This window comes from Lepagella muris (genome assembly GCF_004793975.1).
Classification (GTDB): domain Bacteria; phylum Bacteroidota; class Bacteroidia; order Bacteroidales; family Muribaculaceae; genus Lepagella; species Lepagella muris.
In genome coordinates, this window is record NZ_SRYB01000011.1 from 1 (window position 1) to 57,671 (window position 57,671).

Below are 57,671 nucleotides of genomic sequence, written 5' to 3' on the forward strand. Positions count from 1 at the left end.
TGTAAAATCCGGTGTTCTGGATGCCGTTTTTCGGAACGTCAAACTGAACACCCTACAAAATTAGTTATTTTTTTCCACCCCAACAAATTATAGCCGGAATTATTTCGCAGATTATTTCCGCAGATAACAGCTAATCATGCTAAGACTATAAGTTCCCTACTCACGCCTGGTACTTTATAGTTTTCCATAGAGGCGGCTTTTGTGAGGTGACGAGCAAAAGCCGCCCCGCGTAGTTGCAGGACGGCTTGGTGGTCGTTATGACATTCCGGGACTGGAAACCATTTGGATTTTCAGTCAAACCATTCGGGGTTGCTCTCTCTGAGTATTGCGACAAGTTCGTTGTCGGGGAGCTTCAAATCATTTTCGGAGGTATAGTAGAAGATTTCTTCATCGACACGCTCCGCTTCCTTGTCGGCGAAGCCGTTGCATTTGTCGGTGATTGGATAAGGCATAAGTGCGTCAAGCAATTCCAGTCCACCGATAATAAGGCTCTCGCCCTCGTTGCTTGTCACGATACGGCAGGTATAGTCCGTACTCTTGTAGTTGATTTCAGTCGTTGTCATATCTTGATTGTTTTTGCCACTGCGCCATTGGTGCTGACGCAGTGGCTATTGATTATTCCGTTGATTAAAAGGTCATTACATGGCAGTCAGTGACCTCGGCAGGTAGTCCGAAAGCAGGGAAATGAGAGAAATATGGGTTGCTCTCTCCCTCTGCTTCGGAAGCGGTGGTGACGGTCTGCACTTTGTTGTCGGCATACCATTTGTCAATCATCGCAATTTCATCGTCAGTCAACCCTGTCGGGTCTCCGTTGATTAGATAGCATAACGCCCATGTTGGGATAGGCTCGATAAAGAACTCCATGACTGTATGTTTTTAGTTGTGATACCCTAATATTGCTCCGATGTATAGTCTATCGCCCTTTTTCAGTCGGGCGATAATATCCATTAGGTCAGCGGAGCGTTCAGCCGTGCCTGTACCTCCATAGAACTCGGTCACGAAAAGAGCGTCAACGCCAAGCGGATTGATAATGGCTTTTTTCAGTTGCCCTATTGGTCCGTTCCATTTCATCACGTTTGCAGGGGTAAGTTCGGCAGAGATAGCCTTGATGTTGTCGAAATGGGATTTCCGCCAAATTGCGAAGCCACCATTGTAGGTAAGGGCGTTTTCATCGGTGGACGTAAACATACCTTTCGGCAGGATATGTTCAAGAAGAAAACGGATGTCGAATTTGCGTCCGTCCTCGGAGTTTTCGCACACATAGGATATAGAGGCGTTTTCTCCTGCCACAATACGGTCGATGTTCAGATAGTCGTTCTCGGCTATCGGCTCGGTGCTGATTTGATAAATAGTGCTGTGCATAGTCTTTTTGATGTTTGAGCGTTTTATACTACGGTTTAATTCTTGTGGTCTTGCCAATTTTTGTGTCGGGGTGAACCGGAAACTCCCAGTTTACTTCATCATCAGGAAGTGAGGAATGTATGTCACTGCCTATAACCAATCCGCAGTGTTTTTCAACATACTCCCTTGCCTGTGCCGCGTTTTCAGCCTCTATGTCGAAGAAGCCACTGAATATGTACTCTGTTCTGACTCTGAATTGTGCCATTGTTTTTTGAGTTTTGAGTTAATTTTCTCCCTTTTGTTTGAAGCTCTTTGAGCTTCTCCGGCAGGGCTGGCCGTTTTTCGTGCAGTCCCACAACTGCGGCCATAAGGGAGGATAAGGCAAGTGTGTAGTCTGCGGCAAGCGAGGGATACCCATTTTTTTCGGAATTGAGGGAGAAATAAACGATTGAGTGAGAGCAGAACAAAATTTATTTTGGTATGCCGAGCGTGAGTTTATTGCGCAATGCGAAAAAATGTGGAGGCTCACGAGTGCGGACGCCGACCACAAGCGTAGCGTCACTTGACGTTCCTCCCGGACGCAGTAACTTCGCACGCCAAAACGCCAGTCCCTGCCGAGGCTCAAAATCTTCAAGGGAAAGAACCGGCCACCGTTGACCCTTGCCGTTTCAAAGTGCCAGCCTTGAAGCGGCGCAGTCATCGTTTGCAGACCGTATTCCAAAGAGAGGCTACAACGCGAGAGTCGAGCGAAGGCTTGCCCTCGCTTTGCTCTGGCGTTGTCGCCGCCTCCGGCTTCAGCCGGGCATCATATACAAAATCAGAACTGCCCGAAGCTGAATCGGTGTGAGACACGGAATCAGTAGGGCAACCGGTAAACAGCACAAGGCGATGTGCCGTGCCTGTGGATCCGCGGGCCACTGACACGGCTTATCACTTGAATCATCACATCATTTGGGGAGCAAGCGGTGGTGATAAGGTTGTGTGAGGCAATACGCCCGGCGCACTGCCTCACGCTCCTGTAGCCACGGCTTGCAAACCTATCAGTTACCACTCATAGCAACAAAATATTAATTTTTTCTGAGCCACCACGTTTAAATGTTAAGATTTTTAATCAGAAACGATATTGGATTGAAGCGAGGATGTTGCGTGGGTGAATTTGGAATGAGTGTTCCGATCGGGAGAGTGTTCCGTATGTCACATATTGATAGTGCCGTTTGTCAAGGAGATTATTGGCGGTAAGAGAAAGACGCACTTTGCTGCTTACGTGCCAAACGGCTGAAGCGTCCAGAAGCACGAGGTTTTCGACATTGCCTTCCGGGAATTTGGTGAGGAAATGCTCTGCTCCCAAAGTGAATTGCCAGCGGTCATGCGGCATAATTGTTGTGTAAAGTTTTTGGTTGAATGAGTGGGTGTCGTTATCAATTTCTCCAATTTTCAGACGAGAGTAGCCGTAATTGGCATCATAGTTCACAGAAAGCCATTTGCAAAGACTTCCCTTGAAATATGGTTTGACCGAGATTGTCTGCTGACTGTAATCTTCCACGATGTTGTCACGCATTGAAGATGCTGAACTCGTAGATGCATTTATTTCCACGCCAATTACCATGCGGCTATGTCCGAGCCCTTTGCTTATTCCGCCGCTTACGTTCCAGAAATGACTTCCCGAAAGCCTATTTGCGTATGTTGACACAATGAAATCATCAATAAACAGTTGGTTTGACATAAAAGAGCAGCGGCTGTAATTGTATGTCAGCGAGGCATTGCCAAAGAAGGATGTCAGAGGATTGCGGTATTTATAGCTTGCCGAAGCGACAACATTTTGCGAATATTTGTCAATATCGCTTGCAATAAAAAGATTGCGATAGTCTGACATTACCGGTACACTGATATTCATATAAGCCTGGGGTGAGCTGAGCTGATAAGAAATTGATGCTGAAACCTCGCTCTTTGCCGAAGTTTTCTTGCGTACATAAAATCGTGGTAAGATGTTGATATAATCATGCTGGCCATTGACGCTATGGTGTAGCCATTTTATGGGTATCTTGGCGGACAGCAGCCATCCATTACGTTCATAGTCGAGTTGCGGAGTAGCGTACAGATTGGAAAGGAATGTGTTGAAATATCTCGAATTGTCGAAATCCCCCATTCCAATCAGGAAAAGATTCAGACGATGATAATTCAAATCGACACCGCCGTTGATGTAGAATTTCCAAAAACGACCCAACTTGCCCCAACGTGATTCGGTGGTGCTCCGGAAATCAGTAGTGCCAACGTTTTGGACTGCATACTCCTCGCCATTTACAAAGAGTCTATCGGGGCGATGAGCAAATGAATTGCGCGAGGTCAGCTCAAACAATTTCTTGTCATTGCGCTTTACAAGTTTCAGGTCGTTGTTGGCAGAAAAATTGCGGCGACGGATACGCTGGTCAAGGTCAAAAGAGCCGGTTATGTTGGAATTGGCTTTTTCCCACACACCTTCAACCGTGAATTTATCCTTCAGGAAATAACCACGCTTGTTAATCTGCATATTGAATTGAGCCGAAACATCATGGCTCTGCGTGCGCAAGCTATTGTTCTGAATGAATTCAGGAATTGCTTGGCTGAAGTAATCCGTCCTTAATCCGGATTTGTAGTCAAGCCTGTCGCCCACATAATTCAGTTTGAAACGCATTGAGGTATCGCCACGCTTCCATGCCGTGATTGAGTTGGCAAGCCACGACAGGTTGTCGCGTGTCCGCTTCTCATTGAGCGGGGCGTTGACAATGTCGGCAGCTATATACTCCGGCCACAAGGACTCGGAATAACCGGTGAACGACATATCGCTGAAATCATGTTCTGTAATCTGCTCGTCTGGGTTCCAGCCCGTGTTACCACCGCGAATGGTCAGTATATTCTGAACCTTAGGGGCAATGCGCATGGCGTATAGAGAACCGTCGTATAGCCACGGTTGCACACCTGTTCCGGCTTTGGCCACGCCGACTGTCTTACCTTTCGCTCCTTCGTTGAGCTTGATATTGATGCCGGCCTCTTCGGGGAATTCAATACCTTCCAAAGCCTTTACTGGCTGATGATTTTCCATCACCTCCACCGACTTCACATCCTTGTGGGAGATATTGTTGGTGGCGAGCCCATACTGACCTCCAAGGAAATCATCGCCGTCAATATAGAATTTATTGATTGGCTTCCCCTGATACTTGATTGTTCCATCGTCCTCGACTTTTATACCCGGCAACCGCTTTATCACGTCAATGATAGCATTGTCGGAGGCGTTTGCATAGCGCGAGACATTGAACACCAGTGTGTCCCCCTTTGCATAGATGTCGGGGGCCTGTACAATCACGTCTTTCAACTGCGTTGCTTTCGGCCACATCTCCACACCCTTTGCAAAGTCGTGGTTCTTTGACAATTTCAATGACTCATATCCCATACAGCGGAATGAAATAGAATCTATCGAGTCAGATATTTTGATTTTGAAAACGCCATCCGCATTCGAAGAAGCAAACGCCGTGGCTTTTCCTTGCTTATTCAGAGCCTGCACCACCGCACCCACTATGGGTTGGCCATTTTCTCCGTCTATGATTGTTCCGGAGGCCGTTTCCGGGACTGCCGCCGAAGCCGACAGCAGCCCAAGAAACAGGCAAAGTATGAAAAAACTGTATCTGTTCATTTTCTCCAATCGCGTTCAATGTAATCAAATGGCAGTTCGATAGGATCGTAAGCGTCCAGCACGGGACTGCCCTCTTCGTCATAAACGTCTATATGTCCATGTCCTCCCTCCTCATAGTAAGCGTAAGGATTTATGTCATAGCGATGCTTTGCATCATAATATTTTGCGCGTGATGTCGTGTTGTAAGGAACTTTATACATCGTTATCGGTCTGTCTGCTTTTGACTTTAAGCCGATACATTCAAAATTATAATGTCCGTCTTTGTCGGACGCCTTCATAATCAGCCCCGGCAGACCATACAGTTTCCACGGCCCCTCCATCAGAGGAATCTCCTCGGAATAGAATGCCATCCATTCTCGTCCACGAAAATTGCAGACAGCTGAATGACATTCATATCCAAGCACATTGGTAACGCTGTCGGTTAGCTCCCATTCAAGTTCCGGCATATCGTCCTCATAACAGAACCAATCCATACAGATTTTTTCAGTATGGGTCAGTTTGCCCTGGGGATAATTCTTGAAGATAGTCATGAATTCTCCGTTGGAGAGTTTTCCGTCCATGGCGGCCTCTGCCACCTGTTCCGGAGTTATGTTCATCAGGAGCGAATCTACTGTAAGATTCTTGTAGCTGGAGAATTTGGAGAGACCGTCGGGGCCGATCTGCAGAAGCATCTGGTCTGTTGTGTAGTTGTCTTCAAGTTGGCCGGTAGTGTCATTGCACCATGAATAATCGTAAACGAATTCCATTGTCTCGGGTGCGATAGTCTCGGTTTCGGGAACTTTGCTCTGGAATATTCCGAGAGTACGGCGCATAACTTTGCCCGAAGCGGCCATTGCAAGTGTCATGATGGCCATAAAGATGATTGCTGTTTTCTTCATATCTTTTGTGGTTTAAGTTTCACGATGCAAAGTTACTGCCGCCATTACCCTTTAGACGAAAATAATCATTACTCAAACATTATGGAATTATTACTAAATTATTACTGTCGTCCAATTATCCATCATTTCAGACGTTTATATCATAGATAATGGCTAATTTTGCATCATGGAAAAGAAAATAAAGACGCTCTACATACTCTCGATTGTTGCCATACTTGCTTTCCTTGGAATGCAAGCATATTGGTTGTATGGTCGATATGAGTACTCTCTGACTGAATATGAGAACAGAACGGGACTATTAGTAATAGAAGCCTTGAAAGAGTATAGCAAAGCACGTGCTCGCGGTTCTGCAACACAGGGGGATACAGTAAAGGTGCAGTCGCGATTCCAAATGAGTCATAGTTTGGATTCCATAGGTAAATCAATTCGGAAGGTCACCGTAAGGACAAATGTTATAAATGGTCGAAAACTTTTGGGCATTGCGGAGAATCGCAAACTCACTCCCGAAGAAATGAAAAGACTTGAGGAAATGGTCATGGACTCCCTTGAAATGGTTGATGCCAAGATTGCAACTATCGATGCCTCATCTGCTCCGTCTGACGGTATTGCGTGGAATGCCATGAAAAATTTTGAAAGTGAGGTTCAATCTCCTTTTACAAAAGAGGGTATTGATTCAATCCTCAGAAAGCACAATCTTATTGCAGAAATCGCTCTGATTTTGCAGGACAGCGTTACATGGGAACCCACCACTATACGTCATTCATCTGTAATATCGCCCAAATTCAAGGTCACAACCCCTTATTCCGAACTTGAAAGAAAGGCGGTAGTGATAGAATGTGAGATTCCCTCATCGGAGATATTATGCAATATGGGATGGACGTTAGCTCTGGCCGTTGTTCTCTCGTTGTTCCTTATTCATTGCCTCTTATGGCAGATCAAGACCATAGTCAAGCTGACTCGACTTGACAAGATGCGCAACTCGTTTATCACTACAATGATTCACGAACTGAAACGACCAATTTCAACATTGAAGATGTGTGTTTCCGGAATTGACAATGACAAACTGATGGAAGATAACCAATTGCGTCATGAACTCACCGGAGAGATACGTATGGCTCTTGATAACCTTTCGGCATATTTCTCCAAGTTACGTGACATAACATTCAATAACGTAGAGCAGATTCCTCTCAATGTATCCTCATTCAACCTTACTGTGCTTGTTGACAGTGTTATAAAATCAATCACAGTGCCAAGTACTAAGGATGTTGTGTTTGAAAATGCTGTTCCGGAAAATTTTGAGATTTCTGCCGATTGCTCACATCTCATTAATATCCTTACGAATTTGATTGAGAACGCAATAAAATACTCAAGCGATAAGGTGACGATAAAAATAAATGCTGTCAGCACTTCGGACGGTTGCCAGATTATTGTCAAGGATAATGGCAACGGTATCGCGGCCGATGATATAAACAGAATCTTCAACCGTTTCTATCGGGGCAAAGCATCTGCTTCCGACATCCCAGGAATGGGACTTGGTCTTGCATACGTCAAACTCCTGACGGATGCTCATGGTGGCGAAATATCTGTGGAAAGCACCGTGGGTGTCGGCTCATCATTCTCAATAAAACTACCGCAATGAAAAAAATACTGCTCGTTGACGATGATTTGAAAAACTCCATGCTTCTCAAACGCTTCATAGAGGCTGAGGGGTATGAGGTTGTATATGCCTCTAATGGCAAAGTGGGATTGGAACTATACCGAGACGTCCATCCCGATTTGATACTTCTCGACATAAATATGCCGGAGATGAACGGTTTTGAGGTCGCACAGACCATACGTGAAACCGATCGTCGCATAATAATATTTTTCCTCACAGACCGTACCGACAAGGTTGACCGCCTATATGGCTTCAAACTAAAGGGCAACGACTATATACCTAAGCCATTCTATCCTGAAGAGTTGATAGCCAAGATAAATGAACGATTTGAAAGCGACATAACCTCACAGGATATTGAGTATCTATTGGGTAATACATTGTTCCGACCAAATCTTGCATCATTGACATATAAAGGCGAAACGCACTCTCTTTCTGTGCGCCAAACGGAGATTCTTGCAATCCTCGCTAAAAATGTCGGTAAGGTTGTTGACCGCGACACTATTCTCAACACCGTGTGGGGCGACAGCAGTTACGCCAACTCCCTTGCTCTCAACGTGCAGATAACCTATATCCGAAAACTCCTCACCGATCCTTCTATAACGATAACTTCTCTGAAGAAGAAAGGATATATTCTAACAATCAACTAATCCACAAAATATGAATAAGAGAATCACTGAAATATTTTGTCTAATCACTATATTGATTGCAATGCCGGCTTTAGCACAAGATAAAAGTGAAGAAAACTTTAATTTTGCCAATAGCAAAGTTTCATTCAGTGGTCTTGTAACCTCGTCGGACTCTTACCAGTTGGAAGCATCGTACCACTATATGTTCAACCGTTACATTGGACTTGGTGGAGCATTCGGATATTGGAGCGTATGGTATGAAGATGGCTGGGCCGCAGAAAAAGACTGGGAAATAGAGAGCGACGATAATAAACCGTCAAATTTTTATTTGCGCCCATCGATTGTGCTTAAATCACCGGCGTTAAAGATTAAACAGGTTGATTTGGGGTTATATGCAGAACCCGGCATTATGCTAAACATTCCGTATCAACGTATCAATATACGACAATATATCAATTGGCCTGATTATGATTATAAATACGTGAGCACATCCAAAGGTCAATGGTTTGCCATAGATTTGCGTGTGGGTATTTTTGTGAATTTTGGACCTTGCGGATTCAGTGCTGGATATATAATGTCAAATTTGGATGTTTACAGCCAATATCGACAACTTTCCTATAAAGGCACTTCCTTCAGCAAATACTATCCGAAGAAATCATTCATGCAAGGAGCATATCTTACCGCATCATATTACTTTTGATAAATACTGTTAAACATCATATAATGCTAAAATAGCCAGCTTCCGGCGCGAGTCGGGGGCTTTGTCGTTTTCCAAAGAGGCGGCTTTTGGGAGGTGACGAGCAAAAGCCGCCCCGCGCCTCTCGGCATGGGGTGGCTTGCTCAAACATAGGTGATTGTCGCTTTATGCAACAGCTTCTTCGCAGTACCTTTCCTCTTCGGTCAGTATCGCCTCGGCTTCTTCTTCCGTTGGTTCGTATTGGATAGTCTCGGTCTCTGCCTCGGAAGTGTCAGGAGTGGCTTCTTCCGTGGTGGGTTCTGCCTCCGGCACGGTTTCTTCTTGGGGTGCTTCCTCGGCTTCGGGTGCAACCTCGGTCTCTGCCTCGGTGGTGTCGGGAGTGGCTTCTTCCGTGGTCGGTTCAGCTTCCGGCTCGATTACTTCTTTGGGTGCTTCCTCGGCTTCCGGCTCGGTTGCTTCGGGTTCGGTATCTTTGGCGAGTAGAGCCTTGCGTTCCTCTAATCGTTGGTGTCGCTTCTCGTAAATCTCGTTATACTCGGCTTCGATGTTGGCGAGTTCTTCCGGCATGTGCTTCTTGGCGAAAGAGAGCAGGAGGTCGGCAATGGCGTTGTCACGATACGCACCCTTGAAATTGTCAATTAGAAAATCCCTGCGGATTATCGCCTTTGTCTTGGCGTTGAGATTGGCGATGATTGTCATTTTCTCACTGTCGTTGAGTGCGCTGTGAGACTTGCGGTCGGTCAGTCCGACGGCTTCGTAATGCTCTTTGCGGAGCGATGAGAGCAGGAAGAAATATATCATTTTGTCCTCGTCCTGCGAGAATTTAGTTTCGGTGATGTCGGCTTCGAGGATTTTCTTCTTCGTGTCCTCGATTGTACGCTCCACGGCTATCTCCTTGTTGCGTTTGTCCTTTGCTTCCAACTTGGCGATTTCGGCTTTCGGATTGTTGCCGTTCTCGCTCGGTTTGGCAGTTACAGCCATATATCCGAGCGTCACATCATTGCGCCCGATTGTGATGTAGAGTGAGATTTCTCCTGCCTCGGCTTTTGCCGTGATGTCGGCACACTTTTCCCTATGTGCTTCCACTCTGCCCTCGTATGCCTTTACAGCCTCGGCATATTCTTCCTCGGTGTCGAAGCGGTCGGATTGTGGTACGGCAGGTTCGCAAGGGTATGGTGTCAGATAGCCACTGAGTTTTTCTATGTCATAGCCCATTTCAATCAGCAGTGCGTTTACCCTTTCGTTTATGTCATACTCCGAGTGGCAGAAATTGGCGGTGGGGTGTTCGTTCAGCATTTCAACCGCCTTGTCAGTGAGATAGCCGATGTGCTTCTCTCGGAGACAAGAGGGATTGGAGCAGTTGCCCTCACAGCCGTCCTCGCAGAACAGCAGAAGATTTATGGTGTTGAAAGGGCATGAGGCACACGCCGATTTGTCGAAGCGGTAACGGCTTAGGTCGGTGGTGTAGTTCTTTTCTATGAGCCGTGCCACATTTGAGGCGTTCATACCTCGCCAATTATTGTAGGTCACACCGTCTTTGAGGTGGGAGTTGTAAACATCTGTCTGTATGTCAACTCCGTAACGGCTTATCTCGGTAGCCACCGCCACCGTGATTTCCTCGGTGTCAATCAGCCGTGCGATTTCGGGTATGAGGGTTGTGAGCTTTATTCGGGTGCGGATATAGGTCTCGCTCTTGCCTATCTGCGTGGCGAGTGTGGCATAGTCGTAGCGTCCGCTGTCGATTGCAGCCTTTAACGTCTCGGCTTCTTCCATAGGCGTGATGTCCTGGCGGTGCAGGTTCTCCGCAATAGCCTTTTCCTCGGCTTCATCATCGGAAAGGTCAGTATAGACGGTTGCCTTGATGTCCTCTTTCCCTGCTATGAGGGAGGCGCGGTATCTGCGCTCTCCATACACGATTTCGTAGCGGTCGGTGCCGGCGATTGGTCGCACACCTATCGCGTGGAGAATACCTTGACGGCTGATAGAGTCAGCGAGTTCGGTGAGACTCTGCTCGTCGAAATTCTTACGGGGGTTGTAGTTGCTCGGCTGAATGAGAGCGAGGGAGATTGTGGCTTCCTGTACGTTTGCGGTGTTGGTCTGAATTGCTGTTGCTTCCATAATTTGAGGGTTTTAGATGTTTGAGTTTTTTGTTTTTTCCCTTTTGTTTGAAGCCTTGTGGCTTCTCGCGTCCGGGGGATTTTTTCGATACAATCAAGACGAAGGGCACAGGGGGCGCAAGGCAAGTGTGGCAAGTGAAAAAATACGGAATACCCGATTTGGCACAAATCGTGGAAGGCTGCCGGATTTTTTCATGCAGCCAAGCCGGAGGCGGTCGCTTGCCGGCGTCTCCGCCCGCCGTTACTTCGTAGCGAAAAACCAACGGACGCAGAAGCCGCAAGTAATCAAAGATAAGTTACCGCCTCCAGTACCTTTTTATTCATAAATCATCATCTGTCAGGATATAACGGCGATTTTTATGCGTGCAAACCACCCTAATGTCAAATATTCTTATTAACTTTGCGATAGGCTCTTATGCCGATCCGACAGCAATGCCTCCCGATCGAGCAAAAATAATTGGACTCTCCCGTCATCGCCTCTCCACCGACGGCGATGGTGTGACTACACTTGTCGCTTTCAGCAGACTTACAGTAATATTCATTATCGTAATCGTGCTATTCGCGGGATGCACATACCGCAGTGATTCGATTGTCGATAATGGGGTTTGGCTTCCGGTTGAGAATGGAGAATCAGTAGGAAGCTATACGAACCTTGAAGGGCATATTTATTGGGGGACCGCAGTAGGTGATTTTAGCTGTGATGAAATTGATGTTGATTTAGCGTCTTTCCGTGTTTGTAGCGAAACTGAATATGCAAAAGACAAACGCCACGTCTATTATCCACAGCGCATTATCTGTTATGATGGAATAGACGAAGATGGCAATGGATTTGGAGGCACTTATGCTGAAGAAATGATACTCAAAGGTGCAAATCCCAACCATTTCAGATATTTGGGAAATGGTTATGCTGTTGCAGGCAATAGAATGTACTTAAATGGAGAAACAATCGAGTGGAATGATAGCATAGTGCAACAAAACAGCAGTGTCTTAAACAACAATAACTAAGATGAAAGAATCTCTCCGATATAAAATATGCCTAAGTCTGGTGTGGGTGCAACTCGCACTCATACCTATTGTATATCTTATGATGTGGGCGGTCGATGGCACACCTTATATCTGGAGATGGAATCTTTTGGCTTGGGCTATCTTAACAGGCTATCTGATTGGCTTTATCGCTTTGCCATTAAGTCGCGGCCTTGACAAACCCAAATTATTAAAATGGTGGTTGCGGATTGATTTTGTAGCCACAATTCTACTTTTTATACCTTTCTATTTTACGTTCATGGCGTCAAAGGCTAATTTTGTATCTGAAAGAGGTAAGTATGTCCTGTTTACAACAGGTGGAGGAATGGCAATGCCTGCACTTCGATTCGGAAAATCAGACGGATTATTTATCAAAGAATTATACAATTCAGATGCTGCAGCATTTGATATCTGTACAGAAGTTTGGATAGTGAATGAAGATTATGGTTATAGCAGTCTGAAAATTTGGAACGACCATTATAAAAGTATCCATGTGTTTCCGATTGATAGTTCAACTTATCGCCAACATAACAATATTATTGACAAACAGATTGATAGCATATTTCATGCAAACATAATCGGTTATGACAAAATGAAATTTGTTATGCCGGATGATTTTTCAACAATCGAATACTGCGACAGCACCAGTATCGAATATCACAGCCCCGATTTTATTCAGTTGGCAGATATAAAATATTGGTCATACAAAACAGGTAATTTTTTGGATTCAGTATTGATAACCCTTTCTGTATCAAAAAATGACATATTACCGATAACAGCCCAAGATACATTATTGGTGGAGAGAGTTGAAACGGAGAGACAAATAAAGCTCCCGAAAGATTCTGTGCCGTGGATGTCTCCTACTGAAGCTCATCGGTTCATAAACGATTTGAAAAGGAGGTACGGTTTATGAAGGAGAAAATTAAATACATCTTTGTCGCTTGCAGTTTTATACTCTTTGTAATGGCCTGTTTTAACCCGGTTTTTGTCGGAGGTGGGAATGGGCAAGGACTACTGTGCCTTATATTTGGAGCATTTGGGATAGTTATATTTCCGTTATTTTTTCTTGAACTATTCTCAGGAAATTTTGATTATGGATACTTCTGGAATTTTGTGTGGCTTGCAAATCCATTATATGTTGCTGTTATATTTTTACTGTGTAAATCCAAATATAAACCAGCAATAAAAATTTCGGGGCTTTCGTTGTTGCTTGCTTCATCGTTTATCTTTTGTAATAGATTAGTCACAAGTGAAAGCGGAAGCCCAGGAGAGATAGGAGCAAAAGACATTGGATATTATCTATGGCTATCTGCATTTGTCTTTATGTTTTTAGCTTGTATTGTTGGCTATTGGTTAAATCGGAAAGGAGGTAAGCCATGAAACAAATTCTAACTGATTATCTTGAAATCTGTAATAAATTCAGATTGGAAGGACTGAGCAAAGTCGAAAGAAAAAGTCGCCATTCCATGCTTCAAGAGTGGGCGAAAAAGGAATATGGCAAGGAAATTGTGTCGATAGCTGAGATTCAAGATTTTTGGCATAATCACGATACGATATGTTGGAATCAACTGTTCATACAAAAAGTTGTATGCCCGGCGGTAGCCACTGACTTGGCAAACGGCGGACATGAAGGGTTGATATTCCTTTTTCAGTGCTTCCGAGGTCACGAAAGCTCATACATATACACCGATAGCCCTCTTGCTATTTTTTGCCAATACTGTGGTTACAACTATGAGCCATTGCAACTGGCTAATCTTTTTCTTGAACATGATTCGGAAAATATGGATGCCTTGAATTACAAATATCATGCGCTCAAAGAGTATCTTACTTTTTCTATCCATGAGATTCCCTACGGCATTTTGAATGGAGCAAGTGTTTCAGATATCCCGGCAATGTTGAAAGATTTGGATGAGTTTGAAATGATTTCTAAAAGGCTGGGTAAGATTGATTCCAATCTGATTGCGGATTGCCGAAAATATTATAATGCCTACATGGACTATCTGCAAAATCTAAAGGAATATAAGAATTTTGAAGTCTATCTAAATTCTAATGGCATATCATATCAGCCATACACAAAACGTTATGACTATTATTAGTTCGATAACGCAACACATATAATGGAAGAAATTATGTCAATAACCAATTCAATAGCACAGCATATCGGAGCCGGGATGCGGTATTTCTTTCTGCGGATTGTTTGTCGTAGAAAAGATGTGTCGTATAAAAAGCTATGCAACAGCGATAAAAAGAATCCGCTCGCTTATAACGATAATGCTTTTGCCAATGGCTGCTTGGGCATGATTGTTATTGCTGTCTTGATTATATTGATGGTTAAATATTTAGGTTGATAAATGACAAGTAAGGAACTACAAAAGATGCTTGATACTACAAGACGCGACGTAGGCCGTGAACATGGCTTCCGCCAGAGTTCCTATATCAATTTCAAGGTTGAGAATGGATATTTTTTTTGCTTGTATTTTAGTCTTGAAGAGGCAAGGCTTGAGGTAAAGCCTATGTACGCCGATGATCTTTGGTGGGAAATATGGGAAGCGAATGAAAATATGAGAGAGCCGTTAAGTTTGCGTGGTAAAGGCGCATATGCTTTATCTGGTCAAGTATTGACAAAAATTGCTATTTTTGGCGATAGGCGTGATTTCGACAATATTGATATTCGCCAGTTTTATGAGCGAGTCTTTAATGAAGCTAATACTGAAATAGAGCGTTTCTTATTGCTTAACCCCGATGCTGATTCGTTTGTACCCGATGAAAGCAGGACGTATCACGACCCTGACCGTTTACTATATCTGATGACACTTATTCATTCAGGAAACAATCAAGAAGTGTTGTCAATCATCAAAGAAGCACGGCAAAACAAACACAGATGTGAGTTCCGAAGTGGACTGTTTGAAGATAGTTATACATACATCCGAAGATGGTGCAAGCGAGATGGGTTCTTCAACAATATAGGCAGGAGCATACATAATTTGATGAACTTAATCGTCAAAACAAAGACTTTTGCTGTTATGGGCATGGGCTTTAATATTAGCAATCATAATAAACTGTATAATCCGCATAATGGTAGAATTTTTGAAGGTTCTATATTACTCGCATTAATAACCTCGTCGCTTTATTTATTTGACAGTTATGATTTAGCTTGGATAATATTAGCGTTATATATAGTTCGCGTTTTTATCATTTTGATAAAACGCAGTGATAAAAGAGAACTACGATATGAGGCTGAATATATGAGCTTACCAATTACGAATAAGCGTAAATTTAAGATAATAAGTTGGGCGATAGTGATTCTTCTTTATTTGTATTCGTTTTGTATCATATTTTATGCGACAAAAGATTAGCATAGAAAAAAATAGAACTCCCTATGCTCACGCACAGGGAGTCCCGGTTTTTGACAGCAAAGAAATTGTCCTATCGAGGGCGGATTATTCAGCCTTGTTGTTGGCGGCTTCCAGCGAGAGTTTGCGGAAGCGTTTGAGCAGCGGTTCCAGTTCGAGGGATGCGCGACGTGCGCGGAGTCCGGCGGCCTTGTTGCCCTTGTCGAGCTGGGAGCAGGCATCTTTCAGGAAAGATGCAGTGAGTGTTTCGATCTGATCAAGTAGTTCTTTCATCGTTGTATTCAGTTTAGGAATTTATAAAAGAGGTATTTCAAAAGAGTTTACGACGCACTGTGCGTCGCGGTCGAGTATAAACCAGTATTCCGAGCGGTAGGGAGAGCCGCTTTCCGACAGAGCCTCATATTCTATCTTCACTTTCCAGCCGGAGAACGGTTTGCGTGGAGCGTCAGGAGTCTCGAAGCCCACCATAGAGCGGAGAGCGGACATCGCCGACATCTGGCGGCCGACAAGTTCGGAAACGGTGTTGTCCTCAAAATCGAGGTTCTGAAGCCCGTCTGTTCGGGATATGACCTGTTCGTTGACTTTCATCATCGACATGGCTATCGCCATTTTCTCGTCGTTGTTGATGTAGTTGCGGCCGAACACGCTGTCAGGCTTGCTGACCGCTATGACCTTTACCGACTCCGGATTATCCACCGAAGCCATCAGTGCCTTCTCCGCCACTGACTGCGCCCGTTTCGACGGCTGGCCGAAGTAGTGGAAGGCATAACCTATGCCGCCCCACATAGCCACACAACTTATGAGCAGTATGGCGAGTTTCGTTCCCGGCTTCATACCTTGATAACCTTTAGTTTGTCGGGTGACAAGCCGAGTTTACGGCGATAGACAGAGCCGTTCTCGCCGAACATCTCGACCTCGTGGGAAGTGACACCATCGGCGCATATCTCTCGCACTTCATCGAGCGTCATGAGATGCCCGGCGATATTTCGCCATATCACGAAGTCGCAGGGGCTTCCCTCCTGCCGGTAGTTGGAGCAGTTGAAAGCCTTTGCGCCCACGCGGATCTCGCCGCCGCAACGGGGGCAGCGTGCCACCACCGACTCCATTGTGATAGAGCCGTCAGCCGCCATGACAAGCACGGTCGGAAAAGTCTTCCACTCCTTCGTGGCGAAGCCGTCGAGCAGTATGCTCCGCTTCTCCAGCAGTTCCGCGACCTCGGCATCTGCCATCTTGCGGTTGCCGATAACCCCGTTGATGAAGAGTCCGCACTTGCCGTCTTCCCCGGTGTTGTTCTCACAGCGGTAGCCCTTGCAGGTCTTCACCACATTGCCGCCGCACACAGGGCAACGGCCGATAATCTTTGTTTCTGTATCCATGTAAAAAATGTTATTGATAGTTCGTTTATCTGTATTTTATCGTGTTCCACTCCCACACAAGGGTCTCCGCGATAGCCTTTCCCGACATCACCGAGGCCCAGCCGTCGGGGTCGAGCGAGAACCACAGGTCGTTCCATGAGAGAGTGCGTATCTGCCACGCCAGCAGCCACAGGTCGGTGTTGATTGTCTCCAGACGTGTCACCACCTCGTTTGCCACATAGTACCGCTCGGCGGAGTTGAGAAGATTTACCTTGTGCTTCTCCTTATTGCCATCAGAGCCTGTGACAGTGTAGCTCCCAGACGTGACAAGCTGTTGCATGAAGGGATAGAGAGCCGCCATCTGTGCGGCCGCGTCAGTCAGCTCATCGGACACCAGCACCGCTATCGCCGTGCCTTTAAGGTGTCCCGGCACCGATTGGTCGTATGGCACGGCGCATACCCGTTATATCTTGAAGATGCACGCGAGGCATTCGGTGACGAATATGGGTTGACTTATGAAGGCTATCTTGACAACCAATATTATGCGCCCATAGTGGACATGCAGATACAATATAAATTCCCCCTCCGCTACGGGGTAAAGGCCCGAATTGATATAACGTATCGTCCAACTGAGGCTGCCAAGATTGTGTTTGACTACGAAATACGTGATAAGGAAACCAATCTGCTATACTGCAAGGCTCGCACTATCCAAGTATTCATGGACATGGATTATAATCTCGTATTATTTAATCCGGAATTTTTTGAGAACTGGAAAGCAAAATGGCAGCAATAATAGGTGATAATATCATATCCCCAATGGGATTCACAACAGAGGAAAATTTCCAAGCCGTAAGACTTGGAAAGACCGCATTGCGTCATTTCGATTCTGCTGATGGCATCCCGTTTCCCTTTACCACCTCTCTTTTTACAAAGGAACAAATAGATGGGCTTAAGGAAGAAAATCTCACTCGTTTTGAGTCTCTGGCTTATCACTCAATTATGAGTGCCATTACGAGCCATCCGGAAATAATCTCCGAACGAACTGTTTTAGTCCTTAGTAGCACCAAGGGAAACGTAGGCGTTCTCCAAGACACCGAAAATGATAAAAATATCATAAATTTAGGTGAAGCAGCAAGAAAGATTTCTGACAAAATAGGTTTGAGCCAATCTCCAATAGTTGTCAGCAATGCGTGTATTTCAGGTGTCTCGGCAATCATTTTGGCCACACGGCTAATCGATGCTGACAAGACAGACAATGTCATCGTCTGTGGTGTTGACGAGCAGAGTCCTTTCATTATATCTGGTTTTGAGTCCTTGAAAGCTTTGTCAGAATCAGAATGCAGACCCTTTGACATAGAGAGGCTTGGTCTTAATTTGGGTGAGGCTGCTGCAACACTTGTTTTATCAAAGCACCCCCAAAAGGGCTGTTGGCAGATAATTGGAGGCGCGATAAGAAACGATGGTTTTCATATAAGCAGCCCCTCACCTAAAGGAGAGGGAGCTTATCAGTCACTGTGTAAAACAATTGAAGGGACTTCCTTTGATGACATTGCAGTTGTAAATGCACATGGTACGGCTACCATGTATAATGACCAAATGGAGTCAAAAGCCATAAGCCGTGCCGGACTTTCGGAAGTGCCGGCAAATGCCTTAAAAGGGTACTTTGGTCACACCATGGGTGCAGCCGGAGTATTGGAAACCATTCTAACAATGCATTCTGTAGAGGATGGCATCATTTTCGGAACAAGAAACTTTGAAGAACTTGGCGTAAGCGGAAAAGTTAACATTACTTCTTCATTGCAGCAAACAAATAGGTCATCGTTTATTAAGATGATTTCCGGATTTGGTGGAGGGAATGCTTCAATTCTTGTATCTCTGAAAGATAAAGGTGGACTTGAAACTCGTAATACTCAGTTTGAAATATCCCATAGGGTAGTTTTGACACAAGATTCTTTAGTGATTGACGGAGTGTCTGCCAAATTGGAATTTTCGGGTGATAAACTTTTGACTGCGCTATACAAGGAACGAATAGGCGATTATCCCAAATTTTATAAAATGGATTCTCTTTCCAAGTTAGGATTCATCGCATCCGAGATACTGTTGCAAGCTGAGAAGGAGAATGATTTTGAAAATACGCCCTCAAGAGGAATAGCCTTTTTCAATAGCCATGCATCGCTTAATACGGATATTGCCTACTTGGAAACAATAAAAGACAAAGGAAATTATTTTCCTTCTCCATCATTATTTGTCTATACATTGCCCAATATCGTTACGGGAGAGTTAGCCATCCGACATCATCTACTTGGCGAGACAGCATTCTATATCCTACCTAACAAGGATTGGAACAGAATAACTGACATTATTGAATGTATGTTCTGTGATGAACAAATAGATTCAGTGATTGGAGGTTGGGTGGAATACATAAATTCAACCAGTTTTGAAGCAAATATTTTTATCGCAAATAAAACCAACTAAATATGGAAGAAATAATTTTAGAGTTGAAAGAGAAAATTATCGATGCCCTCAACCTAGAGGACATAACACCCGAAGAACTTGATGCTTCGGCACCTCTGTTCGGTGATGATGGAATTGGCCTCGACTCCATTGACGCGCTTGAAATAATAGTGCTTCTCGAGAAGAACTATGGCATCAGACTTGCAAATGCTGCCGAAGGTAAAGCAATATTTACCAGCATTGAAAGCATTGCCAAATACGTTCAGGAAAACCGCAAGAAATAATCCTATCATGCCACAAAGCATAGCCATAACAGGTCAGGGTATAATCTGCGCAATAGGTGTGGATTGTGAATCCGTGCTGTCTTCCTTGAAGAAGGAGGAACATGGAATCTCACAGATTAAGTATCTTGAATCAATTCATAAAGAGCTTCCTGTCGGAGAGGTCAAGCTTTCTGACAATCAAATGAAAGATATTCTTGGGCTACCCACAGACAGAGAAGTAAGTAGAACATCGCTGCTTGGTGCTATCGCTTTGAAACAGGCAATGAAATCTTCTGTACTAAAGAAAGAAGATTTAGCCGGGAAAAGAGTTGCTCTCATATCGGGGACAACTGTCGGTGGTATGGATGTAACCGAGCGGCATTATCCGCAAATGCTTTCAGATAAGGGGAAAGCCCGGTATGTAAGACAACATGATTGTGGAAACAATACTAAAGAGATAGCTGAATTATGTGGTATAGAAGCCGATTTGATTACGATTTCCACGACTTGCTCATCCGCATTGAATGCCATTATTCTTGGTTCCCGATTATTGTTGGCCGATAAAGTTGATATTGTCCTTGCCGGAGGAAGCGAAGCTCTAAGTCGATTCCATCTCAATGGTTTTAACAGCCTAATGATATTGGATTACGACAGTTGCCATCCTTTTGACAGTAACCGTCATGGACTTAACTTGGGAGAAGGAGCTGCCTACGTCGTTTTGGAGCGGGCAAAAGACCTATCTATGCGAAAAGGATGTAATCCTATCGTATTTATAGCAGGATATGGCAACAGATGCGATGCTTTCCACCAGACAGCGACGTCTGAGAATGGAGAGGGAGCATACCTTGCAATGACCGATGCCATTGCGATGAGTGGCATTAACCCGTCAGAGATTGATTATATCAATGCTCACGGCACTGGTACTCCCGACAATGACAGAAGTGAGTCTCAGGCTATACTTAGAGTCTTTGGCGAGTCCTATCCTCCAGTATCAAGTACCAAAGCTTTTACAGGCCATACAACGTCCGCCTCAGGGAGTATTGAAACAGTTATTTGCATGTTGTCGATGCACAATAACTTCATTCCGGCGAATCTCCGCTGGCAACAAAGTTCAGAGGATTGCATTATCCCCTCCAAAGGGCAACAAAACGTTGAGTTACACAATGTAATGTGTAACTCCTTTGGTTTCGGAGGAAACGAATCTTCACTGATTTTGTCTCGTACTCCCGTCCTTCTGGATGATGTAAAAGACTCAGCTGAATATGGAATTTCCTCCATTCATGAGATTACAAACACCGAGGACTTGTCTGATGTCAAAAAATATGTGACAGCCATGGAGGCTCGCCGAATGAGTAAAATCATGAAAGCAGCAATCTTGACTTCCATGCAGGCGATTGAATCAGCAGGTATCCAAAAACCAGATGCCATTGTCATCGGGACCGCATATGGAATGCTTGATCAGGGAGAGAAAATTCTCAATCACATAGAAGAAGAGGGAGAAGAAGGGCTTAGTCCTACTTTGTTTATGCAGAGTACACATAATACTATTGCTGGAACATTGGCCACTCGTCTGAAATGTCATGGGTATAACATCACCTATTCGCAGGGAGAAGATTCTTGGGATTTAGCAATATCCGATGCCAAACAACTGATTTCGGAAGGGAAGGCAGAGAATATACTCGTGGGACTGCATGACTATTGTCCCGAACATTTTCGTCAAATTTTTGAATTTGCCGGAATAAAGGTTCCTGCTGAAGTAATTTCTAGAAGTGTAATTGTATCAAAGCATAAAATAGGAAAGGAGGAAGGCAATGAATAATTCGTTACTGTTTAACCTCTCCACTTATGGTTTGTTTCTGCTTGCTTTGATTCAGAGTGCAATCCTTGCCTTTGGTCAAGTTTTCTTGAAGATAGGCTTGATGAAGATGGAACCATTCGGATGGAATGCAGCTTTTTGGAGGTCGGCTTTACTTAACTGGCAGTTTGCCCTTTCCGGAATATGCTTCGGAGGAGCCAGCCTTTTGTGGATGTATATCATAAAGAAATTTCCTCTCAGTATGGCCTATCCTTTGGTCAGTTTAAGCTACGTTTTTGGACTATTGGCTGCAGCGTGGATTTTCCACGAAGATGTCAACCTCAATAAATGGATTGGAGTTGCATTGATAGTGGCGGGCTGCTTTATCATTTCTAAACCATAAAATCATGAGAAAGATAATAATATTGTTGACTTTGTGTTTGACGCTCGGGGTTGCGTTTGCCCAGAATTTCAATCAAGCTCAGGCACTGAAAGAAATTAGTGCTGCGGCAGCTTCAATAAAAACTATGCAGTGTGATTTTGCCCAGACAAAATCGTTGAAAATGCTTGGCGACAAAATGGTCTCCAGAGGTCAGATGTGGTGTGAGCAACCAAATATGCTGCGGTGGCAATATAACACTCCATACACTTACACATTCATCCTCAATAACAATAAGGTAACGGTCAAAAAAGGCAATCATAGTGATGTGATTGATGTGAACAAAAACAAGATGTTCAAGGAAATTGCAAGAATCATGATGAATAGTGTCTTGGGGAAAGTGCTGACAGATAAAGCAGACTTCAAATCGTCCGTTATCCACAAGAGCAACTATTACATCGTTACTCTGATTCCTCAGAAAAAGGAGATGAAACAGATGTTTACTTCCATCCTTTTGCATTACGACACAAAACTCAAATTAGTTACGAAGGTTGAAATGCACGAGAAGAATGGAGATAGTACATTGATCGAATTGAAAAATATAAAAAAGAACACTCCGATAAATGCTTCGCAGTTTAAGATTAATTAGTCTACTACTAATACTGTTGAGTTGCCATGGCTTTGTATTTTCGCAGAGTCCGGTTCTTGCATATCCTGACTCGGTAGGTCAGAGATCCCGGTATGAGATTGTCATAGAAATGCCTAAAGCCTATCTTAGCGGACTAATGATTATGCACAAGCCATCAGAAGGACATGTAGATGCGAGTGTAATCAATGAATTTGGCATTTCTCTGATGGATATAAGCTACGATGAGAAAAAGGACAAGGTTAAAATACACAGTATAACTGACAAGATGAACAAGTGGTATATCAAGAGGTCACTGAGCGGAGACTTTAAGAATATCTTTAAAGCTATGCATCAGGGTTCACAAGAATACCTAAATACAAAACGCAAAATCAAATATTCTTTTCAACCGGCAAATGAAACTGAATAGGAATTTATATAAAATCATCAATAAGGAAACTGTCGGCGAGGTGACTACATATATAATCACCCTTATTCCTTCATGCGTAATATACGCCGCCCATTTTCCGGGAATGCCTATTACTCCAGGCGTTTGCCAGATTCAAATGACAAAAGAACTTTTGGAGGATTGTCTTAATAGGACATTGAGAATTTCGGGAGTGAAAAATGCGAAATTTGTTTCCGTTCTAACTCCGACAGACAAACCAATAAGAGTCTCATTAAATAAAATTAAGCAAGAAGACAATCAGTTCAAGGTACAAGCCGTGATTGCTGATGATGATACAACCTATGCCAAACTCTCATTACAAACAGTCATTGCATGACAGAGGCATCTGTGTGATAATACCAGTTTATAATAATGAGGGTACTATTGCAGACGTGGTGGGGCGAACGCTTCTCCACTGTGATGACGTAATTGTAGTGAATGACGGTTCTGCCGATTCGACAAAAGAATGTTTGGAACGTATTGCCGGAATAACAATTATCAATTCTCCTAAGAATGAAGGAAAAGGGTCGGCATTGAGAAGAGGGTTTAGGAAAGCTTTGGATTTGGGTTTCGCTTATGCGATAACTCTTGATGCAGATGGGCAACACTATCCTGAAGATATTCCTCTGTTCTTGGATGCCAACATCGAACATCCGGGATGTCTGATTGTCGGGTCCCGTGATTTAACCGGGGTTGTCAGATCTAAAGGAAGCTCGTTTGCAAATTCCTTTAGTAATTTTTGGTTTTGTGTTCAGACGTTGCATAGACTACCTGATACACAAACTGGTTATAGGCTTTATCCACTCAAAAAGTTAAAAGGGTTATCTTTCTTAACCTCACGTTATGAGGCGGAGCTTGAATTGTTGGTATTTGCCTCGTGGCACGGTGTAAAGCTAATTTCAAAGCCGATAAATGTCTTCTACCCAAAACCGGAAGAACGGGTCTCCCATTTTAGACCCGGCCTTGATTTTACAAGAATTTCAATCTTGAACACGATACTGTGTGTTTTAGCTGTGATTTACGGTATTCCATGTTTCTTGTACAGAAGTCTGAAAACGGGCTTATTTACAATTACCACCTACATTGTGTATCTTGTCGGAGCTCTCACAATAACCCCCATTGCATTCGGAAAGGCTTGTTATACTAAACTGACAGGGAAACCATCTTATAAACTGCATAATGTCGTGACAACATTCAGTAAGACAGTTGTTAAGTTACTCGGTTTGTTCGGTGCGAAAGTAAAAGTAGATAATAAATCAGGTGAAGACTTTAAGAAACCTGCATTGATTATATGCAACCATCAGAGTCAATTAGATTTAATGGTTCAATTGAGTCAGACAAACAGGATAATATTTCTGACAAACGATTGGGTGTGGAAAAATCCTATATTTGGTGCCATTGTTCGGTGTGCGGAATACTATCCCGTCTCAGTGGGATTGGAAAAACTTTTGCCCAAGTTGCAAGAGTTGGTGGATAGAGGATACTCAATTTCAGTTTTTCCAGAGGGTACGAGATCAGAAGCGGAGGAAATTAACCGATTCCACAAAGGTGTATTCCATATTGCTAACACTCTGAATCTGGATATTTTGCCTCTTGTTGTTTATGGGACAGGGAAGGTTATGCCGAAACATGGATGGCTTATAAAGAGGTGGCCAATATGGCTGAAAATAGGGAAAAGGATGAATCAAGAAGATTTGACCTCTTTGGGGACAACTCTACGGGCACAGGCCAAAAACCTGCGTGGAGAATACCAAACTATTTACGATAACTTGAAAAATAGGATTGAAAGGAATGTCTAAACAAAAGGTCATAATAATTGGTGCCGGACTTGGTGGTCTTGTATGTGCAGCCATTCTTGCAAAAGAGGGGCTTGATGTCACTGTTGTAGAAAAGAATCCACGTGTTGGAGGATGCCTACAAAGCTATTGCCGTGACAATGCAATATTTGATACAGGAATGCATATCTTTGGAGGTATGCACGAAGGCGGTAATATAAGAAGAATCTTTGATTATCTCGGTATTTCAGAGATGCTTAACATTCATGATCTTGATGCCACAAACAGCATTGAAGTATTTGTAGATAAAGATAAAACAACCCAAACATTCTCAATGTACAGAGAGAGATTTGTAGAATCCCTCTCAAAGATTTTCCCGGAAGAAAAGAGCAATTTACAGAATTATCAAAATAAGGTGGACGAGGTTATGGAGCAAATGGATTTGTTCCATCTTCGGGCTGACCGTGGATTAAATACCGTTGGGAATGTTGATTTCAACCTTCCTGCGAATAAATTTATTTCTAAATATATCGACGATAATCGGCTGGTAGCCTTATTGGGCGCACTGAATGTTCTATATGCCGGTGAAGCGAATGTCACCCCGGCATTTTTACACTCCTCAATTTCCACTATATTCTTTAATGGTGCTTGCCGAATCGCCGGAGGTTATGAGACTCTTGCAAATGCTTTGACGTCTGTTATAACAAATCATGGAGGGAAAATTCTTGTCAATAGTAAGGTAATCAAGATAAATTCTGACAATAAAGAAGTTACCAGTATTCTTACTGACAATGGCAATATTCTCAAAGGGGATACTTTTGTATTGGCCTCCCCTGTGAATGAGTTGGAATCACTTATAGATAACCCCAGACTTTTGTCAAATGCCTACAAGTCTTTTATTTCCATAAAAGAAGATTCAATCTCATCCTTTATCGTAAATATCCGGCTTAAAAAAGATAAGATAGAATACAGTAATCGTATTGGTTTCTATTTGGAAAATTACGATACGACATGGGAAGATGAATCCTGTGCTGATATAAAGCGGTTTATGTATATGACACCACCTGTTGTCAATCAAGGAAAATTCGCAGAAACACTCAACGTTGTGGCTCCTTTGAGATGGTCTGAAGTAGAACAATGGGAAAAGAACGTCAAAGGAGCAAGGGATAAGGATTACTATACCTTCAAGAATAAACTAATAGAATTCATATTAGACAAATTATCTGAGATATATCCAAGTCTTAGAGAAGCGGTGGAGTACATAGATTCCGCCACGCCTTTAACAATCCACGATTTTACGGGTGTTAGGCATGGAGCTATGTGTGGTTTGCGCAAAGATTGTAATGATGCCATTCCATTTATTCCCTTGCGTACCAAGATTCCCAACTTGTTTCTTACAGGACAAAGTATAAATATGCATGGCTTTTGTGGCGTGACATTGACCGCAGTACAAACTTGTGAAGCGATTCTTGGCAAGGATTATCTTATCAATAAAATTTAAACGAAATGAAGAGAATCACCTCCATAATAGCTGCAATAATAATGACAATCAACTGTTTTGCCAAAATTAATATATGGGAAAATACAGATTGCCATAAAAAGGTAAAGCTAACTCCTTATATAGTCAATGGCGATAATAATATCGGGATTATTGTATGTCCCGGTGGGAGTTACTTTTGGCATGATAGCGAAACCGAGGGGCATGAAGTGGCTAAATGGCTCAACAATAACGGAATTTCTGCGTTTGTTTTGGACTATCGAACTGCCTATGTCCCCGCATTTATATTCCATCATCGGTATCTATTTAGAGGAAATCGTTATCCTGACCCACAAGATGATTTACGACAGGCTATAAAAATAGTAAGAGAGAACGCAAGTGAGTTTGGGGTGGATTCTACTAAAATTGGGGCCATGGGATTTTCAGCAGGTGGACATCTCGTAATGTCTTCTGCAGAACTATTTGATCCGCAATATCGACCGAATTTTATTGTTCCGATATACCCTGTTGTTACCATGACTGAAAAATGCGTTCATAAAAGGTCTCGCAGAGGATTATTGGGTGATAATAAACAGAATGACCCGGAATTAAAGAATTTACTTTCACTAGAAAGACATGTTCCGGAAGATTGTCCGCCTGTCTTTTTGGTGAATTGTAAGGATGACCCTATTGTGGATTACCACAATTCTGTATTGTTGGATTCGGCTCTCACGTCAAAGAACATTCCTCATCAATATCTTTTGTTTGAGACAGGAGGACATGGATTTGGTGCATCTGAAACAAAGGGTTCTGCTGAATGCAGGGAATGGAAAGAAGCATTCCTAAACTGGATAAAGACAATATTCTGATAAAGATACTTCCAAATGACTAAGATTGCACTCAAAATACATGACTTCATGCAGAGCCGCAGAAGGTTTTGCCTTCTGTCGTTTATCATAGTCACGTCAGTCCTCTCCTGCCTGTTGCTACGTCTGGATTTTAAAGAAGATATTTCGGATTTTCTTCCATTGGAAGGCAATCATCAGGAGGCGATGCAGGTCTATCAAGATGTGTCGGGGGCAAGTAAGATTATTGCCATATTTCAAGCGTCAGATTCGCTTAATGCAAATCCTGACGATATGGTGGAAGCAATCGATTATTTTGAAAATATCGTCTCTGAAAAAGATTCTGCTGCATATGTCAGGGAATTGACTACGCAAATCAACTTGGAGAAGATTTCGGAATATACCGACTTCGTCTATTCTAATATCCCTTATTTCCTCTCCGAGGAAGATTATACGAGAATGGACAGTCTGCTGAATACCCCCGGCTATATTTTATCTCGGCTTGAAGAGGATAAGGAACTGTTAATGTTCCCCACATCCGGATTGCTGTCTGAAAATCTTCAAAGAGATCCGCTCAATCTTTTCTCTCCCTGCGTAGGTAGGCTTCAAAGTGGCCAGTCTGCAGATAATATTGAGATGTATGACGGTTATATCTTTACTCCGGATATGAGCCGCGCCTTGGTTCTAATGGAATCTCCATTTGGAAACAGTGAAACTCATAACAATGCCGTTTTAATGGATTTCCTTGCGGAACGGGCAAACGAGGTTGAAAACGAGTTTTCAGGAGTGACTGTTCATTACATCGGGGGGCCGGCCATTGCAGTCGCCAATGCTACACAAATTAAAGAGGACAGTCTGTTATCCATTGCAATTGCCGCAGTTCTGATTGTGGCGTTACTTATTATTGTATTTAGAAAGGCTTGGAACATTATCCTTATTGTCATTTCGGTTGGATGGGGATGGTTGTTCGCAATGGCGATGGTATCGGTGATTCATAGTAGTGTTTCATTGATTGTTGTGGGAATATCAAGCATTATACTCGGTATTGCAGTCAATTATCCGCTCCATCTGATAGCTCATACTGCGCACACAGGTTCGATGAAACAAGTGCTAAGAGAGATAATAGCTCCCTTGATAATAGGTAATATAACCACTGTAGGAGCGTTTGTTGCACTTGTCCCATTGAAAGCGGCTGCTCTCCGCGATTTGGGGATTTTCAGTGCTTTGATTCTTATTGGCACCATTTTATTTACCGTTGTATTTCTGCCTCATGCAGTTCGTAAAAAAGGAAACCGTCAACATGAGATTTCTGTCAAATGGCTAGATTGGTTGAGCAACATTAGACCGGAAAAAAAACGTTGGGTTGTCCTTGGCGTGGTGTTACTCACTGTCATATTTGGCTATTTTAGTCTCAAAACAGACTTTGACTCTAATATGAGCCATATAAATTTCATGACCGACCGTCAGAAAGCGGATATGGTATATTTTAAGGAACTGACAAGCAATAACTCAGACAACACTGAAACTTTATATGTTGTAAGCTCCGGAAACACGCTGGATGAGGCTATTGATAACAATGCCGCGTTAAGACCCAAACTCAAACAAGAACTTGCTTCGATTGATAGCGTTTATCAATCTGACATGCAATTTCTACCATCATCAAAACAGCAAGCTGAAAGATTGGAAAGGTGGACTAATTTTATAGCGACTCATAAAACTCTTTTGACAGATTCCTTGACGCAGGGGGTACTTACAAAGGGCTTCCAGAAAAAAGCATTCTCTCCCTTTGAAGATATTCTATCAGGAGAATATGCCCTCCAAGACAAAGACTTCTTTAGCCCTCTTAATTCCATTAATTCTCAGCACCTCAGCATTGACAGTATAAATGGGAAATACCGGGTTGTCAATCTGATTTCTGTGCAGAAAGACAAAATGGAAGTTCTCCGTCAAAAGATTGATAGCCTCGAAGGGTCCCATTTCTGCTTTGATGTGCAAAGTATGAACAGTGCTATTGCCAATGGCCTCTCAGACAACTTCAGCTATATTGGATGGGCCTGTAGTTTGATTGTGTTCTTTTTCCTATGGGCTTCTTTTGCCTCCATTGAATTGGCTTTGCTCTCGTTCCTGCCTATGGCAGTCAGTTGGATTTGGATTCTGGGAATTATGGGAATGACCGGAATACAATTCAACATTGTCAATATTATTCTCGCTACTTTCATCTTTGGACAGGGAGATGATTACACAATCTTCATGACCGAAGGCTGTTGCTATGAATATGCTTTTAGGAAAAAGATGCTTGCTTCCTACAAAAGTTCGATTCTTGTGTCCGCTCTCATTATGTTCATCGGAATCGGAACTTTGATATTTGCAAAACATCCGGCACTCCATTCATTGGCTGAGGTTACCATTGTTGGTATGCTCTCGGTTGTATTGATGGCTTATCTATTGCCTCCTTTGGTATTCAATTGGATCACAAAATCTCATGGCAAATATAGGAAACGCCCTCTAACGCTCGGACCGTTACTTCGTACTTGGTTCTGTGGAGCATGGTGGCTATCTCAATTACTAATCGGATATATCTTGGGCTTCTTCCTGTTTATTATTGGTCCGAGGACACCAAAAACACTGGCTCTTTTCCATCGTTTTGTCACTTGGTCACATAGAATTGACCTTAAATTGATGCCCGGTGTTAAATTCAGAATGCACAACCCGTATAATGAGACTTTGAATAAGCCCTGTGTTATCGTGTGCAACCATCAGTCCTTGCTCGACCCGATGTATTTTATGGCATGGAGTCCTAAGATTCTCATTGTGGCAAATGAGAGGTCAAGTATGAATCCGGTGGTTCGTATAATGTTCAAGTGGTTGGGATTCTATACAATCCGGCAGTCCAACTTTACTGCATGGAAGGATTCTTCTTTGGAGAGAGACTTGGAGATTTTCAAGAAGTATGTCGAGGAAGGCTATTCAATAGCCTTCTTTCCGGAAGGAATGCGTAATCCCGATTCTTCCATTCTCAGATGCCATAAAGGACCGTTCTATCTTGCAAAGCAACTTAACATTGATGTTTTGCCTGTGTTGCTGCATGGCGTTAACTATCTTATGCCCATCCAAAGCTTTGCCTGCTACAAGGGAGAAATCAATATGCGGATAGGTAAACGGATAACATCGTCAAGTCCTATATGGAATGAATCATACTCTGCATTCGCCCAGAATGTTCATCGCCACATGAAGGTTGAATACAAGGCAATGTGTTGCAAGTATGAGACGGCAACCTATTTTGCATCTCTTGTAAAAGACCGTTATCGATATAAGGGGACGGAACTATTACAGGAAGTAACCCGTAACCTAAAAAAGCACAACAATTATTCCGATTTGGTAGACCATACTCAACCGGGATGTGTTGTTATTAAAAATTGTGGATATGGTGAAATGGCTCTATTGATGGGTCTTGTCCATCCCGACATCAAGGTATTTGCAATTGATTCGGACGAAGAAAAAATAACAGTAGCAAAATATGCTGCTGAGGGAATTGTTACTAACGTAGAGTTTCAGACCTCTATGGATTTATCAACGATAGAAAACTTAAAGCTTTATGAATTTTCAGTGTAAACAGACATACGTTCCTAAAAAAGTATGTGGTGCAATATTGGCCGGTCTGATATTGTTTTCCTCTCTTCATGTCAACGCTCAGGAACCAATTACCATCAATAGCGACAACTCTGTCACAATTACTTATATAGATCCGAAAGCCGAGAAAGTAGAAGTACAGGGTACATTCTTCCAAAAAGGGAATTCTTTAATTCCTATGGCTGGAATGTTCTCCAAAGATGGTAAAGCTGAAATGACGAACACTGGAAATGGAGTTTGGACTTATACGTCGCAGCCGCTCAGTTCTGAACTCTACTGGTACGATTTCGTAGTGAATGAAGATTCTGTGCGTTTCGATAAAAGGAATAGGGACACAACTCGGGATATAGGCTCTACCTATAACTATTTTATCATCAAGGGCGGGATTGGAGATAACTTTACTGATGCGCAAACAAAAAAAGGCACATTAGAATATGATTGGTACCCATCATCGTTGAATGGAATGAGTAAACGCCGTATGGCTGTATATCTTCCTCACGGATACAAATCATAATCTCGACGCTATCCAGTCCTTTATCTCCTTCATGGTTCGGGAGGTGATGAAACTGCGTGGGCTGATTGCGGTCGTTTATCCCAAATAATGGATCATCTTATTGCAAATGGCACATGTGAACCAATGATTGTTGTCATGCCCAACGGCAATGTGGAGTTAGCAGCCGCTCCCGGAGAAGATCCTAACAATCCGAATGTTCAACCTTCTAGCAACAATGTTTCATCGATGTTTGGTAAATTCGAGAAATCATTTGTCCCCGAGATTGTCAATTATGTTGACAAGAATTATCGTACGGTTGCAGATAAGCAACATCGAGCCATAGCTGGGTTGTCTCTTGGTGGCCTTCATACACTGTACACCTCATTAAATAATCCTAATGAATTTGATTACATTGGATTATTCTCGGCTCAAACAACAAACGCTCTTGGAGACAAAAGTGTCGGCGGATTGAAAAGTATAGGAGAAGGTTGGAAGCAACTAAAGCAAGCACTTCCTTTTTTAGGGGGTGGTAGCGTTGACCGAAAGATTAGCAGTATCACTGGAGGAGAATCCGATAAGAATTTGGATATATATGATAATTTTGATTGGAAATTGAAGAATTTCTTTAAGAAAAATCCCAGACTCTTCTATATCGCCGTAGGGAAGGATGATTTTACAAAGAAACTTAACGATGACTTAAGAAAAAAACTTAACAAGGGTTGCTATACTTTTTTGTATAATGAATCAGATGGTGGACACACTTGGAGCAACTGGCGTAAGTATCTGATTGACTATCTTCCCCGATTGTTTAAAAATTGATAACTACAGAAAATGAAAGAACATATTAGAACTTTACTGGAAGACCTTCTTCCTCTCGTAGATTTAGATTCGGACTTCCTTTTTGCCGAATTGGATTCTCTTGGCGTAACGACTATTTTGATGGTGCTGTCTCAGGAATATGGCATTGAACTAGAAGCTAAAGATGCCACTCCCAAGAACCTCCGTTCGCTTGACAGCATAGTCGAAATGGTAAACCGTAGGCTGGCAGAAAAATAAAGGTTATATGAACCGACTGGAAGATTATCTACGTGAACATGCACAATCTTCGCCCCAGAGGATTGCTTTCCAAAATTCCGATGGAATTTTGACTTATAGTGAACTATGGACGGCGGTCTGTGAACGTGCGTCGGAAATTGAATCCGAAACCTCCCGTGTCTATGTATTAAGATCCGCGCATGATTTTGATTTCATCATAGACTATTTCGCAGCTCACAAGGCCGGGAAAGTGGTTGTTCCTCTTGAAAAGGACTTGCCCGATGCTCAATTTCAGGGAATACTGGAATTGACATCGCAGGCTGATATGCCGGGAGATGTAACCGACATACTTTTTACGACCGGAACAACCGGTAAACAGAAAGGGACTATGATTAGCCAAGGTATCATTATATATGATGCTGAAAACTTGATTGATGCACAAGGCTTTTCTTCGAACCTGACGTTTATTATTACCGGTCCGCTTAACCACATAGGAAGTTTGAGTAAGATATGGCCGTCAATAATAGTTGGTGCTTCCATTTATATCATGGACGGGCTCAAAGACTTGCCAGCTTTCTTTAAGGTGGTTAAGGATGCTCCTTGGAAGGTGGCTACTTTCCAAGTTCCGGCCAGTCTCCGTATGATGATACAATTCGGTGAGAAACAACTAAGGGATTGTTCTGAAAAATTTGATTTCATCGAAACTGGAGCCGCTCCAATTTCGCAATCCGACATGGAGAAACTATGCGAATTGCTTCCGCATACTCGTCTTTATAATACTTACGCCTCCACAGAGACCGGAATAATCGCGACCCATAATTTCAACGGAGGATATTGTGTAGCTGGGTGCTTAGGAAAGCCGATGAAACACTCAGCCTTAACAATTGATGATGATGGGTTTATTGTATGTCAAGGTAAGACGCTAATGATTGGCTATTGCGGAGACCTGGATGAAACAAATCGAGTTCTCAGAGAGAATAAAATCTTCACGAAAGACAAGGGAATCCTCGATGAAGAGGGCCGATTGCAATTAGCCGGACGAGATGGAGATATTATAAATGTCGGAGGGTTCAAGGTAAATCCTGTTGAGGTTGAGGATGCCGCCCAGTCGATGCCGGAGATTGATGACTGTATTTGTATTCCATCACAGCATCCGGTATTAGGAATAGCACTCCGTCTTCTCTATGTTGTAAAAGAAGGTCTTTCCGTTGAGAAGAAAGCGTTAGCCAAACACCTTGCATCAAAGCTTGAAGGTCATAAGGTTCCTCAGTTATATACCCAAGTCGATAAAGTTGAGCGCACCTACAACGGTAAGCTCAACCGAAAAGCGTATAGCCCGAAGTAGGAATAACTTTGAAACTCATCTTTCCAATTGTCCATGTGGTGGTTGGGATAACGGCCTTTGAAGACGCGATAGCAGATTGGGGTTCCCTTGGGAATGCGTTTGCTGCCGTAGCCCATGCGGTCGATGTAGATGTCATAGCCTTCGGCTTTTAGGCGCCGTGCTATATCGTTGGCGAAGTCTTGTATCGGACAATTTTTGTAAATTTCAGGGAAGTCGACAAAAAATGGAAGTTCATGGTTTTGATTTCTGATGCAAAGTTATTCCTCTCATATCGCAAAAGGTGATACAGCTTTACGAATTTTCAAAAAATAAATCAGAAATCAAAATCCAATCCGGCTTTTTTAGCTTGGGAATGCTGATGTTCCCTCGGAATATGGTATTGACGACCGTCTTTAATCAGATATGAGCCAGTCTGATGAAAGTTGAACGGTACTCCCGACTCCCGGCATTGTCTTTGCATATCAAGAACCCAGTTAAAGTCCAGAGGTCTGGCATATTTGCCGGATTCACCACCGACCGAGACCTCCTCAATCAATTCCGGATTGAGGTATTTGCTTATGTCAATCTTTTCTATCATTGGCGCGACAATTACCATGCGGTGCTTGATTGGCAATGAGAGAAATATCGGCAAACGATAATCTGCGCGGTCCTGATTTTCGACCGTGCACCCGATACCAACATGGTTATATCCTTCGCCCCAATCATCCGGGAAGCACTGCATAAGGCGTTCTATGCGTTTTGTGAAGAAAAAGAATGTGCAATCAGTCCGTTGGCGGATAATATCCCAGATTTCATCACGCCACTCATCGGCTTCTTCAATCAGAAAATCAGAGGTGAAGCACAGCGCAAATTCCGTGCCTGACGGAAATTTCCAATTCTTCTTTCTATCGCGCTTTATAGGTAGATTGAACGATGCCGTTTTACGCACTTCATTTGACGGTGTGACCGTGCCAAACGCCGCATCCTCACGGTAAACGTAACAATGCTTGCATCCCGTACTTATCTTGTGGCAACCATGCCACGGATTCCACATCGGCATAATTCAATCTCCGCAACTGTCAAGTCCTAATTGCACAATATCTTCTGAATCCTCAATCACTTCGGGACTGCACATCGACTCTTCCGCTGCTTTTACTGCGCGACGTGCGTCTTTGGCTTTCTTCTTAGCCTTGCGTTTGATCTCGTCCTCTATGAGTTGCTGTTTCAGAGATTTTACAACCTCAGGTTTTTCACGTTTGAAACGTTTCTCATATAGATTTTCAATGTGCTGTGGCAGTAGTGTCTTCCACGGTTCCTGCTTATGATTGTCAATCTTGCGAAGTGAATCCGGTTTGAATCCAAGTTCACGCGCCATCTGTACCTGCATGTCAGAAAGATGGTGACGCTTCTGCGCCACCATCCAGTCTTGTATGATTGTCCGTCTCGAAGCCATAACTATTGTTTCTTAGTATAACGCCAATCAAAGTTTTATAGTTGTCCTTTGCAGAGGCAATCGTTAAGGTGGTCATCTACGAAGCCTGTGGCTTGTAGATGGGCGTAGCAGATTGTTGAGCCGAAGAATTTGAAACCTCGCTTCTTCATATCTTTAGCGATTGCATCCGACTCAGGCGATGTGACCGGAATATCAGCCATTGTTGCCGGATGATTTACAACGGGGAAATCTCCGTGAAAGACAGACCTCAGATAGTTGAAGAAGCTGCCGAACTCTTTCTGAATCTCGATGAACAGCCGGGCATTGGAAATAGCCGACTGGATTTTACGGCGATTCTTGACTATTCCGTCAAATTTCATCAATCGCTCAACATCTTCTTCGGTCATGGCAGCAACTTTCTCAACATCGAAGTTGTGAAATGCCTCACGATAGCCTTCTCGTTTGCGCAGGATTGCTATCCAAGCCAGTCCAGCCTGTGCGCTTTCCAACGTGAGGAACTCAAAGAGTATATGGTCATCCGTGACAAGGCGACCCCATTCTTCATCGTGATATTTCACATAAAGAGGGTCGTCTCCGCACCACGGACAACGACTCAGTTTCTCAGATACCATTTTAATCCCAGTCATTAAGGTTGGCTATTATGCGGTCGATGTCACTTTCATCAAAAATCTCCGGCTGTTTCTCGTGACAATGACAGTCACCATCGCAATGACAACCGCATTCACAGGTATCCGTCAGTTCTTCGACTGTGTTCTCATTTTCATGTCCCATCTTACTTCGCCACCACCTTCTTGAACTCGGCTGCGGGTTTGAAAGCCGGGATATTGTGAGCCGGGATAATGATAGTTGTATTCTTGGAGATGTTACGGGCAGTCTTTTCCTTGCGCTCCTTTACGATGAATGAGCCGAAGCCACGGAGATATACATTTTCGCCGTGTGCGAGGCTGTCTTTGATTGAAGTCATCAGTCCTTCTACTACTGCGAGTACGCTTGCTTTCTCGATGCCAGTTGTCTTGGCAATCTCGGTTACTATTTCCGCTTTTGTCATATTATTTTTTGAAATTGGGTATGCAAAATTAGCGAAAAATCCTGATATTTGGAATAATAAGTTGCCTCTCGCCGCCTCCAAAGGCGGCCGAAATTTTTAGGATTTTGAGCGTAAATCAGCGGAGCAATTCTTCACAGGATTGCTCCGCTTGGCGTATATTACGACTATTGGCTATTATTGCTCCTTTCTGCAAGCCATTCATCGCGCCATTGGCGACAAAGTTCAATAGTGGGTGCTGTTGCTGAGAATAATTCGCCATCGGTATGACGATATTCGTATATCTATTGGAATTTCTTTGAATATGGGCGATAGGGATTGTAGGCTTTAGAGTATAGTTCTTGTCCCAACTTGGGAATTAAGAAGTCATATTCAGAATTGCACATATAATGTTTTGATTGTGACCTCCACCGGTGCGGTGGAGGTCGGGTTAAACTTATGCTCTCTTTCTCTCTGCTATCATCTTGATGTTGTCGCTGATAATTTTGGTAATGCGGTCTTGATATTGGCAGACCTTGTTGGCGAATGCCCTGCATTGAATGATTGAGTAGTCTTTGAGGGAGATTTCAATCGTGGCGATTGTCTTGTCCTTGATTTTGGCGGAGAATACCAATGTGTTCTCTTTGAGGTAGTAGGACGATGAACCTACACAGATGTGCTGACGGCTTCCCTCATCATAATACTCGGCTACGGAGTTTAGGGTATGGACAACGATTTCTCCGTCTGTCATAACCAATCCGGTGTATTTGCCTTTGAGTTCCTCAAACTTGGCTTCATCTTCCTCCGCTCTCTTGCGGTCTTTCTCTCTCTGCTCCTTGATACGCTGACGTTCAGCCTTTGCCACATATTCATCGTGTACGGCTTTGAGGTCTTTGGGTGCTACCAACGTGGGGGAATGGAGGTCTCTGCCCATTCTATCCAACATCTTGATGTAGTCAAACCACATCTGAGGGTCGTCAATCTTGTAACCTGCCCTGCGTGCCACCTTGATTGTGTCCCAATATTTGTCAACCTCTTTAGGGTGGTGGCAAAGGTAACGGAACAATCCTTCCTCTCCGGCTTTCATCAGAGTCTCAGCCTTGGGGTTGGTGAGCAACTGCTGAAACATCATCACGGGGTGTGCGCCATAGGTAAAGGTTGTGTAGCCATTACGTTTGATGGTGTCAGTGACCTTTGTCCTTGGATAGACCCATTGGTTGGCGATGTGCCAGAATGCGTCATTGTCGTGTCTGATTTCCAATGGAGAGCCGAAAGCGAATGAGTCAATGTAGTGACCCAATGTGCGCTGAAGCCCCACTACGGTGGTGTGTCCGTGCTTGTCAATCCAATAGGAGCCGATTTCAATGAAGCCGGGATTTGCCTTCATTCCTTTGCGGAACTCCACAATCATCAGAAACATTCGGATTACTTGAAAACCCTTGACTGCGGTGACGATGATGAAGTAGGATTTATCCCTTACAACTCGCTGGGTGGTAGCCTTGACCTCAACCTTTGCGCCACAATGGGGACAACGGCACATTCCTTCCTCGGCTTCCCACTCGTGACCGCATATCAGACACACGGCTTTCCCTTTCTTGAATCTAAGGGCATAGTTGTCGATTGTATGGGTCAGTGCCCACTGCATTTGGGCGGTGGTGAGTGGGCGAAGCTGCCCACTCATTGCCAATATCTGCTCTTGCTTCTTATTTCTCGGTTTCATAGTCGTATGCTTTAGAAGTCATCTCCGAAGAGATTGGGTTGAACATTGATTTCTGCACCTGCTTTCGGTGCGGTGGCGGTGTGCTTGGGTGCGGTTGCCTTCGGCTGGTTCTGTCTGCGGATTTCGCGGAGTTGTTCTTCCTTGTACTGCTCCATAGCCTGTTCCTTTGCCTCGGCTCTCTCAGTGTCGGTGAGTTCCTTTGCAACCGCTATCTTGCAGTTGACATTGGGGACATCCTCCAAATTTTCATCGTAATAATGAAGGATTAGAGAGAACACGCTATCCGAGTCCATAATGGTGAGTCCGCTTTTCTGCACCTCGTGAGCCACATAGTTCAGTGCCTTTTCCAATGACTTCGCCGGATTTGCGTACTTGATAGCGAGGATAGGGTCGCTTGCGCAACGCTCCTCCATATAGTTACGGACAACCTCCATAACTGCGTTTGATGATTTCATTTCGTTTGCCATAGTCGTATATATTTTAGAATGTTAAGACAAAGTATATCATTGCAATAAGGGTTAGTATGCTGATGAGCCACCCTATACCTCTTATCATCGGTTTCACTACCACCCAAAGAACAATCCCGATTACTATTCCGAGTATTATCCCGACCACCTTAGTCAGCCGTCTTAATGCGGTATGAGCTGGTGATGGTGTGAAGCTCGAATTTCTAATATGTCGGTTATTTTGTGTCATAAGGCGATATTTTTTTATTTGATTTTCCGCTTAATGCGTCTAATCACTGTTTGAAGTATGTTCGCTCGTTTATTATCCCTGCGTGACGGGAAATAGCGGGCTGTTCGCCGACGGCAGGAAAATACTACCCGTAGGGCTGGAGATTTTTCTGACAGGCGGCAAAAGAATAGCCCGTTACCGGCACGTTATTCCATCACGAGCGAATATGCTTTCCAATAGATGATTGCATTATGCTGAAATTGCCGAATAAACATAGAGCCGAAGTTGCCTCTTTGGAGACACAGAATAACCGACATACGGAAATGTTTTTTCTAAAATCAGTTGAAGTGTTACCTACATGAAATTTGAAATGCCACACTCCCGGAAAGGCGAATGTATGTGACGGAATCAGGAAATGGAGGCATGCCGTAATGCACAGAGGCCGTCACAATCTTTCGCATCGTGGAGTGCTGACAACGGAAGAATGGCGCGACGGCTAAACGAAACGGGTAATGGAGCGGGCGTTAAGAATACGGAGTTGCAGATAAGCAAGAGCAGGATTGGCGAAGCTCCGGCTCCGGCGTTCAGCAACTCGGTGTTTAGCCCGCTCTCATTCTCAGGTAATGCGGTCGGCGGTAGAGCAGCCTCCGGCAAACGCCGCGGACGGCATTGCCATTACCAGACATTGCCTCGCTGTGCGATGACAAGCCCAGCCGTCGTACCTCTCTGGAGTTTATATTTCTGAAAATCGCATCTGAATAAAGCATTGACCGTATTTAGCCTTGATTTTCTTGGAAACACCAAAAATTATGGCTAATTTTGCAGTTGGCCTGCAATATGGGCTTGAATTTTAGGTATAATACAAAATGATACGCGAATTCTGGACTGAAAACTACCTGTCAATTCGGGAACGTCAAACGATGAACTTTGAGACGGACGGCGATGATGGAAACTGGATGAGTGCCGAAATCACAAAAGGTGTTCATCTTGGCCGTGTGGGAATAATATTCGGAGCCAACGCTTCGGGTAAATCGAATATGCTCAAAGCGATGCAGAACGCTTTTGAGCTTATGTTCATTGACCGTAAAGACCGAAATGAAAGGGTGCATTCTGAAATGCCTTTTGCTTTGACCAAGGATCAGCCGACAAAGATGTTCGTGTCTTTTTATGCCGACGGTGTCAGATATGATTACATGATTTTATATCTCGGAAGCCATATCATAAGGGAGGAATTGAATTACTATCCCAATAAGAGCAAGTCTCTGTTTTATGAACGCGAGTTTGTCGGCGAAGACAGACAATGCGAGATTAAATTTGGAACAAGCATTGGCATAAAGGCGAAGACGCTCCGGGTTCTGAAAGAGCATACTCTCAACAATCATTCGGTCCTCTCCACATATGGAAAAGTGTCCTTGCCGGAAGACGCATGTAAGATTGCGGCACTGTACAATTGGATTAAGTCCCATGTACATGGAGTCAACAATGACGGCGGAAGCCTCGTCTCTCTTCTGAAAGAGGTAAGTCAGAATGAGAAAAAGAAAGAATTCTTCATACAGATGTTGAAAAAGGCTGATTTCAATATTTCAAATTTCAGCGTCATATCGGATGGCGTTGAAAACCATGTGGAGTTTGTAAATACATCAGATGAAGGTAACTTCATGTTGCCTCTCTCCACACAGTCTGCCGGAACAATTAAATATCTGGTTGATCTTAACTATCTGTATAATGCCATAACCGGAGACCATATCTATATGCTTGACGAATTAGGCGAGGATTTGCATTATGATCTGCTACTGTATTATATTCAGGTCTTCCTTGCCAATTCGTGCCAATCGCAGTTGTTTTTCACAACACAGGAGATGACATTGCTTTCAGAAGATCAGTTTAATGAAAACCGTCAATCAGTGTGGTTCGTAGAGAAGTCATCTGAAACGGCGGCATCTGAATATACCCGCGCTGACAAACTCGGCCTCCGCAGGGAACACTCACTCTACAATTCCTATCGTATCGGTCGGTTTGGGTCAAAACCTGTGTTGGGTTCGCCGTTCATCTTAAATCAGAAATGAGCCATGCCAAAAGTAAGGAAACAAACCACTGTGATTATCGGCGAAGGCCCTACGGAGTTCTTCTATCTCAATTCATTGAAGGATGAGTTCCGCCAGTTACAGAGCATCAAACCGGACACTCCGAAGAATACGAGCCTGCGTGAATTGGAACGCTCGATTGAATCTGCAATAGCAATCGGATATGACAGGATTTTTTGTCTTATCGACATGGACAATAAGAAGAAAGACCCGACAAGTTGGGCAGCCTATTCTGAATTGAAACGGAAATATCATGGCAAGAAGGTCCACAATGAGAAAAAGGGGCTCAATTATGAAGTCCGTTTCTTTGAGACTGACCGCTGCACTGAACTGTTCTTCCTTTATTATTTCAGATATACGGGACAAAATTATGCCGATTCAAAAAGCATAGAGGACGAGCTTTGCCGGATATGTGGATATGAAAAAACTCAACGGTTTTTCAGGACACATCCATTGCATCAATATTTCCAGAAGAAAGGCGGTGATTGGGTAAGGGCGATTGAGAATGCCCTGAAATCTGAGAAATGCCTGATTGACGGAGAACGGGATTATACCTATTCCGAAATAGGCTCAATGTTCAAAGAGCTGGGAATTGTCTGATTTTGTCAGTATAGTATGAAGTGTGTTCGCTCGTCAACACCACGGCACGATGGGGAAAAAGCATGGCTATCACAATAACTTAATTTCGGCAATAAGCAAGGTTCTATTGCCGAAATTAAGGAGGAGCGTGTTATTCCGAATTAATTCATATACCTTGCAGTGTTCAATGACATTGAACACCACGGTGTATTATAACTGGGATTGATGTAAAATGTGTCCCTGTTAAAAAAATGAATCCTGATATATTTGTAAAATTAGATTATTCTCCGCAATTTTGCATTATTCTCCAACACTCGGAGAATAATGCAAAATATCGTAGAACATGAAGGAGATAACAATCGCCGGACAGCAGATAGAGCTTCGGAATCTATCCAAGCAAGACCAAAAAGGTCTGTGGCTTGAACTCATTGCAAATTTCAAGATGATGCAGTTTGATTTCAATGGGCAGGTTATGCTTTTGCTTGTGGCCAAAGGTGAAATGGATTATACCAATGTGCAGCGTCGTAAGATTTCGGAAAGAATTGAAAGCATCAAGCATATTCCGGCTGTATTTTACTTTGACAATTTATTGACTTATGAGCGTGACCGATTAGTGGAGCAAGGAGTGTATTTTATCGTAGCCGATAAATTTGCATTTGTGCCTACCTTGATTATCAACAGGCTGTCAACAAAAAGTGAGATTAAAGAATTGTTTTATCCGTCAACACAATATATTCTTTTTTATCATCTACAGATCGAGAGCCTTGACGGTTTGTCGCTTAAAGAGTTGGAGGATAAAGTACCTTATAAATATAAGACAATCGCCAAATCCATAAAGCAACTTGAAGCATTGGGATTGGTTAGTCTGGAAGGCAGCAGGAATAAGAAACTTGTGTTTGAACTGTCAGGGAAAGAACTTTGGGATAAGGCGTCAACCAATCTAATTGATCCAATCAAAAGCATAGAATACACATCAGATGTATTTCCCGAAGGAGATATTGGCGGAATCTCGGCTCTGTCGCATTACTCAATGCTCGTCCCGGAGGATGTCCCGACAAGAGTTTTGACTGCGGAGTGGGTGCGTGAACATAAATACTCCATACCCGAATTGCACTCTTTTGAAGATACACAGCGCATCGAGATATGGAAGTATCCGCCGTCAGGCACTTCCGGCTATGTGGATAAATTGTCATTGTTCCTGACATTGAAAGATGATAACGACCCACGGGTTGAGAAAGAAATTGCAATAATGATGAATAAAATAAAATGGTAGGAGGACTTGAAAAATTCAGGGAAGCGTTTGCCGACTTCTCTGACAACTTTGTGATTATCGGAGACACAGCCTGCGATGAAGTCCTTTCCGAACATCCCTCAAACGAGCACTGAGATTCCAAGAGAGACAAGATAATTGAGATTTGACAGCAGTATAACGGCTAATATGCTGATTCCGATTGCAGAAACTTTAACATTTAGGATAGCGTGTACATCGCGGAAAATGATTAAATTTGCACTATCGGATGAAAAATGACGAAGAACATTGAAACACTGTCGTGTGCGTAACGTGTACACCACAGGAAGAGCAATGCCAACAACTTGATTATCAATGCAAAGCATAAGATTCGCCAACCCCAGGCGGGTCACGAAAATGAAGCGCAAAAACGCTGAAAAGTTCTGAAAATCAACGATTTTCGGGACTTTTAATTTTTAAGGAATGACGCAAAATCCGGCAAAATGAGGTGTTTCGCGTTGGACTATCCGTTGGACTTGATTCTGATGACGCCACGTCCAACGATTTTCCGGCAAATATCTGATATTGGCACCGTTGCACGCAGTTTTTCTTCTCTTGTCAGTAAACCGAAGTATAACTAAAATCGTTTATTTGACATGCAGCAACGTAAATCAACTTTCAGCGTCTTGTTCTTTATCAAGCGCAAGAAACTCCTGAAAAACGGAGATGCCCCGGTGTATATGCGCATAACCATCGACGGGCGCTTTCTTGAAGCATCACTGAAACGAGGTGTAAACTCAAAGCTATGGAACGAGAAAAAGCAGCGTTCCACCGGTCGCGATCGACTGTCGTTAGAACTCAACGACTATCTTGACGACACAATATCCCGAATATATAAAATCCATCAGCAACTGATTGATGAGTGTAAACCTGTCAATCCTCAGACTGTGATGGACGTATATCAAGGTCGTGTCGAGAGGCCCAAGATGTTGCGCGAAATATTCCGTATAGAAAATGAGAAGTATCGTCAGCTTCTTGAAATCGGCGATGTTGTTCTCGGAACGGTATTACGCTACGAGCGGACTGAAAAGTATCTCGGAGAGTTCATGCGCAAGAATTACAATGTCGATGATATGCCATTCCGTGCCATTGACAATAACTTCGTCCGTGACTTTCATCTTTTTCTCAAAGTCGAGAAAAAGGCTGAGCAGAATACCGCCAACAAGTATTGCAAGAATCTCAAGAAGATTGTAAGGCTTGGTCTTGACAATGGCTGGATGGAAGTGAATCCCTTTCAGGGTATAAAATTCTCGGCAAAAGCCACTACAAGAGAATTTCTCACCGAGAGGGAGCTTACCACTCTTATGAAAAAGGAGTTTGAGGTGGAGAGGCTAAATGTCGTCCGTGACATCTTCGTATTCTGCGCCTTGACCGGTCTGGCGTTCTCCGATGTGGCGGCATTGAAACCTGAGCATATATCGGTTGACGATGAGGGAAACTACTGGATTCACAAGGCGCGTCAGAAAACCAAGAATATGTGCAGTATCCCATATCTGGAATCGGCACGCGCTATCGCCGACAAATATCGTGAACATCCTACCTGCGTATCAAAAGGAGTCGTGCTGCCGGTGATTTCCAACCAACGCATGAACTCGTATCTGACCGAGATTGCCGACTGTTGCGGCATAAAGAAGTCGCTTACTACGCATATTGCCCGACATAGTTTCGCTTGCCTCGCTCTTGCCAACGGGGTTTCAATGGAAATTATAGCCCGTATGCTCGGACACTCGGATATCAAAACCACGAAAATCTATGCAAAGGTAGTGGATAAGTCCATTGCCGAGCAAATGAGCGGCCTTGCTTCGAAATTCGGTTCACAAAAATAAGAACATATACAAAAACAGCACCACCCCGATGACTTTCTTGAATCATCGGGGTGGTGTCGTCGTTTAGCGGAACGGAGGCAGATAATGACGTTGGAGGAATTGTTCTATCTCACATTCTGAATAGAGAATCTTGCCGGGGAGATTGTAGTAACCAAATTCACCCTTTGCACGGTAATTGGCGAGTGTGCGTTTGCTGAGGTTCAGCTCTTTTGAAAGTTCGCTGTCGGTAAGGTACCGTTGGGACGGTGTTATTGACTCCGACAATGCCTTGATTCCTTTGCGGACATTTTCAATAGCTGAAAATATACCGCACACTTCATCTGAAGTGAGGACTTGCATCTTGTCAGCCATCTTTCGTATAGGATTGGTTAAGAACTCGGTGAATCTCGCTCATAGGATAAAACACCTTTCCATCTATGATGGAGTATCCGATTTTACCTGACGAGCGCATGGTCTGCAAAGACCGTGTTCCAAGCCGGAGCATGGAACCGGCGACATTGTTGTCAACCCAGTCATCAAGACTCCGAGGGGTTATCATTTTCATAAATTTCTCAACAGTATGTGCGCAGTCAGCAATCTGCGACACAAGTGCATCGAACACGATGCGTTCAATCACAACATAGTCCATAAAATTTTTCAGAAGGGATAAAGTTAAACATCAGACGGTGCATCCACCACATAGCAGCCGGGCTTGATAACCGTGTCCCGGTCTGAAGCTCCGTCTCTGTATAGCTGTCTATACAGAGACGGAGGTTAGTATCTTGAAGAGAATATGTATCCGCTTTTTCAGCCGGATTTACAGCCCAATCGACAAAAATATCTTCGGTTTTATGGGCAGATAGGTGAATCTGCTTATATCCGGTGGTCTGTCTTTATATTCGTACGTTAGAATGTTATAACGTTATAACGTGAATGACCATTCACTACATAACGTGATTGCAGCGGTGAGTTATCACAAAGTCATTTTGTCATACATCAACTCATTGACTCACTTTGTCATTCACACACAGATGCTTGCAGGTGACAGATAGAGTGACCATGTTGCAATATTTATATAGTATAACTCAACAGGTCGCATGAATGATATTGAGGTATGGAAAATGATTCCATTACCACTTGCTCATAAGCATTGTCATCCATGCTTTTGTGTAAGTCAAACGATGAGTGAATGAGAAAAGATTTCAGATTGACAGCGATTTCCCACGGTTTCCGAAACCTTACCCTCCGTTACCCATGACTGTATTGCCTCAAAATCCAAAATGCCATTAAGACATGTTATATGGACAAAGAGGGTGTTTGGATAAAGTCCTTATCTCACCGGCTCAAATTACCTGTGCCTTTGTGTATGTCTAACGGCAAATAACTGTAAAAGGATTTGCAATAAGTTGAGTTTGCGTCACTTTGCACAACGATTGCTTTACTATGCCTTACTCACATATCTCATAAAAACTATGACCGGGATTCATCTTGTTATATTGACATCTCTTCACAGGAGCACTTTGAAGGTAGCCATTCGGTTCTCTGTGATGATGTTCATTGGAACATTGCAAGGTATGTTCCGGGGCACTCATAAATGAGATTGTGCCCCGAAACCCTTGCAATGTCATAGGTTGGTCTGACTCCAAAGTCGTCATCCCCGTTTTCAAAACCTGCGGTTGGCAGTTTCCAACCGGTACCATTAAATCCATTTTTTATGAAACAAAATTTCAACCAAGGCGGGCGACCGCCAAAAATCAATCCCGCCGCATACAGATACGTCGTGCGGTTTGACGCATCGGAAAATGATGTGTTCCTTTCAAAGTTTGAAAAATCAGGCGCGACCACCAAGGCCGCTTTTATCAAGAATGTACTGCTTGGAAAACCGTTCAAGGTATTTGTCGTTGATGAGAACAGCCGCGTGTTCATCGACAGGCTATCTGCCTTCAATGCACAGTACAGAACAATAGGTGTGGAGTATGATGAAGTTGTAAGGATGCTCCGCCAAAACTTCACCGAGAAGAAAGCAATGAGAGCCCTATATAATCTGGAGCAAGTGACCATTGAATTAGTGAAACTCAATCGTGAGATTGTCACTCTCGCGAAAGAGTTTGACACACTTTGGCGAATGGGCAATAAGTGAAGTCATAAAAAAAGCGCACACCCTTCAATCTCATTGTCGGCTCTGGACTGCCGTGAACAAAAATCGAATAGATGCACGCTATGCAATCGCATAGCATAGGCATCACTTCGTTTTGTTCAGATGAATTGTCCAGATTCACAATGAACTCGGTGTTGCGTATGTCATGTTGTATCAGAAGGTGTCCGGCTCTCCAGACACTAATATGTCAAATTCGCTGCAAATATACAAAATTTCGGCGAATTAACGATTGTTTACGTTTAGGTTTGTGACAGGCCATACTTTTTGATTTTGTTATCAAGGGTAGTCCGGCTTATTCCTAATAGTTTCGCTGCTTGCGTTTTATTCCACTTAGTGCGGTTGAGAGCATCAAGAATAAGAGCCCTTTCGGTAATGGGATTTTTCAAGCTCAACTCATCTAATGTTTCAGGTGCTGAGAGGTTGAAGCTGATGTCGGAGGCTGAGATAGTTTCATTTTTGGCATGGAAAGCGGCGAAAAGAACAATGTCTTTCAACTCGCGCACGTTGCCTGGCCACGGATAGAGTTTCAGTGCCTTTATCGCCGAATTATCGAGTTTCTTTCGCTGTTTGCCTGTCTTTGCGGCATATTGTTTCAGCAGGAAATCGGCGATTACCGGAATATCCTCCGTTACTTCTCTGAGAGCCGGAACGGGTACATCTTTTTGGCGGAGAATGAAAAATAGATTCGGTCGGAAGCGTCCATCCGTCCACATCCGCAATAGCTCAGGTTCTGCCGTGCAGATTACCCGTACATCGGGGTGTTCGGTTTCGAGGATATGCAAAAGCACCGATTGTTTCTCGAAAGACAACAGGTGGACATTCTTAATTATTACTGTACCTCCTGTCGCTTTGGTAAAATAACTCTTGAAGCGGTTATAAACCTCACTGCGATTGGATGCAGGGTCATGTGTACCTATAAACGGCGCACTGCCGGCTTCCACTATCGTAATTGGCTTTTGCTCACGGGAACTTAGTTGATAGATTCTCCTTGCAATTTGCTCCTTTCCTGTGCCGCTTTCACCGAACACGATTGCATTAGCATTGGTGGCAGCAATGGCTGATATTTTTTCTTCAACTTTTTTCCAAGCATCGCTGACGCGAGGTAATAGCTGATTGTCAAGCGTCATAACAACGTGCTCCGGTCTGGCATATTTACCGACTGTCTCAACAATCTGCTTATCAATGGCTTGACGTTGAACAATGGCTACCGCGCCACTATCGCCCAGCACATCAATAAGTTCCATCGGGCTAAGATTTTCTACTATGGCTATGACCGGGAATTTATAACCCTCGGTTTTGAGCCAGTTGATAAACTCTCTTGCGGTACCGTCATTCAATTTCATTGCCGTGACGATGACCGCGCCGGGAGGCAGCTCCGCCGCCTCAACTTTTCCGGCTTCGATGCTCTCCGTAACAACAGGGTCATAACCTGCCTTCATAAGAAGGTTGGTCATGACCCTACTATCGGATGCGGAGGCATCTACGATAAGGATTTTATTCATAAATTTATGTATTATTACACAATCTCTTTAATAAAGAGATTGATTACAGTCGTGTTTTCGAGTCATTCTCATTGACAATATCGCACCAACAGCACATAGCACGAATATCAAGCCGGTTGTATGCAGCGTATTGCCAAGTCCAACCAATGGTGATACAAGCCCACCGAAAGCAAAAGGCACGGCACCAATAAGCGCAGATGCGCTACCCGAATGACTGCGTCCGGCATCCATAGCAATTGTTGTTTCAGAGGTGAAACAGAGTCCAAGAGAAAACAATATTCCTAAAATCCCACATTCATAAACAATAAAATTACAATCCAAGAACATCGCAATAGCCTCAGCCACTGAAAAAGCAAGTAACCCGACATTCCCAACAATCACTACTCTTTCAATGTGCTTGAAACGTGCCGTAATGGATGCTGAGAAGACAAGGACTAAAGCGTTAAGCCCGAATACTATGCTGAATCCGAAAGGACTGAATCCGTAATGCTGCTGAATAATGAATGGTGCGGACGCAATGTTGGCAAAAAGTGCAGTTTGGGCAAAACCAAGCTGCAACATATGTCCGGTGAATGGGCGCATCTTAAACAATGGTAAAAAGAATGATGGTACATGTAAGATGCTGATGTTGGACCTCCTATCCACCGGTAATGATTCTTGAAAGAATCTACATGCCAACAATAACGCTATACCAAAAAGTAATAAGACAACAAAAATCCCTTGCCAACCGAGTGAATTTGTCATCACGCCACCAATAACGGGGGCTGAAACGGGAGCAATTCCATTGATAGCTCCAACAACAGCCATAACTCTAACCAAATCTTTTCCGGTACACATGTCAGTAGCAATGGATCGAGCGATTACGATACTTCCGGCAGCCGCTATTCCCTGTAATAGTCGGAATAAGACGAAGTAATAAATATCTGTTGAATAAATACAAAGAACCGTTGAAACGATAAACAGAATAAGAGTCCAAATCAATATTGGTTTTCTGCCATATCTGTCGCTCATCGGACCAAATATCAATTGACCTACTGCCAAGCCGATCATGCAGGTTGTCAGGCTCATTTGTATCATAGATGCGTTTGTGGAGAAACTATCCGCCATTGATGGCAATGCCGGCAGATACATATCCGTAACAAACGGTGCAAACGCAGTCAACATTCCAAGGAATATGACTATGAAAGTCATATTCCTGTCATACGATTCTGATTCCGGTATCATTCAGCGCCACCTCCCAATGCGTTATATAAGTTAATAATTGACTGACAATATGTAAATCTATCAGAAACCAGACTTAATTGAGCATTAAGCAAAGATTGCCGGGCGGTAAGCAAATCCAGATACGTTGCTTCTCCATTCTTATACAAAGTCTCAGACATTTGAACAGCATTGTTCAATTCATTGCATTGACTTATACGATTTTCAAGATTACTTTTAGCTACGTCAGCCGCATACAGATTGTTGTTGACCTCCTCCCCGGCCTCCAATATAGTTTGTTTGAATGTTAACAAAGCTATCTGTTCCTCATCTTTTGACACACGCAGATTTGAAACGAGTTTGCCTTTATTGAAAATCGGCTGGGTAAGTGATGCCACAGCGGAAAGAATCCAATTTCCGGGATTTGACACCATTTGTCCCAGAGCATTGGTCCACCCCAAGCTCCCTGAAAGAGTAAGACTTGGATAAAATGCGGCCCGTGCTTGGTTTGTTGTATAATATGCACTTGCAAGGTTCATTTCTGCCTGTACCACATCCGGACGTCTTGACAAAAGCCTGATTGGTAAACCGACTTTTGTATAATCCGGAAACACCTGTTGCTCAATACTGCTGCGCTGAATATGCCGATACGTGGTACCTAACAATGTGCATAGTGAAAACTCTGTTTCTTTTATCTGCCTTTGCAGGTCGTTGTTTGTTACATTAAGCTCATGGAGATTAGCACGAGCCTGACTGATTGCGTTTTCCTTTTCCTCGCCGACTTTGAATTTGGCTTCCATTACACGTATTTGTTCTTTCCAGATTTCTATGGTTGCCAAGCTGATTCTCTTTTGTTCGTCAAGCATCATCAACGAGTAGTAGTTATTGGCTATGGATGCAATCAGTTCTGATTTCACCACTTGCTGATAAGCCTTTTGTTGCAGTAAGTCTGCTTGTGTAGCTTTTTTTGCATTCCATAACTTACCAAACAAATCTATTTCCCATTCAGCCATAACCGGTAACTGATACGTTTTGGTTGTATTGTTTCCGATATTGCTATTTAACGACGCTTGCGGTGAAAGGTTAAGCGATGGCAAGAATGAAAGACGTGCTGCCTTTAATTTAGCCATAGCCTGATCCACGCGTAAGACCGCTATTTGCAAATCTGTGTTATTCTCAATGCCGGTTCTTATCAGGGACTGTAAAAGTGTATCTTGAAACATTTCTTCCCATGGTAAATCGCCGATTGACGTGGTGTCACTTACAGATACTGTGTCATTATATTCAAACAGTCCTTCAGTCGGCAATTCCGAGGGGCGTTCATAGCTCCTGTAAACATGGCAGCTACTAAGAGCTACCATGCTTATAATCATATATAATATCTTTTTCATGCTTGTCTTTCTTTTTTACGATTACCCATTACATACTCTTCAATTCGCTGGAAAACGATAAAGAATACGGGTGTCACGAATACCAAGGCTATTGTGCCGACTAACATACCGCCAACGGTTCCTACACCAAGTGAACGATTGCCGTTGGCACCTACTCCGGAAGCAAACATCAGTGGCAGAAGTCCGAAAATCATGGTTAAAGCAGTCATAAGAATAGGTCTCAGACGAACAGTTGCAGCACTTAATGCGGCTTGAGCCAATGTCATTCCGGCCTTTCTTCTTTCAGTGGCATACTCTGTCAAGAGTATCGCTGTCTTAGACAATAACCCAATCAGCATGATTAGACCGGTCTGAAGGTAAATGTTATTCTCAATACCCCAAATTCTTGCAAACAGGAAGCTGCCCATTAGTCCGAACGGAACTGAAAGGATAACAGCCATCGGTACAAATACGCTTTCGTATAATGCACAAAGAATGAGATAGATAAACAGTATACAGATGCCGTATATCATAACTGTATCATGTGATTCAGCCATTTGTTCCTCTTCTCGTGTCATACCGGAATATTCATATCCATATCCGGTCGGAAGGGACTGAGCTGCCACTTCACTTACAGCTTTAATCACATCTCCGGAGCTATATCCCTCAGCCGGCATTCCCTGAACATTTATAGATGAGAACATATTGAATCGTGTGAGGGACTCCGCATCGTAAGTTTTCGTCAGTTTTACAAATTGACTTATCGGAGCCATACCATTTTTAGTCTTTACAAATATGTTGTTGAGAGATTGCATATCTTTTCGACTGTCAGATGGTGATTGCAAAATAACACGATACAGTTTTGTAAACCTATTGAAATTCGAGGCATACACGCTGCCGAAATAACCGGATAGAACTTTCAGCACCTCACTCGTAGATGTACCGGATCTCTGGCATTGAGCCTCATCTACATCAATGCGATATTGGGGGAAGTTGGCACTGAAAGATGTACGTGCCATTTGGATTTCCGGTCTCTTATTTAGTTCCTTTATAAAGTTGTCCGTCACTTTACTCAGAGCATCCACGCCCTTGCCACTTCTATCCTGAATATATAACTCGAAACTATTACCGGTTCCATATCCGGCAATCATCGGAGGTGAGAACACAAATATATTGGCGTTCTTAATATTTGCTGTCCTTCGGTATATTTCTTCTGAAACAGCATCGACACTGCTATTTTTATCTTTACGTTCGTCCCAATGCTTAAGTTTTATTATGAACATACCATGAGATGAGCCATTGCCTGATCCCATACCAAAGCCTGCAACATTATTGAAATTTTGGATTTGAGGAATCTCCTTTAATTCAGCCTCAACTTTGTTCATTATCGCAGAGGTTTCTGCAAGTGTGCTTCCGGCCGGTGTATCAATGCTCACAAAGATAGCTCCCGTATCTTCCGATGGCACAAGACCTGTTTTGGTTGTATTCATCAGATAGAATAAAAGGGCAACTGAAACAGCAAGGGATGACCAAGCAAGCCACTTTTTGTTTATAAAGAACTCAACCACCGATTTATATTTGGCAACAAGTCTTTGGAAGGCCGAATCAAAGGCTATACGGAACCTTGTAGAAAACTCAGGCTTCTTTCCTTCCATGATAATCTCATTCGGGCGTAATATCAACGCACAAAGTGCAGGTGACAAGGTTAATGCGTTTACAGCTGAAATGCCTACTGCCACTGCCATCGTAATACCGAACTGTGTATAGAATATGCCGGAGGTCCCTCCCATAAATGACACTGGAATAAATACAGCCATGAATACAAGGGTAGATGTGACTATTGCTGAGGATATGCCGTTAGTCGCCTCAACAGAAGCCTTGTAAGAGGACTGGCATCCACCATCAAACTTAGCTTGTACTGCCTCAACCACAATAATGGCATCATCAACGACTGTACCAATGGCAAGGACCAATGCAAAAAGTGTCAGCAAATTTATACTGAAACCGGCGATATACAATGCCGCAAAGGTTCCAATAAGAGATACGAATATACTGATTGTCGGTATAAGTGTTGAACGTGGGTTCTGAAGAAATATATATACAATCAGCACGACCAAAATGATTGCCTCTAACAGAGTCTTGATAACTTCGTTTATTGAAACATCAAGGAAGTTTTTGGTACTCATTAACTCCACTACCTCCATGTCTTTTGGAAGAGTTTTACTGAGTTCGTCGAGATATTTATCTATATTGGTTATTATTTCATTGGCATTCGTTCCTGCCGTCTGGTTTATCATACAGGTTGCACCATTGGCTCCATTGACTTTTCCGGCATAAGAATAACTCTGTGCGCCAAGTTCTACCGTGGCAATATCTTTCAATTTTAAGACACGCCCATCGTCAAATGCTTTTATGACAATCTCTTCAAATTCCTCTTCGGTCTCAAGTCGTCCGCGATATTTAAGAGTGTATTGATACACATTCTTTGAGTCTTCACCGATTGAACCGGTGGATGCCTCTATGTTCTGACTTGATAAGGCTGCTTCTATGTCACTTGGTTCAAGCTCGTACTGAGCCATAATCTCCGGTTTGAGCCATATACGCATAGCGTATGTGCCGCCCATGACATTAACCTCGCCGACACCGGATATGCGTTGTATCTGAGGCTTGACATTTATTGTGAGATAATTAGTCAGAAAAGTTTCATCGTATGTGCCATTAGGACTGTATAGACCGAATATTTTCAGCATACTGCTTTGGCGTTTCATAGTAGTTACACCGACTTTTGTAACCTCGGCAGGAAGCAGCGATGTGGCGGTGGAAACTTTATTCTGAACATTCACGGCCGCCATATCCGGATCAGAGCCTTGCTTGAAAAATACTGTTATCTCAGCACTGCCGGTATTGCTGGCTGTGGATGTCATGTAAGTCATATTCTCCACACCATTTATCGCTTCTTCCAATGGAACAATCACACTTTTCTGCACGGTTTCAGCATTTGCACCACTGTATGTCGTTGATACTCGAATAGTAGGTGGTGCAATATCAGGATATTGTTCAATCGACAAAGCATATAATCCTATGATGCCGGCTATCAGAATTACAACTGATACAACGATTGATAAGATCGGCCGGTCAATGAATTTCTGTAATTTCATATCTCTTTCTTTTCGGTTGAGACACTAACACCTTCTTTTAACAGGTCTGCGCCTTCGGAAACAATTATATCTCCTTCTTGCAGACCACTCTCTACGATATAATCCGCGCCATCGTTAATTTCAAATACCTCGATTGGTGTTGAAACGGTTTTGCCATCAACAACCTTATACGCAAAAATTCGGTTTTGTATATCGTATGTAGCACCCTGCGGAATAACTATACAGTCGGGCTTCTTATATGAAATCACAATATTTGCTTGACCACCACTCATGAGCATACGGTCTTCGTTGTTGAATATAGCCCTCATGCTCACAGTTCCGGTGGTCTTATCAATAATGCCGCTTATCACATCAATTTTCCCGGTTTTTGAATACATCGAACCATCATTCAATTCCAAAGAAACTTCAGGGAAAGATTGCAGAACATTTTCCAATGTCCCATATTCTGCGATTAATGACAACACCTGCTTTTCGGTGAGGGAAAAATAGGCATACATTTCAGAATTGTCAGAAACATTGACTAATGGCTCGGTCATTGTCGGACTTACCGATGCGCCGATACGAAAAGATGTCATTCCGGCATATCCGTCAACCGGACTTTTCACTTCTGTATATGACAAATTGTTCCGGGCATCTTTCAATTCAGCGAGAGCTTGTTGAAGAGATGCTTTGGCCGCTTTATAGTTATTTTTGGCAGTGCGCAACTCAAATTCGGAAATAACCTTGTCATTAAACAAAGATTGTTTTCCGTCAAGGTTTTGTTTCGCTATGGCTTCATTTGCCTCGGCTGTGGAGACAGAAGCCTCGGCTTTTTCCAATGCAGCCTTGTAGGGAACTTGGTCAATGATGAACAGCACTTGTCCTTTTCGGACAGGCGAACCTTCCTTAACAAGAACCTGTGTGAGTGTCCCTGAGACCTGTGGGCGAACCTCAACATCCTGACGACCTTTGATAACTGCGGAATATTTCACCGACAGCTGTTTATCCTCCGGTTTTAATGTCATCAGAGGATAATTCTTGGCTTCTTCCTGTTCGGATGCCTTTTGTTTGCATCCGGTCAGCAAGAGCAGACTTGCCAATGCAATTGTTAAAATACTTCGTACCATCATTTTTAATTGTTTAATTTGGATGCAAAGTTAAATAAGGCCTGTGTCGCGATGTTTGTTAGAAATACACTTTGATTTGTCCAAATTGCCCAGATTTACTATTATTATATTTCATATATGCCTATTGGGGACATCCATTTGTCCATTACGGACTTTTTCATTAATTTTGTATCATAAAAATGATTGATTGAATATGATTGAGCAATGCTTGACGTCCTTGTTTCCGGCCATATATAGTCCCGGAAATATAGTCTTACTGGTTACCCCTGACTTATTTGGAAAGTTGGCAGGTGTGACCATTGAGAATTGTAGGTTCCATCTATTTGTGTGCAGTGGACGATTAAACTTGGAAGTTAATGGCAAAAAAGCCGAAATGGAAGGGTGTTCGTTTCTTGATGCGATAGATACGTTAAAAATCAGAATTGCTGATGTCAGTTCTGATTTAAGAGCATGGTGTCTTATCTTTACTTACGAGTTTGCCAGTGAATCATTGAAAAATATTCGTCCATTCCCAATGGAACATCTTATTCAATTGAACTACACTCCGGTATGGTCAATCTCTCAAAAGAACAATGATGTTATTGAATTTCATCTAACTCGGTTCAGAGAGATAATAGAGGATATGAAACACTACCAAAGAGAGGAATTTCTGAAAAGCTATTTCCGCATAATATGTTTGGAAATAGGAAATGTCATGTTTTCCTATTTGGATAGCAGCGAACAGTCTTCATCGTCTATAACCAAGAAAGACATTATCTTGTGGGACTTTATAAAATTGGTTTCAAAACATTTCAAGGAGCAACACAATATAGATTTTTACGCTGAATCATTATGTGTATCGTCAAAGCACCTGACCCGCATTGTTAAAGAAAAAACAGGCAATACTCCATATACATTTATATGTAATGAATTATTACATAACGCCATGGAACTACTTGAAAAGGAAAATTTATCAATAGCTCAAATAGCATATAATCTTAATTTTTCTGATCAAGCTGCATTTTGCAAGTTCTTCAAAAAACATAAATCAATATCACCAGTAGCATACCGTCGGCGTTTCGCATCCACTCAATAGTGCGGTGAAACATTTATCTGCTCTATCGTACCTTTCTCTTTTTCACCCACAATATTGAGTGCTTATCTGATAGGTTTATAGAAAACGGAGTGTCAGCAGACAAATCAGGGAGTAACCGACCTGCAACTTCAATCTGAATATTGCATAGTCACCTCCGACTGTCCGCATGACATACTCCGTTTATTTTATCATATAATGCCAGGGAAATGAACTAAAACGAATATAGAGTTAAGTTGTTCCCGTGATTTTAGCATCAATCCAATGTTATCAATTCATATTTTTGGCTTCCCAATCCCAATTGCTCGGCATACTCCAGATTGTGCATCCCGTTGCGTGAGTCAATACGTTCAATTAGGTGGATTTTGCCGTGGTCCTTCGAAGCACGCACCAAGTCAATGCAAGCACGATCTAATGCCACCGGGTCTAACGAAGCGAGGATGCCGATATCACCCATTTTAGGGTCTTCGGGAGTTGCCACACAGTCGCAATCCACAGAGAGATTATTAGCCACATTGATATATAAGATACGGTCACCTATATGGTCAATGACGGCTTTCGATGCTTCAGCCATTGATTCTTGGAAAATATCTTGATGCGGCACGTCTTTCCAAACCTCCACCACATCTTTGGTTTTTCCGGCGGAATGGATATATGCTTTTCCGGCAGATGAAGCTATACCGATAGAGATGTTTTTCAAAGCACCTCCAAAGCCGCCCATCGGATGCCCTTTGAAATGCGAGAGTACCATTACAAAATTGTAATTCAGGAAATTTTTTCCCACATAGTCCTCTTTCAAGTGCTTACCTCCTTTTACCGGAAGAGCCGTTTCACCCTCTGCGTCCATTATATCCACAGGGGCAATGGCTGTAAAGCCATGATCGGCAGCCGCTTTTAAATGGTCTTCGGTACTTGCGCGCCCGCCACCGTATGCGGTATTGCATTCGACAATCGTACCATTTACTTTTTGTACAAGATCTTTAATAAGATCCGGGTTCAGATAATTGTTATTACCCGGCTCACCGGTGGATAGTTTCACGGCCACCTTGCCTTCTGCTTTCCGTCCGAGCGCGTCGTAAATCTTCAGCAGATTCTCTGAGGAGATTTCCTTGATGTAATACACTTGGGGCAGCGAAGCGTTTTCTTCCTGTCCGCTTTTCTTTTGTGCATTGGTGCATCCTGTACCTGCAAACATCATAGCGACTGTCAGTAAGGAAGCAAAAATTCTATTCATTTTTTATGTTTTTAAAATTTTTATCGGGTAAGTAAGCAGTCGATTTGAATTTAAATATAGATTCGGCAGGATTTCAGATGAGATTCGGCTGATTGAATCAGGAGCATAGCTGTGGCTATGTGACTGATGAGAGCTGTCGAAGCTCGCTGAAAGACTGCCATTTGAATTGAATGATTACTTAAATTCCGAATTTTAAAGATACTATTTAGAAATCTATCTCATCGGGGGCAAGTCCTGAACCTCCACAATACTCCATGCGGTCGATGGTCTGCATATCAGCGTCAGAAATCTCGAAACCGAAGACATCGAGATTCTCGCGGATGCGTTCCGGAGTGACCGATTTTGGAAGAGGAAGTACGCCATGCTGCATTGCCCAGCGGATGCAGAGCTGCGCCACCGACTTTCCATATTTCGCAGCTATGGCTTTAAGAGTTTCATTTGTGAGCATCCGGCCTGTGCCGAGCGGTGACCATGCCTCCACCAGAATATCCTTAGCGTTGCAATACTCCACACAGTCTTTCTGCATGAATCCGGGGTGAAATTCAATCTGATTGACCATTACCGGGATTTCGGCATCTGCGGCAATCGCTTCAAGATGATGAGGCAGGAAGTTGCTGACTCCGATTGCCTTGATGCGTCCCTCCTTATAAAGATGCTCCATCGCCCTCCATGTGTCAGCGTTTATCTCTCTCCAGTTGTCGAACTGTTTTGCGACGGCAGGCCAGTGGATGAGATACAGGTCAAGATACTCCAATCCGAGGTCACCACAGGTTTTGTCGAAAGCATGAAGTGTGCTGTCATATCCGCGTTCGGTATTCCACACTTTGCTTGTGACAAATAGGTCTTCGCGCCTGATTCCGCTCTGCCGTATTCCTTCGCCCACACTTTTCTCATTGGCATACACTGCCGCAGCGTCAATGTGACGGTATCCATCGGCGATAGCGCATTTCACGGCTTTGATTGCGGTTTCTCCGTCAGGTGTCTGC

General features: G+C 43.3%; 57 protein-coding genes and 3 pseudogenes (1 of these 60 running past the window's edge). 31 read left to right on the plus strand and 29 right to left on the minus strand.

All coding sequences use genetic code 11. From position 1 onward, the window contains the following. Nucleotides 1–290: 290 nt before the first annotated feature. From E5331_RS08785 to E5331_RS08815, 7 genes are all read right to left on the minus strand, one after another. Nucleotides 291–563, minus strand: coding sequence for a hypothetical protein (locus E5331_RS08785; RefSeq protein ID WP_016278666.1), 273 nt, complete (start codon nt 561–563; stop codon nt 291–293). Between the two features lie 64 nt (nt 564–627). Continuing rightward, complete coding sequence (locus E5331_RS08790; RefSeq protein WP_016278667.1) at nt 628–864, minus strand: DUF6926 domain-containing protein; 237 nt, start codon at nt 862–864, stop codon at nt 628–630. 12 nt (nt 865–876) lie between these two features. After that, nucleotides 877–1,362, minus strand: a complete 486-nt coding sequence (locus E5331_RS08795; protein WP_016278668.1) for a hypothetical protein — start codon at nt 1,360–1,362, stop codon at nt 877–879. Nucleotides 1,363–1,390: 28 nt separating this feature from the next. Beyond that, nucleotides 1,391–1,606, minus strand: coding sequence for a hypothetical protein (locus E5331_RS08800; RefSeq protein WP_016278669.1), 216 nt, complete (start codon nt 1,604–1,606; stop codon nt 1,391–1,393). Between the two features lie 431 nt (nt 1,607–2,037). Then, on the minus strand, nt 2,038–2,265 hold the full coding sequence (locus tag E5331_RS08805; protein ID WP_135985974.1) for a hypothetical protein: 228 nt from the start codon (nt 2,263–2,265) through the stop codon (nt 2,038–2,040). A 187-nt stretch (nt 2,266–2,452) separates the two neighbouring features. Continuing rightward, nucleotides 2,453–5,008 carry a TonB-dependent receptor gene (locus E5331_RS08810; RefSeq protein ID WP_135985972.1) on the minus strand — a complete coding sequence of 852 codons (2,556 nt, stop codon included), beginning with the start codon at nt 5,006–5,008 and terminating at the stop codon, nt 2,453–2,455. Then, the gene (locus tag E5331_RS08815; protein ID WP_016278671.1) at nt 5,005–5,886 is read right to left on the minus strand and encodes a GLPGLI family protein; all 882 of its coding nucleotides are present in this window, start codon (nt 5,884–5,886) and stop codon (nt 5,005–5,007) included. Before E5331_RS08815 ends, E5331_RS08810 begins: the two co-directional genes overlap by 4 nt. A 166-nt stretch (nt 5,887–6,052) precedes the next feature. Here E5331_RS08815 and E5331_RS08820 point away from each other — a divergent pair, with 166 nt between their 5' ends. Genes E5331_RS08820 through E5331_RS08830 form a run of 3 tightly spaced genes read left to right on the plus strand, consistent with a single transcriptional unit; the run spans nt 6,053 to nt 8,869 of the window. Continuing rightward, the gene (locus E5331_RS08820) at nt 6,053–7,525 is read left to right on the plus strand and encodes a sensor histidine kinase (protein ID WP_016278672.1); all 1,473 of its coding nucleotides are present in this window, start codon (nt 6,053–6,055) and stop codon (nt 7,523–7,525) included. Then, a complete protein-coding gene (locus E5331_RS08825) occupies nt 7,522–8,190 on the plus strand; it encodes a response regulator transcription factor (RefSeq protein WP_016278673.1) in 669 nt (222 codons plus the stop codon). The genes E5331_RS08820 and E5331_RS08825 overlap by 4 nt, the downstream gene beginning before the upstream one ends. Before the next feature lie 10 nt (nt 8,191–8,200). Next, on the plus strand, nt 8,201–8,869 hold the full coding sequence (locus tag E5331_RS08830) for a hypothetical protein (protein WP_016278674.1): 669 nt from the start codon (nt 8,201–8,203) through the stop codon (nt 8,867–8,869). 162 nt (nt 8,870–9,031) lie between these two features. Here the strand turns inward: E5331_RS08830 and E5331_RS08835 are convergent, their stop codons facing one another. Beyond that, nucleotides 9,032–10,984 (minus strand): ParB/RepB/Spo0J family partition protein, encoded by a 1,953-nt coding sequence (locus E5331_RS08835; RefSeq protein ID WP_135985970.1) that lies wholly within the window; start codon nt 10,982–10,984, stop codon nt 9,032–9,034. 377 nt (nt 10,985–11,361) lie between these two features. Between E5331_RS08835 and E5331_RS08840 the strand changes: the two genes are divergently transcribed. From E5331_RS08840 to E5331_RS08860, 5 genes are all read left to right on the plus strand, one after another. Further along, entirely contained in the window at nt 11,362–11,988 is a 627-nt protein-coding gene (locus E5331_RS08840) for a DKNYY domain-containing protein (protein WP_135985968.1), read from the plus strand. 1 nt (nt 11,989) lies between these two features. Continuing rightward, nucleotides 11,990–12,919, plus strand: coding sequence for a hypothetical protein (locus tag E5331_RS08845; RefSeq protein WP_135985966.1), 930 nt, complete (start codon nt 11,990–11,992; stop codon nt 12,917–12,919). After that, on the plus strand, nt 12,916–13,386 hold the full coding sequence (locus tag E5331_RS08850; RefSeq protein WP_135985964.1) for a hypothetical protein: 471 nt from the start codon (nt 12,916–12,918) through the stop codon (nt 13,384–13,386). The genes E5331_RS08845 and E5331_RS08850 overlap by 4 nt, the downstream gene beginning before the upstream one ends. Then, the gene (locus E5331_RS08855; protein ID WP_135985962.1) at nt 13,383–14,102 is read left to right on the plus strand and encodes a hypothetical protein; all 720 of its coding nucleotides are present in this window, start codon (nt 13,383–13,385) and stop codon (nt 14,100–14,102) included. Before E5331_RS08850 ends, E5331_RS08855 begins: the two co-directional genes overlap by 4 nt. 255 nt (nt 14,103–14,357) lie before the next feature. Further along, entirely contained in the window at nt 14,358–15,362 is a 1,005-nt protein-coding gene (locus E5331_RS08860) for a hypothetical protein (RefSeq protein ID WP_135985958.1), read from the plus strand. 84 nt (nt 15,363–15,446) lie between these two features. Here the strand turns inward: E5331_RS08860 and E5331_RS08865 are convergent, their stop codons facing one another. From E5331_RS08865 to E5331_RS08880, 4 genes and pseudogenes are all read right to left on the minus strand, one after another. Then, a complete protein-coding gene (locus E5331_RS08865) occupies nt 15,447–15,632 on the minus strand; it encodes a histone H1 (protein WP_135985957.1) in 186 nt (61 codons plus the stop codon). 21 nt (nt 15,633–15,653) lie between these two features. Continuing rightward, on the minus strand, nt 15,654–16,193 hold the full coding sequence (locus E5331_RS08870; RefSeq protein ID WP_135985955.1) for a hypothetical protein: 540 nt from the start codon (nt 16,191–16,193) through the stop codon (nt 15,654–15,656). Continuing rightward, nucleotides 16,190–16,735 (minus strand): topoisomerase C-terminal repeat-containing protein, encoded by a 546-nt coding sequence (locus E5331_RS08875; protein WP_135985953.1) that lies wholly within the window; start codon nt 16,733–16,735, stop codon nt 16,190–16,192. Before E5331_RS08875 ends, E5331_RS08870 begins: the two co-directional genes overlap by 4 nt. 25 nt (nt 16,736–16,760) lie before the next feature. Then, a pseudogene (locus E5331_RS08880) lies at nt 16,761–17,153 on the minus strand (hypothetical protein); the annotation flags it as partial. Between E5331_RS08880 and E5331_RS08885 the strand changes: the two are divergent. From E5331_RS08885 to E5331_RS08960, 16 genes and pseudogenes are all read left to right on the plus strand, one after another. Continuing rightward, a complete protein-coding gene (locus tag E5331_RS08885; RefSeq protein ID WP_275441150.1) occupies nt 17,151–17,507 on the plus strand; it encodes an acyl-CoA thioesterase in 357 nt (118 codons plus the stop codon). The pseudogene E5331_RS08880 and the gene E5331_RS08885 overlap by 3 nt on opposite strands. Then, nucleotides 17,495–19,189 carry a beta-ketoacyl synthase N-terminal-like domain-containing protein gene (locus tag E5331_RS08890; RefSeq protein ID WP_135985951.1) on the plus strand — a complete coding sequence of 565 codons (1,695 nt, stop codon included), beginning with the start codon at nt 17,495–17,497 and terminating at the stop codon, nt 19,187–19,189. The genes E5331_RS08885 and E5331_RS08890 overlap by 13 nt, the downstream gene beginning before the upstream one ends. A gap of 2 nt (nt 19,190–19,191) precedes the next feature. Further along, nucleotides 19,192–19,452, plus strand: coding sequence for a phosphopantetheine-binding protein (locus E5331_RS08895; RefSeq protein ID WP_068960708.1), 261 nt, complete (start codon nt 19,192–19,194; stop codon nt 19,450–19,452). 7 nt (nt 19,453–19,459) lie between these two features. Continuing rightward, nucleotides 19,460–21,250: a beta-ketoacyl-[acyl-carrier-protein] synthase family protein gene (locus E5331_RS08900; protein WP_135985949.1), complete on the plus strand. Its 1,791-nt coding sequence runs from the start codon at nt 19,460–19,462 to the stop codon at nt 21,248–21,250. After that, nucleotides 21,243–21,629 (plus strand): EamA family transporter, encoded by a 387-nt coding sequence (locus E5331_RS08905; protein WP_068960710.1) that lies wholly within the window; start codon nt 21,243–21,245, stop codon nt 21,627–21,629. The genes E5331_RS08900 and E5331_RS08905 overlap by 8 nt, the downstream gene beginning before the upstream one ends. A gap of 4 nt (nt 21,630–21,633) precedes the next feature. Continuing rightward, nucleotides 21,634–22,254, plus strand: coding sequence for a flexirubin biosynthesis/transport protein LolA2 (gene lolA2, locus E5331_RS08910; protein WP_068960711.1), 621 nt, complete (start codon nt 21,634–21,636; stop codon nt 22,252–22,254). A 109-nt stretch (nt 22,255–22,363) separates the two neighbouring features. Next, the gene (locus E5331_RS08915; protein ID WP_084274016.1) at nt 22,364–22,660 is read left to right on the plus strand and encodes a hypothetical protein; all 297 of its coding nucleotides are present in this window, start codon (nt 22,364–22,366) and stop codon (nt 22,658–22,660) included. Further along, entirely contained in the window at nt 22,647–23,015 is a 369-nt protein-coding gene (locus E5331_RS08920; protein ID WP_068960712.1) for an ApeI family dehydratase, read from the plus strand. The genes E5331_RS08915 and E5331_RS08920 overlap by 14 nt, the downstream gene beginning before the upstream one ends. 13 nt (nt 23,016–23,028) lie before the next feature. Continuing rightward, the gene (locus E5331_RS08925) at nt 23,029–24,477 is read left to right on the plus strand and encodes a glycosyltransferase (protein ID WP_232321498.1); all 1,449 of its coding nucleotides are present in this window, start codon (nt 23,029–23,031) and stop codon (nt 24,475–24,477) included. After that, nucleotides 24,470–25,954: a phytoene desaturase family protein gene (locus E5331_RS08930; RefSeq protein WP_068960714.1), complete on the plus strand. Its 1,485-nt coding sequence runs from the start codon at nt 24,470–24,472 to the stop codon at nt 25,952–25,954. Before E5331_RS08925 ends, E5331_RS08930 begins: the two co-directional genes overlap by 8 nt. A gap of 5 nt (nt 25,955–25,959) precedes the next feature. Then, nucleotides 25,960–26,799 carry an alpha/beta hydrolase gene (locus E5331_RS08935; protein WP_068960715.1) on the plus strand — a complete coding sequence of 280 codons (840 nt, stop codon included), beginning with the start codon at nt 25,960–25,962 and terminating at the stop codon, nt 26,797–26,799. A gap of 15 nt (nt 26,800–26,814) precedes the next feature. Continuing rightward, on the plus strand, nt 26,815–30,387 hold the full coding sequence (locus E5331_RS08940; RefSeq protein ID WP_068960655.1) for a 1-acyl-sn-glycerol-3-phosphate acyltransferase: 3,573 nt from the start codon (nt 26,815–26,817) through the stop codon (nt 30,385–30,387). Further along, nucleotides 30,371–30,919, plus strand: a complete 549-nt coding sequence (locus E5331_RS08945) for an early set domain-containing protein (protein WP_135985947.1) — start codon at nt 30,371–30,373, stop codon at nt 30,917–30,919. Before E5331_RS08940 ends, E5331_RS08945 begins: the two co-directional genes overlap by 17 nt. Nucleotides 30,920–30,934: 15 nt before the next feature. Further along, nucleotides 30,935–31,717 (plus strand): annotated as a pseudogene (locus E5331_RS08950) (alpha/beta hydrolase); the annotation flags it as partial. Nucleotides 31,718–31,729: 12 nt separating this feature from the next. Continuing rightward, nucleotides 31,730–31,954: an acyl carrier protein gene (locus E5331_RS08955; protein ID WP_068960657.1), complete on the plus strand. Its 225-nt coding sequence runs from the start codon at nt 31,730–31,732 to the stop codon at nt 31,952–31,954. A 7-nt stretch (nt 31,955–31,961) separates the two neighbouring features. After that, on the plus strand, nt 31,962–33,278 hold the full coding sequence (locus tag E5331_RS08960) for a class I adenylate-forming enzyme family protein (protein WP_068960658.1): 1,317 nt from the start codon (nt 31,962–31,964) through the stop codon (nt 33,276–33,278). Here the strand turns inward: E5331_RS08960 and E5331_RS20365 are convergent. The 8 genes and pseudogenes from E5331_RS20365 to E5331_RS08995 form a co-directional block, all read right to left on the minus strand. Continuing rightward, nucleotides 33,250–33,414, minus strand: a complete 165-nt coding sequence (locus tag E5331_RS20365; RefSeq protein ID WP_168355191.1) for a hypothetical protein — start codon at nt 33,412–33,414, stop codon at nt 33,250–33,252. The two genes, E5331_RS08960 and E5331_RS20365, sit on opposite strands and share 29 nt — an antisense overlap. 177 nt (nt 33,415–33,591) lie before the next feature. Then, nucleotides 33,592–34,317 carry a DUF5131 family protein gene (locus tag E5331_RS08965; RefSeq protein WP_068960659.1) on the minus strand — a complete coding sequence of 242 codons (726 nt, stop codon included), beginning with the start codon at nt 34,315–34,317 and terminating at the stop codon, nt 33,592–33,594. A 3-nt stretch (nt 34,318–34,320) separates the two neighbouring features. Then, on the minus strand, nt 34,321–34,710 hold the full coding sequence (locus E5331_RS08970; RefSeq protein ID WP_068960660.1) for a hypothetical protein: 390 nt from the start codon (nt 34,708–34,710) through the stop codon (nt 34,321–34,323). 35 nt (nt 34,711–34,745) lie between these two features. Continuing rightward, nucleotides 34,746–35,336: a DNA-3-methyladenine glycosylase I gene (locus tag E5331_RS08975; RefSeq protein WP_232321500.1), complete on the minus strand. Its 591-nt coding sequence runs from the start codon at nt 35,334–35,336 to the stop codon at nt 34,746–34,748. 146 nt (nt 35,337–35,482) lie between these two features. Next, nucleotides 35,483–35,773: an HU family DNA-binding protein gene (locus E5331_RS08980; RefSeq protein ID WP_256359325.1), complete on the minus strand. Its 291-nt coding sequence runs from the start codon at nt 35,771–35,773 to the stop codon at nt 35,483–35,485. Between the two features lie 149 nt (nt 35,774–35,922). Beyond that, nucleotides 35,923–36,036, minus strand: a pseudogene (locus tag E5331_RS08985) (DUF3873 family protein); the annotation flags it as partial. Nucleotides 36,037–36,191: 155 nt separating this feature from the next. Further along, nucleotides 36,192–37,454 (minus strand): PcfJ domain-containing protein, encoded by a 1,263-nt coding sequence (locus E5331_RS08990; RefSeq protein WP_068960718.1) that lies wholly within the window; start codon nt 37,452–37,454, stop codon nt 36,192–36,194. 11 nt (nt 37,455–37,465) lie between these two features. Further along, nucleotides 37,466–37,921, minus strand: coding sequence for a PcfK-like family protein (locus tag E5331_RS08995; RefSeq protein WP_068960719.1), 456 nt, complete (start codon nt 37,919–37,921; stop codon nt 37,466–37,468). Nucleotides 37,922–38,544: 623 nt separating this feature from the next. On the opposite strand from E5331_RS08995, the gene E5331_RS09000 reads away from it, so the two are divergent. The 5 genes from E5331_RS09000 (at nt 38,545) to E5331_RS09020 (ending at nt 43,906) form a co-directional block, all read left to right on the plus strand. Next, nucleotides 38,545–38,874, plus strand: coding sequence for a hypothetical protein (locus tag E5331_RS09000; RefSeq protein WP_135985943.1), 330 nt, complete (start codon nt 38,545–38,547; stop codon nt 38,872–38,874). A 121-nt stretch (nt 38,875–38,995) separates the two neighbouring features. Then, a complete protein-coding gene (locus E5331_RS09005; protein ID WP_068960720.1) occupies nt 38,996–40,195 on the plus strand; it encodes an AAA family ATPase in 1,200 nt (399 codons plus the stop codon). 3 nt (nt 40,196–40,198) lie between these two features. After that, complete coding sequence (locus E5331_RS09010; RefSeq protein ID WP_068960721.1) at nt 40,199–40,813, plus strand: RloB family protein; 615 nt, start codon at nt 40,199–40,201, stop codon at nt 40,811–40,813. Between the two features lie 322 nt (nt 40,814–41,135). Then, nucleotides 41,136–42,065 carry a hypothetical protein gene (locus E5331_RS09015; protein WP_068960722.1) on the plus strand — a complete coding sequence of 310 codons (930 nt, stop codon included), beginning with the start codon at nt 41,136–41,138 and terminating at the stop codon, nt 42,063–42,065. 611 nt (nt 42,066–42,676) lie between these two features. Continuing rightward, the gene (locus tag E5331_RS09020; protein WP_135985941.1) at nt 42,677–43,906 is read left to right on the plus strand and encodes a site-specific integrase; all 1,230 of its coding nucleotides are present in this window, start codon (nt 42,677–42,679) and stop codon (nt 43,904–43,906) included. A 63-nt stretch (nt 43,907–43,969) separates the two neighbouring features. On the opposite strand, the gene E5331_RS09025 is transcribed toward E5331_RS09020, so the two are convergent. Next, nucleotides 43,970–44,257, minus strand: coding sequence for a helix-turn-helix domain-containing protein (locus tag E5331_RS09025; RefSeq protein WP_135985939.1), 288 nt, complete (start codon nt 44,255–44,257; stop codon nt 43,970–43,972). Then, nucleotides 44,250–44,534 (minus strand): MerR family transcriptional regulator, encoded by a 285-nt coding sequence (locus E5331_RS09030; protein WP_135985937.1) that lies wholly within the window; start codon nt 44,532–44,534, stop codon nt 44,250–44,252. Before E5331_RS09030 ends, E5331_RS09025 begins: the two co-directional genes overlap by 8 nt. Before the next feature lie 1,065 nt (nt 44,535–45,599). Here E5331_RS09030 and mobA point away from each other — a divergent pair. Beyond that, complete coding sequence (mobA, locus tag E5331_RS09035) at nt 45,600–46,025, plus strand: conjugal transfer protein MobA (protein ID WP_135985934.1); 426 nt, start codon at nt 45,600–45,602, stop codon at nt 46,023–46,025. Between the two features lie 257 nt (nt 46,026–46,282). Here the strand turns inward: mobA and E5331_RS09040 are convergent, their stop codons facing one another. The 5 genes from E5331_RS09040 to E5331_RS09060 are packed head-to-tail and all read right to left on the minus strand — an operon-like array spanning nt 46,283 to nt 54,382. Next, nucleotides 46,283–47,545: a sigma-54-dependent transcriptional regulator gene (locus tag E5331_RS09040; protein WP_135985932.1), complete on the minus strand. Its 1,263-nt coding sequence runs from the start codon at nt 47,543–47,545 to the stop codon at nt 46,283–46,285. A gap of 27 nt (nt 47,546–47,572) precedes the next feature. Further along, a complete protein-coding gene (locus tag E5331_RS09045; RefSeq protein ID WP_135985930.1) occupies nt 47,573–48,769 on the minus strand; it encodes a multidrug effflux MFS transporter in 1,197 nt (398 codons plus the stop codon). Continuing rightward, nucleotides 48,766–50,136: an efflux transporter outer membrane subunit gene (locus E5331_RS09050; protein ID WP_136013250.1), complete on the minus strand. Its 1,371-nt coding sequence runs from the start codon at nt 50,134–50,136 to the stop codon at nt 48,766–48,768. Before E5331_RS09050 ends, E5331_RS09045 begins: the two co-directional genes overlap by 4 nt. Then, nucleotides 50,133–53,273 (minus strand): efflux RND transporter permease subunit, encoded by a 3,141-nt coding sequence (locus tag E5331_RS09055; protein ID WP_135985527.1) that lies wholly within the window; start codon nt 53,271–53,273, stop codon nt 50,133–50,135. The genes E5331_RS09050 and E5331_RS09055 overlap by 4 nt, the downstream gene beginning before the upstream one ends. Further along, the gene (locus E5331_RS09060; protein WP_135985529.1) at nt 53,270–54,382 is read right to left on the minus strand and encodes an efflux RND transporter periplasmic adaptor subunit; all 1,113 of its coding nucleotides are present in this window, start codon (nt 54,380–54,382) and stop codon (nt 53,270–53,272) included. The genes E5331_RS09055 and E5331_RS09060 overlap by 4 nt, the downstream gene beginning before the upstream one ends. A 190-nt stretch (nt 54,383–54,572) precedes the next feature. Between E5331_RS09060 and E5331_RS09065 the strand changes: the two genes are divergently transcribed. Beyond that, a complete protein-coding gene (locus E5331_RS09065; RefSeq protein WP_135985531.1) occupies nt 54,573–55,454 on the plus strand; it encodes a helix-turn-helix domain-containing protein in 882 nt (293 codons plus the stop codon). Between the two features lie 253 nt (nt 55,455–55,707). On the opposite strand, the gene E5331_RS09070 is transcribed toward E5331_RS09065, so the two are convergent. Then, complete coding sequence (locus tag E5331_RS09070) at nt 55,708–56,685, minus strand: DUF362 domain-containing protein (RefSeq protein WP_135985533.1); 978 nt, start codon at nt 56,683–56,685, stop codon at nt 55,708–55,710. Nucleotides 56,686–56,890: 205 nt separating this feature from the next. Continuing rightward, nucleotides 56,891–57,671: the 3' portion of an aldo/keto reductase gene (locus E5331_RS09075; protein ID WP_275441155.1), read on the minus strand. It continues 62 nt past the right edge of the window; 781 of the gene's 843 nt are visible here — the last part of the coding sequence; the start codon falls outside the window, past its right edge; it ends in the stop codon at nt 56,891–56,893.

Coding starts and splice junctions, on each gene's coding strand:
- E5331_RS08785 (WP_016278666.1), bottom strand. CDS start 563: ATGACAACGACTGAAATCAACTACAAGAGTACGGACTATACCTGCCGT.
- E5331_RS08790 (WP_016278667.1), bottom strand. CDS start 864: ATGGAGTTCTTTATCGAGCCTATCCCAACATGGGCGTTATGCTATCTA.
- E5331_RS08795 (WP_016278668.1), bottom strand. CDS start 1,362: ATGCACAGCACTATTTATCAAATCAGCACCGAGCCGATAGCCGAGAAC.
- E5331_RS08800 (WP_016278669.1), bottom strand. CDS start 1,606: ATGGCACAATTCAGAGTCAGAACAGAGTACATATTCAGTGGCTTCTTC.
- E5331_RS08810 (WP_135985972.1), bottom strand. CDS start 5,008: ATGAACAGATACAGTTTTTTCATACTTTGCCTGTTTCTTGGGCTGCTG.
- E5331_RS08815 (WP_016278671.1), bottom strand. CDS start 5,886: ATGAAGAAAACAGCAATCATCTTTATGGCCATCATGACACTTGCAATG.
- E5331_RS08820 (WP_016278672.1), top strand. CDS start 6,053: ATGGAAAAGAAAATAAAGACGCTCTACATACTCTCGATTGTTGCCATA.
- E5331_RS08825 (WP_016278673.1), top strand. CDS start 7,522: ATGAAAAAAATACTGCTCGTTGACGATGATTTGAAAAACTCCATGCTT.
- E5331_RS08830 (WP_016278674.1), top strand. CDS start 8,201: ATGAATAAGAGAATCACTGAAATATTTTGTCTAATCACTATATTGATT.
- E5331_RS08835 (WP_135985970.1), bottom strand. CDS start 10,984: ATGGAAGCAACAGCAATTCAGACCAACACCGCAAACGTACAGGAAGCC.
- E5331_RS08840 (WP_135985968.1), top strand. CDS start 11,362: ATGTCAAATATTCTTATTAACTTTGCGATAGGCTCTTATGCCGATCCG.
- E5331_RS08845 (WP_135985966.1), top strand. CDS start 11,990: ATGAAAGAATCTCTCCGATATAAAATATGCCTAAGTCTGGTGTGGGTG.
- E5331_RS08850 (WP_135985964.1), top strand. CDS start 12,916: ATGAAGGAGAAAATTAAATACATCTTTGTCGCTTGCAGTTTTATACTC.
- E5331_RS08855 (WP_135985962.1), top strand. CDS start 13,383: ATGAAACAAATTCTAACTGATTATCTTGAAATCTGTAATAAATTCAGA.
- E5331_RS08860 (WP_135985958.1), top strand. CDS start 14,358: ATGACAAGTAAGGAACTACAAAAGATGCTTGATACTACAAGACGCGAC.
- E5331_RS08865 (WP_135985957.1), bottom strand. CDS start 15,632: ATGAAAGAACTACTTGATCAGATCGAAACACTCACTGCATCTTTCCTG.
- E5331_RS08870 (WP_135985955.1), bottom strand. CDS start 16,193: ATGAAGCCGGGAACGAAACTCGCCATACTGCTCATAAGTTGTGTGGCT.
- E5331_RS08875 (WP_135985953.1), bottom strand. CDS start 16,735: ATGGATACAGAAACAAAGATTATCGGCCGTTGCCCTGTGTGCGGCGGC.
- E5331_RS08890 (WP_135985951.1), top strand. CDS start 17,495: ATGGCAGCAATAATAGGTGATAATATCATATCCCCAATGGGATTCACA.
- E5331_RS08895 (WP_068960708.1), top strand. CDS start 19,192: ATGGAAGAAATAATTTTAGAGTTGAAAGAGAAAATTATCGATGCCCTC.
- E5331_RS08900 (WP_135985949.1), top strand. CDS start 19,460: ATGCCACAAAGCATAGCCATAACAGGTCAGGGTATAATCTGCGCAATA.
- E5331_RS08905 (WP_068960710.1), top strand. CDS start 21,243: ATGAATAATTCGTTACTGTTTAACCTCTCCACTTATGGTTTGTTTCTG.
- lolA2 (WP_068960711.1), top strand. CDS start 21,634: ATGAGAAAGATAATAATATTGTTGACTTTGTGTTTGACGCTCGGGGTT.
- E5331_RS08915 (WP_084274016.1), top strand. CDS start 22,364: ATGCCTAAAGCCTATCTTAGCGGACTAATGATTATGCACAAGCCATCA.
- E5331_RS08920 (WP_068960712.1), top strand. CDS start 22,647: ATGAAACTGAATAGGAATTTATATAAAATCATCAATAAGGAAACTGTC.
- E5331_RS08930 (WP_068960714.1), top strand. CDS start 24,470: ATGTCTAAACAAAAGGTCATAATAATTGGTGCCGGACTTGGTGGTCTT.
- E5331_RS08935 (WP_068960715.1), top strand. CDS start 25,960: ATGAAGAGAATCACCTCCATAATAGCTGCAATAATAATGACAATCAAC.
- E5331_RS08940 (WP_068960655.1), top strand. CDS start 26,815: ATGACTAAGATTGCACTCAAAATACATGACTTCATGCAGAGCCGCAGA.
- E5331_RS08945 (WP_135985947.1), top strand. CDS start 30,371: ATGAATTTTCAGTGTAAACAGACATACGTTCCTAAAAAAGTATGTGGT.
- E5331_RS08955 (WP_068960657.1), top strand. CDS start 31,730: ATGAAAGAACATATTAGAACTTTACTGGAAGACCTTCTTCCTCTCGTA.
- E5331_RS08960 (WP_068960658.1), top strand. CDS start 31,962: ATGAACCGACTGGAAGATTATCTACGTGAACATGCACAATCTTCGCCC.
- E5331_RS20365 (WP_168355191.1), bottom strand. CDS start 33,414: ATGACATCTACATCGACCGCATGGGCTACGGCAGCAAACGCATTCCCA.
- E5331_RS08965 (WP_068960659.1), bottom strand. CDS start 34,317: ATGCCGATGTGGAATCCGTGGCATGGTTGCCACAAGATAAGTACGGGA.
- E5331_RS08970 (WP_068960660.1), bottom strand. CDS start 34,710: ATGGCTTCGAGACGGACAATCATACAAGACTGGATGGTGGCGCAGAAG.
- E5331_RS08975 (WP_232321500.1), bottom strand. CDS start 35,336: ATGACTGGGATTAAAATGGTATCTGAGAAACTGAGTCGTTGTCCGTGG.
- E5331_RS08990 (WP_068960718.1), bottom strand. CDS start 37,454: ATGAAACCGAGAAATAAGAAGCAAGAGCAGATATTGGCAATGAGTGGG.
- E5331_RS08995 (WP_068960719.1), bottom strand. CDS start 37,921: ATGGCAAACGAAATGAAATCATCAAACGCAGTTATGGAGGTTGTCCGT.
- E5331_RS09000 (WP_135985943.1), top strand. CDS start 38,545: ATGGAGGCATGCCGTAATGCACAGAGGCCGTCACAATCTTTCGCATCG.
- E5331_RS09005 (WP_068960720.1), top strand. CDS start 38,996: ATGATACGCGAATTCTGGACTGAAAACTACCTGTCAATTCGGGAACGT.
- E5331_RS09010 (WP_068960721.1), top strand. CDS start 40,199: ATGCCAAAAGTAAGGAAACAAACCACTGTGATTATCGGCGAAGGCCCT.
- E5331_RS09015 (WP_068960722.1), top strand. CDS start 41,136: ATGAAGGAGATAACAATCGCCGGACAGCAGATAGAGCTTCGGAATCTA.
- E5331_RS09020 (WP_135985941.1), top strand. CDS start 42,677: ATGCAGCAACGTAAATCAACTTTCAGCGTCTTGTTCTTTATCAAGCGC.
- E5331_RS09025 (WP_135985939.1), bottom strand. CDS start 44,257: ATGGCTGACAAGATGCAAGTCCTCACTTCAGATGAAGTGTGCGGTATA.
- E5331_RS09030 (WP_135985937.1), bottom strand. CDS start 44,534: ATGGACTATGTTGTGATTGAACGCATCGTGTTCGATGCACTTGTGTCG.
- mobA (WP_135985934.1), top strand. CDS start 45,600: ATGAAACAAAATTTCAACCAAGGCGGGCGACCGCCAAAAATCAATCCC.
- E5331_RS09040 (WP_135985932.1), bottom strand. CDS start 47,545: ATGAATAAAATCCTTATCGTAGATGCCTCCGCATCCGATAGTAGGGTC.
- E5331_RS09045 (WP_135985930.1), bottom strand. CDS start 48,769: ATGATACCGGAATCAGAATCGTATGACAGGAATATGACTTTCATAGTC.
- E5331_RS09050 (WP_136013250.1), bottom strand. CDS start 50,136: ATGAAAAAGATATTATATATGATTATAAGCATGGTAGCTCTTAGTAGC.
- E5331_RS09055 (WP_135985527.1), bottom strand. CDS start 53,273: ATGAAATTACAGAAATTCATTGACCGGCCGATCTTATCAATCGTTGTA.
- E5331_RS09060 (WP_135985529.1), bottom strand. CDS start 54,382: ATGATGGTACGAAGTATTTTAACAATTGCATTGGCAAGTCTGCTCTTG.
- E5331_RS09065 (WP_135985531.1), top strand. CDS start 54,573: ATGATTGAGCAATGCTTGACGTCCTTGTTTCCGGCCATATATAGTCCC.
- E5331_RS09070 (WP_135985533.1), bottom strand. CDS start 56,685: ATGAATAGAATTTTTGCTTCCTTACTGACAGTCGCTATGATGTTTGCA.